Annotated in this window: 56 protein-coding genes and 1 tRNA gene (1 of these 57 only partly in view); 27 read left to right on the top strand and 30 right to left on the bottom strand. The window is 60.1% G+C overall.

The genetic code is table 11. The annotated features are described in order from the left end of the window. Window positions 1-433 carry the 3' portion of a hypothetical protein gene (locus HMPREF2692_RS02850; RefSeq protein ID WP_070822687.1) on the top strand. It extends 419 nt beyond the left edge of the window, so 433 of the gene's 852 nt are visible here — the last part of the coding sequence; the start codon falls outside the window, past its left edge; the stop codon is at window positions 431-433. Here the strand turns inward: HMPREF2692_RS02850 and HMPREF2692_RS02845 are convergent. Beyond that, on the bottom strand, window positions 421-1,650 hold the full coding sequence (locus tag HMPREF2692_RS02845) for a hypothetical protein (protein WP_070822685.1): 1,230 nt from the start codon (window positions 1,648-1,650) through the stop codon (window positions 421-423). The two genes, HMPREF2692_RS02850 and HMPREF2692_RS02845, sit on opposite strands and share 13 nt — an antisense overlap. A 174-nt stretch (window positions 1,651-1,824) precedes the next feature. On the opposite strand from HMPREF2692_RS02845, the gene HMPREF2692_RS02840 reads away from it, so the two are divergent. Together HMPREF2692_RS02840 and HMPREF2692_RS02835 are read left to right on the top strand one after the other, a co-directional pair. Beyond that, window positions 1,825-1,897: transfer RNA gene (locus HMPREF2692_RS02840), tRNA-Asn, on the top strand. A 384-nt stretch (window positions 1,898-2,281) separates the two neighbouring features. Next, complete coding sequence (locus tag HMPREF2692_RS02835; protein ID WP_062037994.1) at window positions 2,282-2,560, top strand: hypothetical protein; 279 nt, start codon at window positions 2,282-2,284, stop codon at window positions 2,558-2,560. On the opposite strand, the gene HMPREF2692_RS02830 is transcribed toward HMPREF2692_RS02835, so the two are convergent. From HMPREF2692_RS02830 to HMPREF2692_RS02820, 3 genes are all read right to left on the bottom strand, one after another. Beyond that, window positions 2,557-3,222: a DUF1707 domain-containing protein gene (locus HMPREF2692_RS02830; RefSeq protein ID WP_062037991.1), complete on the bottom strand. Its 666-nt coding sequence runs from the start codon at window positions 3,220-3,222 to the stop codon at window positions 2,557-2,559. The genes HMPREF2692_RS02835 and HMPREF2692_RS02830 overlap by 4 nt on opposite strands. Before the next feature lie 38 nt (window positions 3,223-3,260). After that, window positions 3,261-4,442, bottom strand: coding sequence for a non-hydrolyzing UDP-N-acetylglucosamine 2-epimerase (gene wecB, locus HMPREF2692_RS02825; protein WP_062043723.1), 1,182 nt, complete (start codon window positions 4,440-4,442; stop codon window positions 3,261-3,263). A gap of 123 nt (window positions 4,443-4,565) precedes the next feature. Further along, window positions 4,566-5,867, bottom strand: a complete 1,302-nt coding sequence (locus HMPREF2692_RS02820; protein WP_348967642.1) for an acid phosphatase — start codon at window positions 5,865-5,867, stop codon at window positions 4,566-4,568. Window positions 5,868-6,282: 415 nt separating this feature from the next. Between HMPREF2692_RS02820 and HMPREF2692_RS02815 the strand changes: the two genes are divergently transcribed. Next, window positions 6,283-6,552 (top strand): hypothetical protein, encoded by a 270-nt coding sequence (locus tag HMPREF2692_RS02815; RefSeq protein WP_062043721.1) that lies wholly within the window; start codon window positions 6,283-6,285, stop codon window positions 6,550-6,552. Here the strand turns inward: HMPREF2692_RS02815 and dnaG are convergent. Beyond that, window positions 6,549-8,489, bottom strand: coding sequence for a DNA primase (gene dnaG, locus HMPREF2692_RS02810; RefSeq protein WP_070822683.1), 1,941 nt, complete (start codon window positions 8,487-8,489; stop codon window positions 6,549-6,551). The genes HMPREF2692_RS02815 and dnaG overlap by 4 nt on opposite strands. A gap of 225 nt (window positions 8,490-8,714) precedes the next feature. Between dnaG and HMPREF2692_RS02805 the strand changes: the two genes are divergently transcribed. From HMPREF2692_RS02805 to HMPREF2692_RS02790, 4 genes are all read left to right on the top strand, one after another. Beyond that, window positions 8,715-9,191 (top strand): guanyl-specific ribonuclease, encoded by a 477-nt coding sequence (locus HMPREF2692_RS02805; RefSeq protein ID WP_062043717.1) that lies wholly within the window; start codon window positions 8,715-8,717, stop codon window positions 9,189-9,191. Then, the gene (locus tag HMPREF2692_RS02800; protein ID WP_061923951.1) at window positions 9,181-9,429 is read left to right on the top strand and encodes a hypothetical protein; all 249 of its coding nucleotides are present in this window, start codon (window positions 9,181-9,183) and stop codon (window positions 9,427-9,429) included. Before HMPREF2692_RS02805 ends, HMPREF2692_RS02800 begins: the two co-directional genes overlap by 11 nt. Window positions 9,430-9,727: 298 nt before the next feature. Further along, a complete protein-coding gene (locus HMPREF2692_RS02795) occupies window positions 9,728-9,946 on the top strand; it encodes a hypothetical protein (RefSeq protein WP_070455935.1) in 219 nt (72 codons plus the stop codon). Then, entirely contained in the window at window positions 9,939-10,685 is a 747-nt protein-coding gene (locus HMPREF2692_RS02790) for a hypothetical protein (RefSeq protein WP_061923954.1), read from the top strand. Before HMPREF2692_RS02795 ends, HMPREF2692_RS02790 begins: the two co-directional genes overlap by 8 nt. Before the next feature lie 473 nt (window positions 10,686-11,158). Here HMPREF2692_RS02790 and HMPREF2692_RS02780 read toward each other — a convergent pair whose 3' ends face one another. After that, window positions 11,159-12,451 carry a deoxyguanosinetriphosphate triphosphohydrolase gene (locus HMPREF2692_RS02780; RefSeq protein ID WP_070433047.1) on the bottom strand — a complete coding sequence of 431 codons (1,293 nt, stop codon included), beginning with the start codon at window positions 12,449-12,451 and terminating at the stop codon, window positions 11,159-11,161. Window positions 12,452-12,837: 386 nt separating this feature from the next. Beyond that, window positions 12,838-13,416, bottom strand: a complete 579-nt coding sequence (locus HMPREF2692_RS02775; RefSeq protein WP_070822681.1) for a YdcF family protein — start codon at window positions 13,414-13,416, stop codon at window positions 12,838-12,840. 99 nt (window positions 13,417-13,515) lie between these two features. Between HMPREF2692_RS02775 and HMPREF2692_RS02770 the strand changes: the two genes are divergently transcribed. After that, window positions 13,516-15,552, top strand: coding sequence for a TPM domain-containing protein (locus HMPREF2692_RS02770; RefSeq protein ID WP_070822679.1), 2,037 nt, complete (start codon window positions 13,516-13,518; stop codon window positions 15,550-15,552). Window positions 15,553-15,564: 12 nt separating this feature from the next. On the opposite strand, the gene HMPREF2692_RS02765 is transcribed toward HMPREF2692_RS02770, so the two are convergent. Genes HMPREF2692_RS02765 through HMPREF2692_RS02755 form a run of 3 tightly spaced genes read right to left on the bottom strand, consistent with a single transcriptional unit; the run spans window position 15,565 to window position 17,975 of the window. Beyond that, window positions 15,565-16,038 (bottom strand): hypothetical protein, encoded by a 474-nt coding sequence (locus tag HMPREF2692_RS02765; protein WP_070822677.1) that lies wholly within the window; start codon window positions 16,036-16,038, stop codon window positions 15,565-15,567. A 16-nt stretch (window positions 16,039-16,054) separates the two neighbouring features. After that, the gene (locus HMPREF2692_RS02760) at window positions 16,055-16,570 is read right to left on the bottom strand and encodes a hypothetical protein (protein WP_070822675.1); all 516 of its coding nucleotides are present in this window, start codon (window positions 16,568-16,570) and stop codon (window positions 16,055-16,057) included. A 25-nt stretch (window positions 16,571-16,595) separates the two neighbouring features. Beyond that, complete coding sequence (locus tag HMPREF2692_RS02755) at window positions 16,596-17,975, bottom strand: glycine--tRNA ligase (RefSeq protein WP_061923975.1); 1,380 nt, start codon at window positions 17,973-17,975, stop codon at window positions 16,596-16,598. A 180-nt stretch (window positions 17,976-18,155) separates the two neighbouring features. Between HMPREF2692_RS02755 and HMPREF2692_RS02750 the strand changes: the two genes are divergently transcribed. Then, window positions 18,156-18,458, top strand: a complete 303-nt coding sequence (locus tag HMPREF2692_RS02750) for an ArsR/SmtB family transcription factor (RefSeq protein WP_061923978.1) — start codon at window positions 18,156-18,158, stop codon at window positions 18,456-18,458. A 33-nt stretch (window positions 18,459-18,491) separates the two neighbouring features. After that, the gene (locus HMPREF2692_RS02745) at window positions 18,492-18,908 is read left to right on the top strand and encodes a Fur family transcriptional regulator (protein ID WP_061923981.1); all 417 of its coding nucleotides are present in this window, start codon (window positions 18,492-18,494) and stop codon (window positions 18,906-18,908) included. Between the two features lie 27 nt (window positions 18,909-18,935). Here the strand turns inward: HMPREF2692_RS02745 and HMPREF2692_RS02740 are convergent, their stop codons facing one another. The 11 genes from HMPREF2692_RS02740 to hemW form a co-directional block, all read right to left on the bottom strand. After that, window positions 18,936-19,688 (bottom strand): isoprenyl transferase, encoded by a 753-nt coding sequence (locus HMPREF2692_RS02740; RefSeq protein ID WP_082778635.1) that lies wholly within the window; start codon window positions 19,686-19,688, stop codon window positions 18,936-18,938. A gap of 10 nt (window positions 19,689-19,698) precedes the next feature. Beyond that, window positions 19,699-20,418 carry a DNA repair protein RecO gene (gene recO / locus HMPREF2692_RS02735; RefSeq protein ID WP_070433042.1) on the bottom strand — a complete coding sequence of 240 codons (720 nt, stop codon included), beginning with the start codon at window positions 20,416-20,418 and terminating at the stop codon, window positions 19,699-19,701. 24 nt (window positions 20,419-20,442) lie between these two features. Next, window positions 20,443-21,432 carry a GTPase Era gene (gene era / locus HMPREF2692_RS02730; RefSeq protein ID WP_070455932.1) on the bottom strand — a complete coding sequence of 330 codons (990 nt, stop codon included), beginning with the start codon at window positions 21,430-21,432 and terminating at the stop codon, window positions 20,443-20,445. 188 nt (window positions 21,433-21,620) lie between these two features. Further along, window positions 21,621-22,514, bottom strand: coding sequence for an endonuclease domain-containing protein (locus HMPREF2692_RS02725; RefSeq protein ID WP_061923990.1), 894 nt, complete (start codon window positions 22,512-22,514; stop codon window positions 21,621-21,623). Between the two features lie 183 nt (window positions 22,515-22,697). Beyond that, complete coding sequence (gene pdxY / locus HMPREF2692_RS02720; RefSeq protein ID WP_061923993.1) at window positions 22,698-23,546, bottom strand: pyridoxal kinase PdxY; 849 nt, start codon at window positions 23,544-23,546, stop codon at window positions 22,698-22,700. A gap of 50 nt (window positions 23,547-23,596) precedes the next feature. Further along, a complete protein-coding gene (gene ybeY / locus HMPREF2692_RS02715; RefSeq protein ID WP_062037951.1) occupies window positions 23,597-24,199 on the bottom strand; it encodes an rRNA maturation RNase YbeY in 603 nt (200 codons plus the stop codon). Continuing rightward, the gene (locus tag HMPREF2692_RS02710) at window positions 24,200-25,192 is read right to left on the bottom strand and encodes a PhoH family protein (protein ID WP_070518749.1); all 993 of its coding nucleotides are present in this window, start codon (window positions 25,190-25,192) and stop codon (window positions 24,200-24,202) included. A 9-nt stretch (window positions 25,193-25,201) separates the two neighbouring features. Beyond that, window positions 25,202-25,924 carry a 16S rRNA (uracil(1498)-N(3))-methyltransferase gene (locus HMPREF2692_RS02705; RefSeq protein WP_070518748.1) on the bottom strand — a complete coding sequence of 241 codons (723 nt, stop codon included), beginning with the start codon at window positions 25,922-25,924 and terminating at the stop codon, window positions 25,202-25,204. Continuing rightward, a complete protein-coding gene (gene dnaJ, locus HMPREF2692_RS02700; RefSeq protein WP_062037942.1) occupies window positions 25,924-27,072 on the bottom strand; it encodes a molecular chaperone DnaJ in 1,149 nt (382 codons plus the stop codon). Before dnaJ ends, HMPREF2692_RS02705 begins: the two co-directional genes overlap by 1 nt. 56 nt (window positions 27,073-27,128) lie before the next feature. Beyond that, window positions 27,129-28,157 carry a heat-inducible transcriptional repressor HrcA gene (hrcA, locus tag HMPREF2692_RS02695; protein WP_062043673.1) on the bottom strand — a complete coding sequence of 343 codons (1,029 nt, stop codon included), beginning with the start codon at window positions 28,155-28,157 and terminating at the stop codon, window positions 27,129-27,131. A gap of 32 nt (window positions 28,158-28,189) precedes the next feature. Continuing rightward, a complete protein-coding gene (hemW, locus tag HMPREF2692_RS02690) occupies window positions 28,190-29,323 on the bottom strand; it encodes a radical SAM family heme chaperone HemW (protein ID WP_070518747.1) in 1,134 nt (377 codons plus the stop codon). 153 nt (window positions 29,324-29,476) lie between these two features. On the opposite strand from hemW, the gene HMPREF2692_RS02685 reads away from it, so the two are divergent. From HMPREF2692_RS02685 to HMPREF2692_RS02675, 3 genes are all read left to right on the top strand, one after another. Beyond that, window positions 29,477-30,856, top strand: a complete 1,380-nt coding sequence (locus HMPREF2692_RS02685; RefSeq protein ID WP_062043667.1) for a hemolysin family protein — start codon at window positions 29,477-29,479, stop codon at window positions 30,854-30,856. After that, window positions 30,856-31,899, top strand: a complete 1,044-nt coding sequence (locus tag HMPREF2692_RS02680) for a CNNM domain-containing protein (RefSeq protein ID WP_061925805.1) — start codon at window positions 30,856-30,858, stop codon at window positions 31,897-31,899. The genes HMPREF2692_RS02685 and HMPREF2692_RS02680 overlap by 1 nt, the downstream gene beginning before the upstream one ends. Before the next feature lie 272 nt (window positions 31,900-32,171). Further along, a complete protein-coding gene (locus tag HMPREF2692_RS02675) occupies window positions 32,172-33,011 on the top strand; it encodes a PDDEXK family nuclease (protein ID WP_061925802.1) in 840 nt (279 codons plus the stop codon). Between the two features lie 85 nt (window positions 33,012-33,096). Here the strand turns inward: HMPREF2692_RS02675 and HMPREF2692_RS02670 are convergent, their stop codons facing one another. Both HMPREF2692_RS02670 and HMPREF2692_RS02665 read right to left on the bottom strand, forming a co-directional pair. Then, complete coding sequence (locus tag HMPREF2692_RS02670; RefSeq protein ID WP_061925799.1) at window positions 33,097-33,783, bottom strand: hypothetical protein; 687 nt, start codon at window positions 33,781-33,783, stop codon at window positions 33,097-33,099. Window positions 33,784-33,946: 163 nt separating this feature from the next. After that, a complete protein-coding gene (locus tag HMPREF2692_RS02665; protein ID WP_070822673.1) occupies window positions 33,947-35,782 on the bottom strand; it encodes an AMP-dependent synthetase/ligase in 1,836 nt (611 codons plus the stop codon). A 97-nt stretch (window positions 35,783-35,879) separates the two neighbouring features. Between HMPREF2692_RS02665 and malQ the strand changes: the two genes are divergently transcribed. Next, the gene (gene malQ / locus HMPREF2692_RS02660; RefSeq protein WP_070433035.1) at window positions 35,880-37,973 is read left to right on the top strand and encodes a 4-alpha-glucanotransferase; all 2,094 of its coding nucleotides are present in this window, start codon (window positions 35,880-35,882) and stop codon (window positions 37,971-37,973) included. Window positions 37,974-37,982: 9 nt separating this feature from the next. Here the strand turns inward: malQ and HMPREF2692_RS13090 are convergent, their stop codons facing one another. Further along, window positions 37,983-38,144 (bottom strand): hypothetical protein, encoded by a 162-nt coding sequence (locus tag HMPREF2692_RS13090; RefSeq protein ID WP_162839579.1) that lies wholly within the window; start codon window positions 38,142-38,144, stop codon window positions 37,983-37,985. 11 nt (window positions 38,145-38,155) lie between these two features. Further along, window positions 38,156-38,353 (bottom strand): hypothetical protein, encoded by a 198-nt coding sequence (locus HMPREF2692_RS12905; RefSeq protein WP_070498110.1) that lies wholly within the window; start codon window positions 38,351-38,353, stop codon window positions 38,156-38,158. Between the two features lie 33 nt (window positions 38,354-38,386). Here HMPREF2692_RS12905 and HMPREF2692_RS02650 point away from each other — a divergent pair, with 33 nt between their 5' ends. Then, complete coding sequence (locus tag HMPREF2692_RS02650; RefSeq protein ID WP_070455928.1) at window positions 38,387-39,676, top strand: carboxylesterase family protein; 1,290 nt, start codon at window positions 38,387-38,389, stop codon at window positions 39,674-39,676. Here HMPREF2692_RS02650 and idi read toward each other — a convergent pair. Then, entirely contained in the window at window positions 39,671-40,213 is a 543-nt protein-coding gene (gene idi, locus HMPREF2692_RS02645; protein WP_070498106.1) for an isopentenyl-diphosphate Delta-isomerase, read from the bottom strand. The genes HMPREF2692_RS02650 and idi overlap by 6 nt on opposite strands. After that, window positions 40,210-40,752, bottom strand: coding sequence for a hypothetical protein (locus tag HMPREF2692_RS02640; protein ID WP_070433031.1), 543 nt, complete (start codon window positions 40,750-40,752; stop codon window positions 40,210-40,212). Before HMPREF2692_RS02640 ends, idi begins: the two co-directional genes overlap by 4 nt. Before the next feature lie 148 nt (window positions 40,753-40,900). Between HMPREF2692_RS02640 and HMPREF2692_RS02635 the strand changes: the two genes are divergently transcribed. From HMPREF2692_RS02635 to HMPREF2692_RS02590, 10 genes are all read left to right on the top strand, one after another. Next, a complete protein-coding gene (locus tag HMPREF2692_RS02635) occupies window positions 40,901-42,772 on the top strand; it encodes an ABC transporter ATP-binding protein (protein ID WP_070455926.1) in 1,872 nt (623 codons plus the stop codon). Between the two features lie 42 nt (window positions 42,773-42,814). Beyond that, on the top strand, window positions 42,815-43,930 hold the full coding sequence (locus HMPREF2692_RS02630) for a MalY/PatB family protein (RefSeq protein ID WP_070455925.1): 1,116 nt from the start codon (window positions 42,815-42,817) through the stop codon (window positions 43,928-43,930). Window positions 43,931-44,018: 88 nt separating this feature from the next. Continuing rightward, on the top strand, window positions 44,019-45,368 hold the full coding sequence (brnQ, locus tag HMPREF2692_RS02625) for a branched-chain amino acid transport system II carrier protein (RefSeq protein ID WP_070455924.1): 1,350 nt from the start codon (window positions 44,019-44,021) through the stop codon (window positions 45,366-45,368). 70 nt (window positions 45,369-45,438) lie between these two features. After that, complete coding sequence (locus HMPREF2692_RS02620; RefSeq protein ID WP_070822671.1) at window positions 45,439-46,431, top strand: LLM class flavin-dependent oxidoreductase; 993 nt, start codon at window positions 45,439-45,441, stop codon at window positions 46,429-46,431. A 130-nt stretch (window positions 46,432-46,561) separates the two neighbouring features. Beyond that, complete coding sequence (locus HMPREF2692_RS02615; protein WP_070822669.1) at window positions 46,562-47,314, top strand: GntR family transcriptional regulator; 753 nt, start codon at window positions 46,562-46,564, stop codon at window positions 47,312-47,314. 54 nt (window positions 47,315-47,368) lie between these two features. After that, entirely contained in the window at window positions 47,369-48,853 is a 1,485-nt protein-coding gene (locus HMPREF2692_RS02610; RefSeq protein WP_070822667.1) for an ABC transporter substrate-binding protein, read from the top strand. Beyond that, the gene (locus HMPREF2692_RS02605) at window positions 48,850-49,779 is read left to right on the top strand and encodes an ABC transporter permease (RefSeq protein WP_083323804.1); all 930 of its coding nucleotides are present in this window, start codon (window positions 48,850-48,852) and stop codon (window positions 49,777-49,779) included. The genes HMPREF2692_RS02610 and HMPREF2692_RS02605 overlap by 4 nt, the downstream gene beginning before the upstream one ends. Beyond that, on the top strand, window positions 49,776-50,579 hold the full coding sequence (locus HMPREF2692_RS02600; RefSeq protein WP_070822665.1) for an ABC transporter permease: 804 nt from the start codon (window positions 49,776-49,778) through the stop codon (window positions 50,577-50,579). Before HMPREF2692_RS02605 ends, HMPREF2692_RS02600 begins: the two co-directional genes overlap by 4 nt. Next, complete coding sequence (locus HMPREF2692_RS02595; RefSeq protein WP_070822663.1) at window positions 50,576-51,976, top strand: ATP-binding cassette domain-containing protein; 1,401 nt, start codon at window positions 50,576-50,578, stop codon at window positions 51,974-51,976. The genes HMPREF2692_RS02600 and HMPREF2692_RS02595 overlap by 4 nt, the downstream gene beginning before the upstream one ends. 13 nt (window positions 51,977-51,989) lie before the next feature. Further along, a complete protein-coding gene (locus tag HMPREF2692_RS02590) occupies window positions 51,990-53,672 on the top strand; it encodes an FUSC family protein (RefSeq protein ID WP_070822661.1) in 1,683 nt (560 codons plus the stop codon). On the opposite strand, the gene HMPREF2692_RS13475 is transcribed toward HMPREF2692_RS02590, so the two are convergent. From HMPREF2692_RS13475 to HMPREF2692_RS02580, 3 genes are read right to left on the bottom strand one after another with little or no spacing between them, the layout of a single operon-like run. Continuing rightward, window positions 53,646-53,780, bottom strand: a complete 135-nt coding sequence (locus tag HMPREF2692_RS13475; protein WP_256365590.1) for a hypothetical protein — start codon at window positions 53,778-53,780, stop codon at window positions 53,646-53,648. The two genes, HMPREF2692_RS02590 and HMPREF2692_RS13475, sit on opposite strands and share 27 nt — an antisense overlap. Before the next feature lie 53 nt (window positions 53,781-53,833). Next, window positions 53,834-54,460: a response regulator gene (locus HMPREF2692_RS02585; protein ID WP_061924020.1), complete on the bottom strand. Its 627-nt coding sequence runs from the start codon at window positions 54,458-54,460 to the stop codon at window positions 53,834-53,836. Then, complete coding sequence (locus HMPREF2692_RS02580) at window positions 54,457-55,710, bottom strand: sensor histidine kinase (RefSeq protein WP_246823423.1); 1,254 nt, start codon at window positions 55,708-55,710, stop codon at window positions 54,457-54,459. Before HMPREF2692_RS02580 ends, HMPREF2692_RS02585 begins: the two co-directional genes overlap by 4 nt. An 87-nt stretch (window positions 55,711-55,797) precedes the next feature. Between HMPREF2692_RS02580 and HMPREF2692_RS12900 the strand changes: the two genes are divergently transcribed. Further along, on the top strand, window positions 55,798-56,001 hold a 204-nt coding region (locus HMPREF2692_RS12900), incomplete at its 3' end, for a hypothetical protein (RefSeq protein WP_141761297.1).

The following is a 56,001-nucleotide window of genomic DNA, read 5'->3' as shown; positions in this document are numbered from 1 at the left end:
TGCAGCTTTGTATTATTCGCACCAATTCCCTAATTCTTTGGCAGTGGTATCGAACCCGCAAACAAACATCGCCGAATATCACGAAGCCGCTGTTAAGCAATACGCACAAAGAGTCTGGAAGAGTGACGATATTTCTGCCGCCTCAGCTACAACTGACTTGGTGCCCCTCTACGCAAAGTCCTTTCCTAACTACGTCGCTTATCTCACCAACGAGAAGGATGAGTTCCATAACAGCCACCACCTAGCCCCCTGGGCTCAAGCCACGGAAGATTCCGCCAAACGTCGACGATTCCTCGTTGGCGATTGGGGCGATGGACACGCTTCTCCACCACTGTACGTCCTCAAAGGCGTAATCGACTTTGCTATCGCTGTAAACGGTGAATGGGAGGAATTCTTCGCCGACGATGGGTTCTCGACTACTTACTCGCTTTGAGCAAGACCGGAAACAAACTGACGAACGTCTTCACAGGCTTCTTCGTCTTTCGGCGAATACCATTCAATGCCCGCCGCACGTAGTTGTTCCTCAAGTCGCGCCATGAGCGGAGCTGGATAGTTGCGATAAAGGCGCTTATCGGCGCGAAGCATGAACCCCAAGTCCAGTTCACGCGCTGCTGGCAGTAGCTCGTTTTCAGCGCCTCTCACCATGCAGGTTGCAAGATCTGGTCGCCCAAGCCAGGCAACGGTGAGCGCACTTAAGTCAACAACAAACCTTTGGCCTACCTTGTACTGAGGCTCTTCGGGATGAACCGGCGTCGGTAATGGCTCTCTTTCTAGACCTTCGAAAGTACGAAACGCCTCCACAAGAGCCCACTTTCGCACCTGTTTTTCTTCTCTCGGCCCCGCCAAAGAACTAAAAGATTCCGCGATAAGTTCTGGCGCGAAGTGTTCCATGACCCTGACTGTTCCAACTTCCGATAGCCCCTGCGCCACTGGCGCATTTCTCAGACCAGCTGCCGCAAACGGAGGGAAGGTGGAATTGCGTTCATAGGGAGTGTTTCGTTGCAGTCGTGTCGATTCCAAAATGGCACCAAACGAGCAGTAGGCCGCGTTCAAAGAGTCGGCGGCCAAAATGCTTCCCAAGCCCAAAAAGGACCAGGAGTTTTTACGTAGCGGGGTCTCGGTAATGTTCGTTTCGATGACCAATGGGTCAAACTTCTTGAAGAACTGTCGTTCCCGCGCAAACCGTCCCCCGAAATCAAGGGAGACCAGCTGGTGGTTTTCGGGCAAAAGATAGCGGGAGGCCAGTGAATCGAAACCACCTGAAAAATTCAGGAGCACCTTGTTACGCAACTCTGACTCGTCAACATCCCTCAGGAAGGGTTCGCTGGCCCCCACGTGCGATTGAGCCTCAACCTCCGATTTAGTCCAGGCTTCGATTGCTTGTTGAGTTCCCGACGCAACCGGAAATGCAAACTTAATCCGATCAAACGCCGCTCCGCACAAAGTGGAGGCTGCCAATGCGAGTGCATCCCCACTGACTTCTAATGGCCTGCTAAAGCGAAAATGCACATCCAGACGTCGCTCCGGCAGGCGCGACTGGACCGCCCGCAGCAATCGCCCTGGTAGAGGCTTGCGATACGTCAGGTTCGTCCGCAGCACGATGGCTTTTGAATCCCAACGCAACGGCTCGAAGCAAATTTCACTAGGCATAACCCTAGATTAGCTAGATTTCTCTGTTTTCCGTGCATGACATTTCGAAGGCTTTAAAACGAAGATAAATAGGCGATCACCTGGCGATTTGCCTTGAACGCACCCCCACTAATATAGTTACTAAACGTCGCACAGAGCGGTTAGCACATAGCACCTCTAAAACGACAAACTTATTCCTCCATAGCTCAGTTGGCAGAGCATTCGACTGTTAATCGAAGGGTCACTGGTTCGAGCCCAGTTGGAGGAGCAAAAATCCCGCTTTCCTAAGCGGGAACTTTTGTATGTATCCCGATTGCCTCCGGTCTAGAACGGATTTTGCCTTACTCGTTGGTGTACAGGCACTGCTTGTTTACGAACTCATCTAGGGCAAAGCCAGAAAGATGGCAGCCATAGCCGTCGCTCTTGATGCCGCCCAAAGTCGGCCACGGGGCCAAAACTCCTCATGGTAGGAGTCGGAGCCTACGGGCGTCGGTAAGCACGATTAGTGTGTTGTAGTTCGCAGTCCCATGCAGCTCGCTACCGGTACAGATGGTGGCGCCATCGTGCACGGCAAGCTGGACTTGCTTGTCTAGGTTCACTGCGACGTTGTGCGAGGGCAAGGGGTAGTGCTCGTTGGGTTGGAAGGAACATCTTGTTCCCTTCCCTCGGCGATGCACACCATTTCATCAACAAACTCATCGCAAATATCCTCCATGACGATGATGCGCTTGACCTAGGCTTACTCAGTCGCCTTGGTGACATCGGCGGCATCGAGACTTATGTACGGATCGGTGCCGCCGAGCTCCAGCAGGGCCTTCTTGAGGTTGCGGCCGACGAGATTTCTGTAATGAAGGCGTGGACTTGCTCAAAGCGGGTGGGGCACCGTAAAAGCGTGTATAACCACGTTCTTGACTTAAACGCCCCGCTCTAGCCTTTGTAGCGGCGCCCCACGTGAACGTCTACGCCGCCGAAGAGGCTATAGCAGTTGACGTTGATTTCTGGTGCGTCCACTGGCAGGTCATTCGGATGGATGGCGCCGTTCTCTACCTTAAGGTCATGCCCACCAAAAAGGTCTACGCCGCTGACGTGGACGCGGAAGCCTTCGGGAATATAGACATCCACGCCACCAAAGACCCCCACCGCTTCGATGGTGGTAGTACGACTATGCAAGGCAACACCCGTGAGATCAATGTCCACGCCGCCGAAAAAGCCGAGGGCTGTCAGGGAATGAGCTACTGCCCCACCGCTGACAGTGGACCCGCCGAAAATCCCCACCGCAAGAGAGCGGGTCTCCTGCACGCTCGGCTGCACCTGGCGGATGGCCTGCTCTACCTTGGCGATGGCTTTAGATTCTTGCTGGCCCGCATAGGCCTTTGCGCTTTTTCGTTCCTGCCCAAAAAGGAGAACTTCTGGGTTCTCTACAAGGTCGGCTAGCGGCTCGATAAGCTCAGCGCGGGTTGTTGCATCTACGCAGGCGGCCGAACGCTTCTCAAAATCATCGAGGTCAATCTGCCCTGCCGAAAGCGCATCTCCTAAGAAATCTGCAGCTTTCATGCGTTCTCGGTGGTTACAGCGGATATCCAGAGGTTTCACACCTTTAATATATCAGCTTTCTCCGGCAGGCGCGCGAGTTATTCCTTGCCTTGGGAGTCCTTAGAGGAACCTGCCTCCGGCAAAAAATCTTCTACGCGCTCGCCTACCCCGGTCAACTCTGCGATGGCCGCTACTGCGCGCTGAGCGCCCTTGCCATCGCCATATGGGTTAACGGCATTAGCCATTGCAGAATAAGCGGCATTGTCATCAAGCAGAAGCTTCGCTTCCGCCACGATCAGATTGCGGTCGGTACCGACGAGCTTAACGGTGCCAGCCACCACTGCTTCTGGGCGCTCAGTGTTTTGGCGCATGACCAAAACTGGCTTGCCCAAGGAAGGTGCTTCCTCCTGGACTCCGCCAGAGTCGGTCAGGATAATGGCCGCACGGTTCTGGAGCTTAGTGAACTGATCATACGGAAGAGGATCCGTGATGATGACGTTCTCCAGCGCCTCAACCTCCGGAAGAACTGCTTCGCGGACCTTTGGGTTCAGGTGCAGCGGCAGCGCAAAAATAGTATCCGGATATGCCTTTGCTAGATCCTGTACAGCACCACCGATCTCCTTCATCGCGTCAAGGTTCTCGCGGCGGTGTGTGGTGACAACAACGAAACGCTTGTCCGAGTTAGCGGCCTCAGCAAGAGTTGGATCCGAGAATTCGATGTCCCAAGTTGCTGCTTCAAGGAGAGCATCAATAACCGTATTGCCGGTTATAACGATGTCCTTAGAACGAACGTCCTCGCGGCGCAGGTTCTCCATTGCGCCTTCAGTCGGCGCAAGGTGCAGGGCTGCAACCTGACCGATGATCTTACGGTTTGCTTCCTCCGGGAACGGGGACAAGATGTTGCCGGTACGCAGTCCTGCCTCCAGGTGAACGATCTGCACACCGCGGTGGAAGCCAGCAAGAGCCGCTGCCATGGCCGTTGATGTATCACCCTGGGAAATGATGACGTCCGGCTCCTCAGCAACGATGATCTCATCGAGGCCGGCAATGGCACGGGAAACAATCTCATTGAGGGTCTGTCCCGGCTTCATCAATCCCAAGTCATGCTTGGGGGTAATTCCAAACATGGTGTTTACCTGCTCCAGCATTTCCTTGTGCTGGCCAGTAGAGACTGCAACGGACTCGAAGCGATCATCAGCCTCTAGAGCTTTGATGACCGGTGCGACCTTGATTGCTTCAGGTCGAGTACCGTACACAGTCATAATTTTCGGCTTAGCCATTGTGCTCCTTGAAAGCGTTTTAGGTGTCATACCAACATTTGCTGTCTCGCCAATGATTACACGTTTCTGTCTCTTCGCGCGCAGGTATGACCAAGACTGGGGGAGGTTCCCCCTGCGATCTGTTTAATTAGAGACTTGAACTACTCCATCTGGATTGACAGTTACCGTCGCAGCCATGGCCTTTGCCAGATTTAGGCGCTGCCAGGAGCCTGCTTCGCCCTGCCAGTCGAGAGGGTGGCCAGCGGGGTTTGCGGTTTGGCGAAGCACCTCGGCGCGCTGCTCCCAAGTGAGCTCGGGATGGGTTGATTCGAGCAGGACCGGCGCGGCCTTCGGGACAATCATTGGAGCATCGGTGGCATAAGCAGGCTTAAAGCCGTAGTCCAGCATCGGAGCATAACGCTCAACCGCCTGCTCGTCGGTAGCGTAATTCTTACCCGCATCAGCCTGCTGGGCTACGAGCTCGGAGATGTCCTTGCCAGTGCGCCACTTCATCTCGGCACGGATTTCGGCTGCTGCTTGGTCAAGCGCATCGTGCATACGTGGATCGTTGAGACGGTCGGCCGCTGCCGCCTGACCCGTCATACGGCCACCGATAACGTCGAGCGGATAGTGCACGCCCATGACCACGCGGTGGTTGCCGGCTTCCGCGCCGCGCAGCACGAGCTGCGGTGCGACCTCCGGAAGCATGTGGGCCATCAACGTGGTGATCCACGTTGCCTGGTTTGTATGGCCAGACGGGAAAGCCGGCGTGGTGCCGTAATAGTCCTTCTTACCGTCGTTGTACTTGTGAATAGCATCGGGTGCTACCTGGAAAGGACGCCGCACGTTGAAGTGGTACTTTTCCGCGAAGGTAGAGCTAGCTAGTCCGCCCGCACGAGCTAGGTAGCCATTTCCCAACAGGTACTCCGTCTTTGGCAGGCGGTGCTCGGCAAGAGCATCGCGGAAAGCGCCGCCAAACTCCTCACCCAGTGCGTCAGAAACCGCAAGCATCACGCCGTCAGTGTCGGCAGCCGCATCTTGCTGAGCGCGCTTAATCAGCGCTGGATCATCGGCAGCAGCGTTGTTGATGGCAATGGCCTTTTCGAGGTTCTCATCCATGATTGGCTGCTGGGTCTTCACATGGTCAAACATGCGGACTACTTCCCAGTAGACGCCGTATTGGTAGGAAGAGACATCGGAAGGAAAGCCAACCAAGTAGTCGGTGGTGAATGGAGTTGGGGTTGGTGCGCCGTCATGCTGGACTGCTGGGGCACCACTGCTCGAGCCGGTAACAGCCCCCGTAAGCGCTGGCATCGAAGACGATAACTGTGCACTAGCTGGCGCAGGATTCACATGTGCGCCTGCACCCGCTACACCCACTGCCAGAATTGCGGCCGCTACAGAACGGCGGGAAGTAGCAACTATCGAATAACGATGACGAACCATATTTACTTTCTCCATTGAATTAGCAACAAGAACGCACAGAACGCTAGCTGCATAAGGTGGCGAGAAAGTTAAATTTTTCCGGCTAAAAGATGATCTTTTGCGGCAAAGTGAGGACCTTAGCCGAGTTGGGCTTAGCTCCGGACGCTGCTTACTTTATCTTCGTTCGAATCCGAGCTGACAGGAACAACACCGATGGCGGCCGTGGTCAGGGCGGCGATGGCTATTGCGGCTGATGCCGCTTGCGGGAGACAGGATCGAGCGGTCACGTCTTTAAGCTATCGTGCTTTACCCGCGTTGGGAAGCGGTCACAATAAATTTCATCAATGAGGGTACCCACCACTACACCACCGATACAGGTAGGCTGGGTGAGGTTATTAGCGTTAAATCACTACCTGAAGGGTGAGATACTCCAACCATGATCCAGTTCGTAGTAGGCGCCGCCGCAGGTTATGTCTTTGGTACCAAGGCCGGCCGCAAGCGTTATCACCAGATCAAGGGCGCGTACGAAAAAGCGATCAACTCCCCCGTCACCAAGAACGCAGTAAACGCCACCCGCAAGGCAGTGGCAAACAAGCTCGATCCAGAACCCCGCATGAAAGAGGTAAAGGATCTAAGCCGCGGCCGCCGCATCAAAGGAAACCAGCTAGACGGCCACGACCGTATCTACGAGCCCGACGAAGACTAATTAGGCTGCGGCCCACGGAATGCCCTGTCATTGAGCTCGCGGCGGGCCTGCTCAAGGGCGACGAGATCGGCGAAGAGCGAGTTATAGGCTTGCTCGTCGTCGGAGGGGCGCATGCGACCTAGTTGGGCCTTGATTTGGGCTACTTGGTCGCCCACGCGGGCTTCCTGGAGGCGGGAAAGCACGCTGTCAGCATAAACCTCCCAAGCCTTGGGATCGGACTCATCGCCCACCTTGATGGGTTCCACGGCAAGCTCACTGACAAAGTTGCGCGCAGTGAGATCGAGCATCTCCCCTGCCACAGCGGCGATCCATTCCACGCTGGGCAGGTTGGCGCCGGCAGCAACGCCACCGACAGTAGAGATTGCCTCGCGGATGATGCGGTAAGACTCGTTCGAGTACGCATCGGCGGTAATCCCGTCGAAGTAAGAACCGGCAAGGCCCGGGTACTGCAAGGCCAGCTTTAGGGCCTCCCGCTGCGGCCACAGGTGGGTCTCACGGGGGCTTGGCACGTGGAAGACCGGAGTGTTCTGTTGTGCGGGAGCGGGCGTGCCGGCTTTGATCGGGGCGTCGGCAAGCCGTGCCTTCTTGTCCTTTTTCTTAGGCCGGCGAGCCTCCTGCTGGACCTGCTGCAGGACTTCCTCCGGGTTGGGCCAACCCACCCAGCCAGCTAGGCGGCGGGCGTACTCACGCTGCAGCGGGGCGTCGCGAATCTGTGCCACCACGGGCACCGCACGACGCAATGCTTGCAGACGCCCCTCTGCGGTATCGATGCGGTATTCGCTAAGCACCGACTGGATGACGAACTCGAACATCGGGATGCGGTCCGCGATGAGCTCACGCACCGCGGCGTCGCCCTTGGCCAGGCGCAGATCGCAAGGGTCCATGCCCTCAGGGGCCACGGAAACGAAGGACTGACCAGTAAAAGATTGCTCGCCCTGGAAGGCGCGCATCGCGGCTTTCTGCCCCGCCTCATCACCGTCGAAGGTGTAGATGAGCTCGCCGTTGAAGTAGGAATCATCCAGCATCAACCTGCGCAGGACCTGCAGGTGATCGCCGCCGAACGCGGTGCCACAGCTGGCCACGGCGGTCTTCACGCCCGCGGCATACATCGCCATGACGTCGGTGTAGCCCTCCACCACCACCGCCTGGTGTGCTTCCGCGATGTTGCGCTTGGCCAAATCCAGGCCGAAGAGCACCTTGGACTTGTGGTAGAGCATGGTCTCAGGCGTGTTCATGTACTTGCCCAGGTTGTCATCCTCAAAAAGCTTGCGCGCGCCAAAGCCGATGACGTTGCCCGAAAGGTCCTTGATGGGCCACAGCAGGCGCCGATGAAAGCGGTCAATAGGCCCGCGCTTGCCCATCTTGGAAATGCCGGCAGCCTCTAGCTCCTCAAAGGAAAAGCCCATGCGAAGAAGGTGCTTGGTGGCAGTGTCCCACCCCTCCGGGGCATAACCGCACTCGAAGTCATAGATGATCTCGCGGCCAAAGCCACGGTCGAGTAGGAACTCGCGCGCCTTGGCTGCTTGCGGGGTCTCTAGCTGCTCTCGGTAGAACTGGTGGGCTGCCTTGTTCGCCGCGATAAGGCGCTGCCGAGTGCCAGGTTTTTCGTTGCGATTGCCGGTGCTGCCGCCTTGGTAATTGATGTGGTAGCCAATCTTTTGAGCCACCGCCTCGACTGCTTCGGGGAAAGAGACCTGCTCCATTTCCATCAGGAAGCTAAAAACATCGCCACCCTTGCCCGTGGAAAAGCAGTGATAATAACCGCGTTGCGGGCGCACGTGGAAGGAAGGCGTTTTCTCTTCCTTGAAGGGCGACAGCCCCTTCAAAGAGTCATAACCCGCAGGTTTGAGCTGTACATACTCGCCCACGATTTCTTCCAAAGGCGCGCGTTCACGGATTGCTTGGATGTCGCTCTCCGGAATTCTGCCTTGTGCCATGCGCTAAAGACTACCCCGCTTATGGGTTGCTGGCTTGCCTTGGGGTGCAGATACAGTTGCCCAACAACTACAGATGGAAAAGCCGCTGGAAAGGACAGAAATTTACCCACCCTTGGGGTAGACAAAAAGCGGCAAAAGCCAAACCTGGAAAATGCAGAAGGTCCGAGTGTTTTCCCAGTGCTAGCTAGATTTTCATTGCAGGAAAATCCCTGCAAAGATGGGGGTATGGCCAATCCCCCCTCCTCCAAGAAGAAGCCCTTAGCCGTCCTCGGCAGCTTGCTCTTAGTCGCAGCCGCTGGCTACTTCGGAATCGACCTTGGCGGTGATTCTGGTAGCTCGCAGTCCACGAGTTCAACTGCAAGCTCCGCTTCATCATCCAACGCCGCAAATTTCTCCGGGCACTACGCCTCGTGCGCGATGGATACCCTGCCCGAGGAAGCAGAAGAAACGGCCGAGGATATCTTGGCGGGCGGCCCCTACGACCATCCGGATAATGACAACAAGCGTTTTGGAAACTACGAGGGCGTACTGCCCAAAGAGTCCAAGAACTACTACCGCGAATACACCGTGGATTCGCCCGGCCTAAACCACCGCGGCGCCAAGCGCATCGTCACCGGCGGCGGCAGCGAAACCGACCCCGATGTCTGGTACTACACCGACGATCACTACGAATCCTTCTGCGAGATCCCCGATGCTGAATAATCTCTCCAAAGTTCTAATCACTCAGCCGCTTGAAAGCCGCGCAGATCTGTATTCCGCACTCGGCACCATCCGTGGCTGCAATACCTGCACTGCCCCGCACAACCTCGACGACTTGGCGGACTTCCTGCGCGAGCACAAAGTGGAAACCATCGTGTCCTCAGCATGGAAGCTGTCCACCACTGACACCGCGGCGGTTCTCGAGGTGCTCGGGGACAACGGCGTTCGTCTCTTCCGCTGATCTTCTTGCACTGGGAGCTCCAAGTTCACCTGCCCATACCAGTCAAAGCGCAGTAAGTAGTAAGACTTCCAACCAAAACTCTAACCTCACTCTTCAGTCAACAGGGGTGCCGTGTCTACGTCTCATTTCTGCAAATAAAAAGAAAATGCGATGGCCCAGAATACGCGGTTAAAATGTAGTTTTATCTGGAATCGCAGCTCGGATTTTCGAATGGACTTAGATTTGTTCGAATTCATCAACTCACAATGTCTACCCCCACATGTAGATTGCGAGATAATCAAATTAGAGGAGGTACACCATGTCATTGACCATCAGTCGAACAAACAATTCAGAATTGCAAACTCGTAGAAAAATGCTCACTCATCAGCTCGTGGATAAGTACTCTTCTATAGAGGGACAACCAATCACTCGACGCGATCTGCGAGACCTAGCCTCCATGGGATGTCTCACTCTTGAAGAGCGTGAGCTTTATGATGAGCTTCGCCGTGTCGAAATGATGCTCGACCTCGATGAGTGAATACCCACACCCGAGAATCTTCGGGGAGGACGCAGCACGAGATTTTGCGGACGAAGTACATTCAACGATCAAAGCTGCACTACCTGTTTCAGACAACGATTTAGATGCCGATTTCATACTCAATGAAAGCAACGGCATCTTCGTTTTGTCGGTATTAGCACCGCTCTACTACGGACGGAAAACAACCTCAGCAGAAAAGCGAGTCGAATCAGAACGCAGCGATCTTTATGCCCTAGTTGTGGAATACAAACTCACGCAGGATCGCGATTCGAAGTTCTTAACCGTCAGGAACAGCGCATTCGAGATTCGTGTTCACACTCAATCTGCAATTAAATTTGAATACGAACGTGAGAAAGAGCGCGCACCAGCAGCACATATCCATTTTTCTGGGATCGGCGGCTTGTTGAGCCCTGCGCTAATGAAAAACGGCAAGACAAAGAAAAATGACCCTCGCAAAGACGGAAATCTGAAGGCTCTCCACATTCCTGTCGGCGGTCATCGGTTTCGGCCTTCACTCGAAGACTTCTTGTATTTCACGATTGAAGAGTGCGGCTTTCAGAGAAATGAAGGTTGGGAGAAGGCTCTGAAACTTTCGCGCAATTCATGGTTTGATATTCAGCTACAAGCTGCCGTTCGAGATAACCCTGCAGTGGCGATGAAGGCCCTTCAAGAGCTTGGATTTAAGGTGTCTCCTCCAGAGTCAGGGTGCCCAGCGCCACGGAGACATTCCAGCTGGTAACTGTAACGATGAGCATGATAGTCAATTTGTCAGCTCCTCGTTCTACGCCGTTGGCGGTTTCTCTTCGCCTCGTCCACAATCTCTCCGTGTAAGGACAAGAAAAGTCTTCAGCTGCGGGACTTTCGCGCACTATTTAGCAACCTGAATGGTGCGCGAAACTTGACAATTCGATTTTCGGAATCGATGTCGGCATGGCGCTGCGGTCTGGCTCCCACTCCATAGAACTCATGGAAGCCAAGGAACAGATAAAAGCCAACCATACGCTCCACCCCGATTCCTGGTATCTCTCAGCGACGAGCTGGATCGCTTACAGATTCAATGACTTTCCATTGCGCTGGGTTGCTTTCCACGAACCGGGCGTTCCCATAATGTCGGAACAAAACGAGGTTTGGGGAGTCCCTCTCTTAACGCTGAATCCGTCTAAGAAGCTGCATAGAGATTGGATTATGGATTGAGGTATCGGCCACGCACTATTACCCCATAAACCCAGAAAACTCCGCGGTCTGGCGCGCTAGCCGCTCCAAACGGGACTCGGTCATCGAGGCGATCTGATCCACAATGACCCGCTGGCGCTCGGCATCCGATTCAGCGCGGTTGTACCACAGGCGGAACATCGGGTCGAGGGCGCCCGGTGCGCCGGCGGAAAGATAATCAAAAACGCGGTAGATGCGCTCTCGCTGGCGATCCTGACGCGCCAAGTGCACCGGCTCATCCATCACGTAGAGCACCGCGATGGTCTTCAAAAGCTTGACCTCATTTGCCGCGCGCGCTGGCACGGCAAGGTTGCCCTGCTGGCGCCCCAAAACCAGCTCCGGGCCATTGGCCTCGCGGGTGGCTTGCACCGTGGCACCAACGTAGCGGCCCACTAGCTCCGAAGTCATCTTTTTCAGCGTGGTATAGGCGCGCAGCGAGGAATCAAACTCGCTGACTTGCTGGATGACGGGCAGGGCACGCAGGGAATCCGCGGCGTCGAGAAGCTCGTCCGCACTGCCACCGAAAGCTTTGGCGCCTTTCTCCGCGAGGGCAGCCAGCTCCACCAAGTCCCAGAGCACGGCGAGGGAAACGCGACCAGAAACGATGCCATCCTCGACGTCGTGGACGGAGTAGGCAATGTCATCGGACCAATCCATCGCCTGTGCCTCCATCGAGGGGCGGGAGTCTTCGTGTCTTTCGCGCAGCCAGGCCAAGATGTGGGCGTCCTCGTCGTAGCAACCATACTTGCGGTTCACGCTGCCATCCGGATTGGTTTTGGTCCGCGGGTACTTGCATGCCGCGTCCAATGCGGCGCGCGTGAGGTTCAGCCCAAAAGAATTGTCCTCCGCATCGACCACCTTCGGCTCCAGGCGGGTAAGGATGCGCAGGGTCTGCGCGTTACCTTCGAAGCCGCCGCAGATATCCGCTACCTCGTTGAGTGCGTTCTCACCGTTGTGGCCATACGGCGGGTGCCCGATGTCATGGGTCAGGCCGGCCATGTCGCACAGGTCTGGGTCAAGCCCCAGCCCAGAGCCGATACCGCGGGCAATCTGGCCCACCTCGAGCGAGTGGGTCAACCGCGTGCGGGGCGTATCGCCGTCGTGGGGGCCAACCACCTGCGTCTTGTCAGCGAGGCGTCGCAAAGCAGCAGAGTGCAGGACGCGGGCGCGGTCGCGGGCGAAGGCGCCACGGTGATCCGCGTCAGCCGGGCCAGACTTGCTTTTAAAAACCGAGCCCTTGGGGCTCTCGTCGAAGAGGCGGGCGGCGTCGTGCGGGGTATAGGAATAGCTCACATAGTGCAGTGTAGGCGCAACGAGCTTGTACTTTTCTGATTCTGGTAGGGGTGTCTGGCTGCCATTGCAATGCAAAAGCTCCTGCCCCAGCCTCCCTTTTACGGGAAACCTTGGGCAGGAGCTCTAACTATGTCCGAGCTTACTTGCTGGACAAAGCGCTGGAAAGCTTGTCAGCGAAGGAGAAAGGCAGGTTAACCAGTGCCTGCAGGGTGTCTGCTACGAGGTTGAAGACGTTGTTGATGATGTCAAACATAGATTTTCCTTTCGATAGGGGGAGCTTTCACTAACCACGCTAGCGAGCAAGAAGTGGTTTTGCCACCAAAATCAACTGAGAATTTCCTGCGATAGCTGGCAAAACACTCAAAAATAGCCGCTGACAAGGCGCTTTATCTCCCGGTTTTATTGCGAATTTCTTCGTGTCGGGCGCGTCGCGTCGGGCGGATGAGCGCCTCGATGCGGTGTAGACCGCTGCGCAGATGCTCAGCTAGCTCCTCCCCTAGTACCTTCCGCGCGCCGAAGACCACCAGGCCGCCCAACTCGTGGGCCAAATAGCGCCACCACGGCGGCGCGAAGGTGGGCGTGGGATAGCCGGCTGCACCGACCACCCGTGCCGCAAACCCCTCGTCGCGGGCGATTAGCCAGGCACGCAAGCGGTGTAGCGGGTCGGTCACGATGATGACGCGCTCGAAGCCATGCCTGCGGCGGATAGCGCGCAGGGATTCCACGGTGTCGTTGCCCTCCGGCACGGGCAACACAGTGGCGTGGCCACTAAGGTACTTGGCGCCGACTTCTGCCTCGGTGAAGCGATCCCCGGGCAACTTGCCGCCGACGGTAACGATGGGCACGCCCGGTATAGCAACCGCAATGCGGCGGGCCTCGTCGAGGCGCGCCTGCAGGATGCGCGAGGGCCTGCCATCGTATTGAGCCGCACCGAGCACGATGATTGCCTGCGCTTCAGACTCCATCAGATTAAATTTCTGGGCAATCTTTTCCCGGAATTTCCGTGCTTTCCTGCAGCAGCTAACGCGTCTCATTTGCACTAGCCTAACGGTATTCTGGTGGGCATGACTTCTTCTGCGCGTATCGGTTCAGCCGCCCTAGCGGCACTCATCGTAGGGCTATCGCAGCCTACTGCTTTTGCAGCAACACCACCCCACAGCAACGCGCCGGCGGTGCTAGCGCAGGCTGCCCCCTCAAGCATTACTTCTAAGGTCACTGACAACTCTGGGGTGCTCTCCGCTGAGGAAAAAGACCAGCTGGAAGATGAAATCAAGACGCTGCAGAAGAACGAGGGCCTAGTGCTCTACGTAGTCTTTGAAAAGACTCTGTCTGGCTCCGCGGAAGACTTCGCGCAGCAATTCGTCACCTCCAAGGGCCCGAACTCCGCCATTTATGTTGTCTCCGTCGAAGACCGCAAGGTCGGCGTGCAAACGGGTGGGGCCTGGCCAAAAAGTCGGCTGAATGCCATGTATGAAGCCGCTTCAGCACGCCTGGCAGACGATGACTTCGGCGGTTCTGCTTTGGAGTTAGTCGCAGCTGCCTCGGGCCGCGGGAAGGGTTCTTCAAGTTCTAGCTCCGCTGATTCTGGTTCAGGTGCCGGCTGGCTAGCCGGCGGTGCCGGTGCCCTGGCGCTGGCCGGCGGCGGCATATGGTTGGCAGGCCGCCGCAAGACCAAGAAAGATTCCGCGGAGACGCTCAAGTCAGCGCGCGCCATCGAGCCGGGCGATACGAACTCGCTGAATAAGCTCGATACCGCGACGCTCGAATCCTTGGCGCGCGAGGAGCTGGTCTCTACCGATGAGTCTATTCGCCGCGGCAAGGAGGAGCTCGACATCGCCACCGCCGAGTTCGGCCCCGAGCGCACGCGTCCTTTCACCCGCGCGATGAACCACTCCACCTCCACCTTGCAGAAGGCCTTTGCTATGCAGCGCCGGCTTGACGACGCCGCGCCAGAATCCGAGGCCGAGCGCCGCCAGATGCTCATCGAGATCGTCTCCTCGTGTGGCCAGGCCGATGATGCCTTGGATGCCCAAGCCGCGGATTTCGCCGCCATGCGCGATCTGCTGATCAACGCCGATTCCAAACTGGACGAACTCACGCGCCGCAGCGTGGACGTGCGCGCCCGCATCCCGCAGGCCCAGCAGATTCTGGCACAACTGCAGCAAGACCACCCGGGCGCGCTGGACTCCATCGCCGATAACCCGCACATGGCAGAAATCTCCGTGGGCGAGGCGGAAAAGCAGCTCGACCGAGGCCGCGAACTCGCCGCGGCACCTGCCGGCCAGCAAGGCGGCCTGGTGGGCCTCATCCGCGAGGCCGAGCACGCCATCGAGGTGGCAGACCGCCTCCTTTCCGGCGTCGAGCACGCCGAGTCCAACCTCGCGGCCGCCAAGACAAATCTCGCCGCGCTCATCGCTGAAGTCCGCGGCGAGGCGGACGAGGCCCGCCAGTTGGAGCAGCAAGGAAAAAAGCTTGGCACTGAGGCCGATTGGCAGGCACTTGCAGACGTAGCCACCCGCGCCGAGGCGGCCGTTACGGAGGCGGAGGCCAGCCAGGCCAGCGACCCACTCGTCCACTACACCGCGCTAACCACCATCGACTCGGAGCTCGACGAGCGCCTCGACGCCGTGCGTGAGGCCACCGCCACCCGTGCCCGCCAGCTCGACTTATACAACCAGCAGATGCACTCCGCGCAGGCCGCAATCCAGGCCGCCGAGGACGTCATCTCCACCCGCGGCCGCGTGGTGGGTGCCACCGCCCGCACCCAGCTTGCCGACGCCAAACGCCTGCACGCCCAAGCCATGCAGCTGAAAAACTCCGATCTGCGCAACGCCATCGACGCCTCCCGCCAAGCCGCTAACGCCGCACAAAATGCGGCGCGAACCGCGCAGCAGGACATCAACTCTTATCAGCGCCGCCAGCAGGTCCAGTCTGCCGGCTCCACCGCGGGAGACATCATCACCGGCATGGTCATCGGCCAGATGCTCGGCGGCGGCCACAGCCATGGTGGCTTTGGCGGTGGTTTCGGCGGCGGATTTGGCGGCGGTTTCGGCGGAAACTCCGGCGGCGGAGGCGGTGGCTTCCGCGGCGGTTCCTTCTAGATCCGCCGGCGCTTAGATCCGCCGGCGCTTCGGGGCGTCGACAAGCGCGCAGCAATAGGTTAAAAACGCGGCGTCGACGTCCGGCACCTGCTGCGGCCGCATATCCGTAATCTCCAGCACGCCCTTGAAAGTGGGGCGAGTGCGGATAATCTCGTTTCCGGAAGCGTCATAAATGCGGCGCTCCCTGCGGAAAGGGTTAGGCCTATCCAGCGTGTACTCACGGCCCATGCACTTGGCCTGCATATGGCTGATTGATACGCCCTGCTGCCCCACGTGCAGAGTCTCACCCGTGGTGGCCGTGCCGCGCACCCAGAAACGCCTGCTGCCGCTGTCGATGGAGTGCTCCAACAAAATGCGCTCCTGCGCCGAAGCCAGCTGGGATTCATTGACGTTCAGCACGTCCGCGCGCACCGTGGCCCATACGGTTCCTTCTTCATCGCGCAGACAATCTTCCGCCCACGTCCAATGCCGGTGTTCTGTACTCACGAGTATCGCTTAATGCCTAGAACACGAAAAGGGAAAGCAGCGCCACCAAGGAGGCAAGCCCCAGCGTGGCAATGACGGGTACCGCCATGCCGCGGGTCTTGGCCTCCAGAATGAGACGGGTAAACCAGCTCAAGGCGATGATCTCGGCGTCGTTTAGCGCGGCCGCCTCGGGCTCCGCGTCGAACTCCAAGATGGCCTTGCGCACGCCGGAATTCTTTGCCGAAAACTGCGCTACCTTGTAGCCGGCGGCGTCTTCAATAATCCAATCGCCGCCGTTTTCATTGATGAAGGAAAACTCGCGGCCAGCCGCATCCGCCTCTAGGCGCTTGGCGCGGCCCAGCGGGCCCTGCAGCGTATAGACGCGGCCATCCACGCGGGCCGTGGCGCCTTCTTTCGGGTCCGCCGCTAGCTGCCAAACCTCGCCGTCAATTTCTGCCTGATCTGCAGAAAAGACGCCGAAGGCCAGGGGCCCATCCTCCTTCAGCAGGACAGGCTTTTGGCTGTCAGTGCGGTCCCAGCTGGTGTATTGCATCGCTACTTTCTTCTTTACTTAGCCTTTAGCAGCCGATGAGGCGGGCGGCCAGGTATGCCTCGAGCTCGTCGAGCTTGACGCGCTCTTGCTCCATGGTGTCGCGCTCGCGGACGGTAACTGCGCCGTCTTCCAGGGAATCGAAATCGTAGGTCACGCAGAAAGGCGTGCCGATTTCATCCTGACGACGGTAGCGGCGGCCGATGGCACCGGAGAGGTCAAAGTCAACGTTCCAGTGTTGGCGCAGCTTGGCAGCCAGCTCGCGGGCTGGGGTGGACAGCTCTTCCTTCTTGGACAACGGCAGAACTGCAACCTTGACCGGGGAAAGGCGGCGGTCCAGGCGCAGGACCACGCGCTTATCGGTGCCGCCCTTGGCGTTTGGCACCTCTTCCTCATCATAAGCATCGACCAAGAAGGCCATCATGGAACGGCCCAGGCCGGCTGCCGGCTCGATGACGTAAGGAACCCAGCGCTCCTCGGTGGTCTGGTCGTAGTAGGACAGGTCCTCGCCGGAGCCCTTCGCGTGAACGGAAAGGTCATAGTCGGTGCGGTTAGCAACGCCCTCGAGCTCGCCCCACTTGGAGCCGGTGAAGCCGAATGCATACTCGACGTCGACAGTGCGCTTGGAGTAGTGGGACAGCTTCTCCTTCGGGTGCTCGTACAGGCGCAGATTCTCTTCCTTGATGCCAAGGTCCACGTACCAGTTGTAGCGGTCATCAATCCAGTACTGGTGCCACTGCTCGTCCTCGCCCGGCTTGACAAAGAACTCCATCTCCATCTGCTCGAACTCGCGGGTGCGGAAGATGAAGTTGCCCGGGGTGATCTCATTACGGAAGGACTTACCAATGTTCGCGATGCCGAAAGGTGGCTTCATGCGCGCGGAAGTCATGACGTTCTTGAAGTTAACGAAGATGCCCTGTGCAGTCTCTGGGCGCAGGTAGTGCAGACCCTGCTCATCATCAACCGGTCCGAGGTAGGTCTTGAGCAGGCCGGAGAATGCCTTCGGCTCGGTCCAGTCACCCGGCTGGCCGGTCTCAGGATCGTTGATGTCTGCCAGGCCGTTTGCAGGCTCGTGGCCGTGCTTTTCCTCGTATGCCTCGAGCAGGTGGTCAGCGCGGTAACGCTTACCGGTGTGGCGGGACTCCACCAGTGGATCGGTGAAGACCTCGACGTGGCCGGAGGAAACCCAGACCTGACGCGGCTGAATGACGGAGGTATCAACACCCACGACGTCCTCGCGGGACTGCACCATGTGGCGCCACCACTGGCGCTTGATGTTTTCCTTTAGTTCCACACCGAGGGGGCCGTAGTCCCACGCAGAGCGCGAACCGCCATAGATCTCACCTGCCTGGTAGACCAATCCGCGGCGCTTGCACAGGCTTACAACGGTATCGATGACGCTTGCCATGGTTAAAAAGACTCCTCTGTTAAGGGACAGCCGTGAACAATGTTCCTAGTCTATCCTGCCTCCTTCCACGCGTGGGCGGAGGGGTGAAAATAAATTTTGTATTTTATACAACACTGTGCAAGATGTGGGGTATCGTACTGTTTCAAGCGATTAACAGAAATTGGATTGAAGGTGATCTGCATGACGCAGCCCTCCACGGCGCTTCACACACTCGACATCGACGCCGCTACCCGCATCATTGGCGCTTTAGATTCACCCCTGCGCATCACCCTGATATTGGCCCTTAACCGCCACGATCACTACGTTCACGAGCTGGTGGCCGCCACCGGCAAATCCCAGCCGCTAATCAGCCAACACCTGCGCGTACTAAAAGATGCCGGAATCGTCGATTCCAAGCGTTCAGGCCGCGAGGTGCGCTACTCGCTGGCCTCTCCCGAGGTGCTTTCCTTGTTGGAGCAGGCTGCAGCACTGTTTAACCGTTAACTTTATTGGAAACTAATTGATAAACTAGCGGTCATGGCTCTCCATGAAAGCATCCCTAAGCTTGGGGCTCGCAACACCAAGCAGCGCACCGCTGTCGTCGAGGTTCTGCGTGAACTAGATAAGTTCGCCTCGGCAAAAGACATTCACCGGGCGTTGCAAGACCGCGAGCACAAAGTAGGCCTGACCACGGTCTACCGCACCCTGCAATCCCTCTCCGATATTGATGCAGTGGACGCGCTTCACATGCCTTCGGGCGAAACGCTCTACCGCCACTGCGAATCCGCTAACCACCACCATCACTTGGTATGCACCAAGTGCGGCCGCACCGAGGAAATCGACGGCGGCCCCATCGAGCAGTGGGCATCCAACGTGGCTGCCGAGCACGACTTTGAGCTAACCGGCCACGATGCCGAAATCTTCGGCATCTGCTCCAATTGCCGCGCGAACTAGGCAGCACCACGTAACAAATAGCTTTAGCTATTTTGTACCGCCGAAACGACGATCCCGCCGCGCGTATTCTTCTACCGCGGCGTACAAGTCCTCCGGAGTGAAATCTGGGAAGAGCTTGTCTTGGTAGATCATCTCCGCGTATGCCGACTGCCACAGCAGGAAGTTCGACGTGCGCTTCTCCCCCGACGGGCGCAGGAATAGATCCACATCCGGCATGGTGGGATCATAAAGCGCAGCGCTTAGCGACGCCTCGTTAATCGCGCTCGGCTTCAACTCACCCTTGGCCACCTGATCGGCGAGCTTGCGAACGCCGTCGACAAGCTCGGCGCGCCCACCGTAGTTCACGCACATCGCCAGCGTCATGCGCGTATTGTCCTTGGTCAGCTCCTGTGCGGTCTCGAGCTCCTTGATGACGGAGCGCCACAGGCGCGGGCGGCGGCCCACCCAGACCACACGCACGCCCTTCTCGTTAAGCCACTCGCGCTGGCGACGCAGCACATCGCGGTTAAACGCCATCAAAAAGCGCACTTCTTCGGGGCTGCGGCGCCAATTTTCCGTGGAAAAGGCATAAGCCGAAAGGTACGGGATGTTCATGGAAAGGCAGGCATCGACGACGTCGAGAAGCACTGCCTCACCACGGCGGTGCCCCTCGGTGCGCTTCATGCCACGCTCCTCGGCCCAACGGCCGTTTCCGTCCATGACCAGCGCAATGTGCTGGGGCAGAAACTCCTGAGGGATGGCAGGCGGGTTTAAAACTCGGTTCGGATCTGGCGTAATCACGCGCCTTATCTTACTGGTCCATGACCCCTAACGCGGTAACCTTGCGTTCCAAATGCCACTGCAGATGCGCGCGGATGAGTTGATGCGCCTCCCCGCGCTGCTCAAAGGTAGGGCTCGTGGGGTGTCCATGCGCAAGCAACCACATGTGATGCAACGTCTCCGGGTCCACCTCGGCGGCGCCTGGCGGGCGGCACTCGTGGCACATCGCGCCGCCAACGGCCGGGTGGAAAGCATGATGCGGGCCGGGCTTCTGGCACTGCGCGCAATCGAAAAGCCCCGGCGCCCAGCCGGCATGCGCCATTGCCTGAAGTAGGAATTGGTCCAGCGTCAGGAGCGGATCGTCGTGCTGCAGGCGCTGCAACGTGGCGACCAAGGCGTTATAAAGGTATGGGTCTTGGTCAGAATCCGCAAAAGCCAGGCGTTCGGCGGATTCAAGTGCGGCGCAGGCGGCGGTATAGCGCTCATAATCTCCGATGATGGCGGCGCCAAAAAAGTCCACGGTGTCGGCCTGCGAAATCGTGTATAGATTCCGGCCGGGATACAGCTGCACATCCAGGTTTACAAAGGGCTGGAGGCGCGAACCAAAACGCGACTTCGCCCTGCGTACGCCCTTGGCAACCGCGCGCACCAAGCCATGGCTGCGGGTAAGCAGCACGATAACGCGGTCGGCCTCGCCGAAGTCATAGCTGCGGATGACCAAGGCGCGGTCGCGAAAATTCTCCCTTGGCATACCTAGATTTTTAAGCCTTGGGTTTTAGAAGCCGAGACGGCCCAGCATCTTCGGGTCAGACTGCCAGTTCTTGAGTACCTTGATGCGCAGGTCAAGGTAGACGTTCTGGCCCAGCAGCTGGATGATCTCCTTGCGGGCGGTGCCCACGATGCGGGTAAAGCGGCGGCCGTCCTTGCCCTCGATGATGCGCTTTTGGCCTGGGCGCTCCAGGTAAAGCACCGCGTGGACGTTCATAACGTCGGGGCGAGTCTCATCGGGCAGCATCTCATCAACCTCGACGGCCACGCTGTGCGGCAGCTCGTCTTTCAAACCAGACAGTGCGGCCTCGCGGATGAGCTCAGCGATGCGCTTTTCCTGCTCTTCGTCGGTGATGTGATCATCGGGGTAGAACTTCGGACCTTCTGGCAGGTGATCGATGATCACCTGGGTCAGCTCATCCAGTTGTACGCGCTGGGTGGCCGAAACCGGGATGACCACGGCGTCGGGGTTCTCCTCGCTGAGCAGCTGGTGCAGCGCCAAAAGCTGCGCGCCGACCTGATCCTTGCTGGCCTTATCCAGCTTGGTCACGATTCCGATGATTGGGGTCTTCGGCGCTACCTTGCGGACGTTTTCCAGAATCCAGCGGTCACCCGGGCCAATCTTTTCATCGGCAGGGATAGTCAGGCCGATAACATCCACATCGGCATAAGTGTCCTTGACTACCTCGTTGAGACGCTCGCCCAGCAGCGTGCGCGGGCGGTGCAGGCCCGGCGTATCCACGACGATAACTTGGGCGTCTTCGCGGTGTACCAAGCCACGGATGGGGTGGCGGGTGGTCTCGGGCTGGTTCGCGGTGATGGCGATCTTCTGCCCCACCAGCGCGTTGGTGAGAGTCGACTTGCCCGTGTTTGGGCGGCCTACGAAGGACACGAAGCCAGAGCGGAAGCCCTGTGGCGTGTCGGTGAATTCTGTATAGTCCAGCGCCTCCCCATCGGCGGGAAGGTTCTCAAAGGCGGCGTCAAAATCGGTACTCATTGCTAGTCATCATAGCCCAGCCGCGTCACAGTAGTACATACGCGTTTGAGGCTGCCCGTGGGCCTCTTCACCGGCGTTCTCGTCTCGCAAATACCCAGGGCTGGAAATGCAGCTTTCTGGTGGATTGCGCGACGTCGGCACGCGTGGCGAAACGCGAACAGGACCTCTGGGTTTCCAGGGCTGGGTATCTATGCCGCGCGCCTCGGGCCCATCGCCAACATTCGGCGCACCGTCGCGACAAACTCCTCCGGCCGGGCGCGCAACTCCTCAGGGCTAAAGCGCAGGACCACATAACCCATGTTGAGCAGCTCCTTCTGGCGGCGGTGCTCCGCGCGAATCGCCTCCACAGGCCTGTCTTGGTATTTGACATCGCCGTCAATTTCAATGAGCAACCAGCCGTCAATTGCCAAGTCAGCGCGGTACTTGCCCACTATGTACTGCGGGCGCACGTTTATGCCCGCACGCAGCAACAACGCGCGGGCGTAGGACTCCCACGGCGACTCAGAATCAACCACGGCCGCGGCCACCACGGCGCGCGCCGTCGCCACGCCCTTGACGCGGCCCAGCGCGCCCAACGTATCCTGCATGCGACGGCGGCCCACCTGTGCACGCACATAATCCGCGGCGACCAGCCCTTCTTCGAAGCCGTGCAGGCGGGCCATGTCAATCGCGGTACGCTCCAGCGAGGTGAGCTTAATGCCGTGGACCGTAGTGGTTTGCCCGTGCAGGCGGGCGGCTTTATAAGCGAAGAAATGCCCCTTGGATTTCTGCGGCACCGAGCCCGAGGGCAGCACTGCTGGGTATTCGGTGGGGCGACTAATGGTGGGAACGCCGTGTATCAGAGCGGCGGGCTTTCCGATCAACACGGCTTTATGCACGGTCCGTGCGTGGATATACACCCGCGCTATGTCGCGTTCCCAGGGTTTGAGCCGGTTCCAGAATTGCTTCGGCAGCGCGAAGCACCAGGCCGCGCGCACGATTTTGCCGTGGTGCAGCTGCAGCCAGCGCGGGTCTTCGTTGGATAGTTGGCGAAGGTCAATAAGGTGGGCGTCGATTGTGTCAAAAAGTAATGCGTTGTCCATGCCTTACTTTTAACCGGCGGTAGGTGCTGGCGCGCGGCAACTGCGGCCAAGATGGTCAAATTCCCAGGGCTGGGCACCCAGACCTCCTGTTCGCTTTTCGCCGCGCTTGCCGACGCCCCGCAATCCACCAGAAAGCTGTATTTCCAGGTCTGGGTATTTGCCCAAAGGCGTGGGGCGGGTGCGCTAAAGCTCCTCGACCTGGAACTGCAGCTGCGGATTCGCAAACACGTCCTGGGACTCAATGAGCTGCAGCTCCTGCGAGTCTGCCTCATAAGTGTTGTGTAGCAAGTCGTACACCGAAGACGCGGTGCGCTTGAGCGCGAGCTTCGCATCGTGGGTTTCGACGTAGTGGCCGGTAAACAGCGCGGCAGTCACGTCGCCGGAGCCGTTGCGCTTGAACGGCAGGTGCGGGGTGGCAACGATGTAGGCGCGGTCACCGTCCACGGCGAGCATCTCGATAGTGTCCTCAGGGGTCTCCGGGCGCTTTACCGAGGTGACCAGCACGGTCTTCGGACCAATCTCCTGCGCCGCCTTCACCGCCTCCAGGGTCTGTTCCAAGGTGCCAACCTCGTGGCCAGTCAAGTAGCCCAATTCAAACTGGTTCGGGGTGATGATGTCAGCCACCGGCACGACCTTATCGCGCAGCAGCGGCGGAATCTCATCTGAGACAAAGCAGCCCGACTTCGCGTTGCCCATGACTGGGTCGCACGCGTACAAAGCCTTGGGGTTGACGGCCTTGATGCGGTTAACGGCATCGATAATTGCGCCGGCGATGTCTGGCCCGCCCTGGTAGCCAGAGAGGATTGCGTCGATCTTCTCAAAGGCGCCGCGCTTCTCGATGCCGTCGATAATGCTGGTGACATCCGATGCCGGAAGCATCGGCCCGCCCCAATCACCGTAGCCGGTGTGGTTGGAGAAGTTCACCGTGTGCACCGGCCATACCTCGTGGCCCGCGCGCTGGAGCGGGAATACTGCGGCGGAGTTGCCAACGTGGCCGAAGGTGACGTGAGACTGGATCGACAGAATATTCATGCCGTCTATTGTGCAACGTAACGCAACACGTCACCAACGAAACGGGGAAATTAATTTTCCTGTGGCTCGCCCACCGCCGGGATTCCACCGCCGGGGACCTCTTTGTCAAGGTTGGCGCGCTCAGCCGCGTCGGGGAAGGCCTTGGGGCCCGAGGGCTTGGGCTGGTAGCTCACCCCGCGGGCGGCGAGGTTGTCGTACCAGTCCGCCAGCAGCTCGTTCTGCAGGCTGAACATTTCCTTTTCCTCTGCCGGGGTGGCGTGGTCATAGCCCAAAAGGTGCAGGCAGCCATGCACCGTCAACAGCGCAAGCTCGTGGCCCAGAGAGTGGCCGGCGGCATCGGCCTGGCGCAGCGCGAACTCCGGGCACAACACGATATCGCCCAGCATGGACGGTCCCATCTCGGGGGCGTCGGGACGCGCGCCCAGTGCGCCTGGGGTGATTTCATCCATCGGGAAGCTCATAACATCGGTTGGCCCCTCGAGGTCCATCCAACGCACGTGCAGGTCCGCGATGGTATCCAAGTCCACTGCGGTGATCGTGCACTCGGCATCCGGGTTGATGTCCATGGCGCCGAAGGCATAAGAGGCGACGTCGATGAGCATCTCCTCGTTGACGCCGTCGAAACCGGACTCATTGATGAATTCGATGGACATTTAGTTCTCCTTATCCGCTTGTGCTGCGGCTACCGAGGCTTCTGCGGCTTCAGCAGCATCATAAGCATTCACGATACGGCTGACCAGCTGGTGCCTGACGACGTCGCTCGAGCCCAGGTCCGCAAAGTGAATATCCTGCACGCCGTCCAAGATGCGGCGCACCAAGCGCAGGCCAGAGACCTGGCCACGCGGCAAGTCCACCTGCGAGACATCGCCGGTGACCACGATCTTCGATCCAAAGCCCAGGCGGGTCAAAAACATCTTCATCTGCGCCGGCGTGGTGTTTTGGGCCTCGTCGAGGATGACGAAGGCGTCGTTGAGCGTGCGGCCACGCATGTATGCCAGCGGGGCGACCTCAATGATGCCGGCTTCCATGAGCTTCGGGATCATCTCTGGATCCATCATGTCGCGCAGAGCGTCGTAAAGCGGGCGCAGGTACGGGTCGATCTTGTCATTTAGCGTGCCGGGCAGAAAGCCCAGCTTCTCACCGGCCTCAACTGCCGGGCGGGTCAAGATGATGCGCGAGACCTGCTTGGCCTGCAGGGCCTGCACGGCTTTGGCCACCGCCAGGTAGGTCTTGCCAGAGCCTGCGGGGCCGATGCCGAAGACCACGGTGTTGTCATCAATGGCCTGGACGTACTCGGATTGGCCCACCGTCTTTGGGCGCACGGACTTGCCACGGCGGCGCACGATGTCCGCCGCCATCGCCGCGGAGACCGATTGCGGCGCTTCCACCGCAATCATGTCCACGGTGTGTTTCACGGTATCGGTGCTGACGTGATGGCCGCGGCGGGCAATCGCCTCGAGCTCGTCGAGCACCTTCGCGGCGCGGGCCACCTCATAGTCAGGTCCGGTTACTGTGACCGTGGTTCCGCGCGCGAAGAAGTCTGCGTCCAGTAGGTTGTTGAGCACCCGCAGGTTATCGTCAGCGTTGCCGAGTACGGTCGCGACGTAGACGGAGTCAAGCTCAAACTTCTTGGTGATAATAGGCACCCCAACAGGCTACCAGCGTGCGGTGCGCACGCCGATTGCGGCAAGGGCCACCATGGCTGCCGACGCCGTGCGTAACACCTCCGGCCCCAACTTAACCGGATGGGCTTGCAGGCGCTCCAGCTCCTCGGCACCGATTCCGCCTTCGGGTCCGACAAGGAGATAAATGGTGCCCTCCAGCGGAACATCCCGAATAGAGTCGGTGGCTTCCTCGTGCAGCACGTAGGCGGTCTGCCCGGAAATCAGCTGGGCCAGCTGCGGGGTGGTCAGGGGGCCAGTAACCTGCGGGACGCGATCGCGGCGGGACTGCTTCGCAGCAGCAGTCGCTGCCGCCTCCCACTTCGCGAGCGCCTTCGGCGCCTTCTTTCCATCCCACTTGGCCACGCAGCGATCTGCCTGCCAAGCGATGATCTCATCGGCGCCTGCCTGGGTGGCAAGGTCCACCGCGAGCTCCGAGCGCTCCGACTTCGGAATGGCCTGAACCACCACAACGCGGGGGTTGGGCTCGGGCGCAAAAGTCACTGCGTCGACAAGCGCGGCCAAATGATCCTTGCCCGAAACGGACTGGATGGTGGCCAGGGCGGCGGTGCCCGTGCCGTCGATGAGTTTGAGCCGCTCCCCTACGCTAAGGCGCTTGACCGTCACCGCGTGGCGGCCCTCGGGACCTTCGAGCCCCACCGGCTCGCCAACGCTAGCCAGCGAGAGATCAGGATGGATAAAGACGGGAAGAGACATTAACGGCGGAACCTATCTCGGATACGGGAGAAGAAGGACTCCTCTTGGCCGTCGCCGGTCTCGCGGACGCGGGCGCCCTCGTCGCGGGAATCGCGGACCTTCTCGAGCAGCTCGCGGGTCTTCTTGTCCAGCTCCTTCGGCACCACGACGTCGACGTGCGCGAAGAGGTTGCCAAAGCCGTCGGTGCGCAGACGCGGCATGCCCTTGCCCTCGACCTTGATGGACTCGCCCGGCTGGGTGCCTGGCTCGATGTCGATGTTGAGCTCCTCGCCATCTAGCTGATCGATGGTGAAGTTGGTGCCAAGTGCGGCATCGACCATCGGCACGCGCACGGTCAGGTGTAGGTCGTCGGCGTTGCGCTCAAAGACGGCGTGCGGCTTGGTGGAAACCTCCACATAAAGATCGCCCGCCGGGCCGCCGCCGTGGCCGACCTCGCCCTGGGAAGCCATGCGGATGCGCATGCCATCACCAATGCCGGCCGGGATATTTACGGTGAGATCGCGGCGCTTCTTCACGCGGCCATCGCCACCACAGTGGTTACAAGGATCAGTAATGACTTCACCGAAGCCCTGGCACTTCGGGCACGGGCGGGAGGTCATAACGTTGCCCAGGAAGCTGCGCTGCATCTCCTGAACCTCGCCCATGCCGCCACAACCATCACAGGTAACTGGCTTGGACTTGGAGGCAGAACCCGTGCCCTCGCAGCGGTCACAGAGCACAGCGGTATCGACGGTGACCTGCTTCTTCAGGCCGGAATAGGCCTCTTCTAGGCTAATGGTGGTGCGCAGCAGGGCGTCGTTGCCCGGCTGCACGCGCGAACGCGGGCCGCGGGAGCCACCTGCTCCACCGCCGAAGAACTCAGCGAAGATGTCGCCTAGGCCGCCGCCACCGAAACCACCGCCGAAGCCGCCGCCAGCAGCGCCGCGCTCTTCCATTGGGTCGCCGCCCATGTCAACGATTTGGCGCTTCTGCGGATCCAGGAGCACCTCTTGCGCGAGGGAGGCCTCGCGGAACTTCTCCGCCGCCTCTTCATCGCCCGGGTTAACGTCCGGGTGATACTTGCGGGCGAGCTTGCGGTAGGCCTTCTTAATTTCGGCGTCGGTTGCGGATTTTTCTACACCAAGGATGCCGTAATAGTCACGAGCCACTTAATGAAAGTCCTTATCTAAAATTAGAGTCACTGGGAAAAGTTTTCCGTGCCAGCTTACTCGCCGGCCAGAACTTCGCTTACATAGCGTGCAACAGCGCCAACCTTCGAGATTGTTCCCGAATAATCCATATAGGTCGGGCCTACAACGCCAAGGCCGCCCAACGTTTCATTGCCGGCGCCGTACGCAGTGGCGACGACGGATGCCTGCCGCAGCTTGTCCTCCTCATTCTCCTCACCGATGACGACGGAGACGTTGCCCAAATCCGGCACGCGAGCCAAAAGCTTCAACACCACGACCTGCTCTTCGAGAGCCTCGATGAGCGAGGGCAGCCCTTCTGGGAAGTCTCGCGCGATACGCGTGAGATTAGAGGTACCAGCCATGATCAGGCGGTCGGAGGGGCGCTCCACCAACGTCTCGATGAGAGTCGTGGCGGCATTGAGCACGTGCGGGCGGATGTCCAGCGGGGAGGTTTCGACGAGGCTGGCAAGTTCCACCGAGGCGTCGGTTAGCGTCTTGCCCTCCAAGGCGTTGTTGAGGACGTCGCGTAAGCGTGCGGTCTGCAGTGGGTCGATGATGCTGTCCAGCTCGACGTTGCGCTGATCGACGCGCCCGTTATCCGTGATGAGCACCAACAACAGGCGCACTGGCGAAAGCGCCACGACCTCGCAGTGCTTCACGCGCGAAACCTTGAGGTTGGGCATCTGCACCACCGCCGCCTGCTTGGTCACCTGAGCAAGCAGCTGCACGCTGCGGCGCAGGACGTCCTCCAAGTCGACGCCGCCTTCCAAGAAGGTCAGCATGGCACGGCGCTCCGGCGCAGACAAAGGCTTTACGTCGTGCAGCGAATCGACGAACTGGCGGTAACCCTTCTGCGTGGGCACGCGCCCGGAGCTGGTGTGCTCGTGAGCAATCAGGCCCTCCGATTCCAACACCGCCATATCGTTGCGGATGGTGGCGGAGGAAACGCCCAGCTGATAGCGCTCCAGCAGGGTCTTGGACCCCACGGGTTCCTGGGAGGCAATATAGTCCGCCACAATGGCGCGCAATACCTCGCGGCGGCGAGCATCAGTGGAATTGGACATGCGCCCTATGTTACCTACCTTCGCCGTGGCCTTTAAGCTTCCTCGGCAACCAACAAGTCGGTGATGATGCCGTCTGTCAAAAGGCGCCCCGGCTTGGTCAAGCACAGCCGGTCGCCGGCGCGCTGCAGCAACCCACGGGAGATGTAGTCCGCGATGACCGGCTCCGCACCCGGAGCCAGCCAGTTGGCCGGAATGCCCTCGCGCAAGCGCAAACCGAGCATGATCTTTTCGGTGTGCCGCTCGACCTCGGTTAAAACCTCGCGTTCCTTCACCGGCAACTCGCCGCGGCCTAGCATCTCGATGTAGCGGCGCGGCAGCTTCACGTTATAAAAGCGCTCGTCGTTCAAATGCGAGTGCGCGCCAGGGCCCGCGCCCCACCAGTTGCCGTCGACCCAGTAGATGCGGTTGTGCTCGCACTCGCCGCCGGGCTTGGCCCAGTTGGAGACCTCGTACCACTCGAAGCCTTCCGCTTCGAGCGTCGCAGAGACGGCCTCATAGCGCCTCGCCAGCACGTCCTCGTCGGGTGCAGGCAAGATTCCCTTTTTCACCTTGCGCGCCATCCGGGTGCCGTCTTCCACGATGAGCGAATACGCGCTGACGTGGTCGACTCCCGTTTCGAGGACGCGGTCAAGGGTAAGCCGCACGTCGTCGTCAGTCTCAGTGGGCGTGCCATAGATCATGTCCAGATTTACGTGCTCGAAACCTGCGGCGCGGGCCTCACGCGCGGCGTCGAAAGCCCGGCCCGGGGTATGCGCACGCTCAAGCACTCGCAGCACGCTATCCGACGCCGACTGCATGCCCAGCGAAATGCGCGTAAACCCCGCCTCGCGCAGCTGCTCGAAATAGCGCGGGTCCGTCGACTCCGGATTCGATTCCGTGGTCACCTCCGCCCCTGGGGCCAAACCAAAAGTCTCTTTCACACGGGCCAGAATGCGGCTAAGGCCCTCGGCGCCCAACATCGAAGGCGTGCCGCCGCCAATGAATACGGTCTGCGCCGGCCTTCCCACCTGCTGCGCCGCCATGCCCAGCTCGCACTCGAGAGCGTCCAGGTATGCGGCGGTCAGATCGCCACCCAGCTCACCTGGGGTATAGGTATTGAAATCGCAATACCCGCACCGCGAAGAGCAAAAGGGAACGTGGATATAGAGGCCAAAGTCTTGAGACATGCCCTCTAGGCTAGCTTGGGCCAGGAACTAAATAACCCACCGGTACGTTGAAGGATGTAATCTATTCTGCAGTTTCCCATAAATAGAAAGGCAGCTTCAGTGGAACCTCCGAGTCGATGTCCCCGCCTCACCGAATGGCAGGCGGGGTAGGCCATGGTGCAAGCAATCCTTATGATTTTGGCGGGATTTCTGGTCATTGGCCTGATTATCGTCGCGAACGCGTACTTCGTTGCGCAAGAATTTTCTTTCATGTCGGTGGACCGCGCACAACTGCGCTCCATGGCTTCCGAGGGCAATAAGACAGCTGAGCGTGCCCTGAAAATTACCCAGCGCACCTCCTTCATGCTCTCCGGTGCCCAGCTGGGCATCACCATCACCGGCCTGCTCATCGGTTACGTGGCCGAACCCCTGGTGGGCCGCGGCTTGGGTGAGCTGCTGGGCGGCGTGGGCATTCCCGCCGGCGTTTCCATCACCATTGGCACGGTGGCAGCACTTTTCATCTCCACCATCGCCACGATGCTCTTTGCGGAGCTATTCCCCAAAAACTACACCATCGCAGCTCCGATGAAGACGGCGTTGTTCTTGTCCACCTCCACCATGTGGTACCTGCGCATTTTCGGCTGGCTTATTCACTTCTTTGAGTACGCCTCGAATGCGATCTTGAAGGTCTTCGGCATCGAGCCTGTAGAAGACGTGGATTCTTCCGCCACCACCGATGATCTCGAGTCCATCGTGGATGCCTCCCACGAGGCCGGCGACATCGACGAGGCAACCTACCTCGTGTTGGACCGCCTGTTGGACTTCCCAGAACACGACGTCGAGCACGCGATGATTCCGCGTTCCCGCGTCGACGTCATCGATCCGCAGACCACCATCGGCGAGGTTCGCGAGATGATGTCCACGGATCACACGCGCTACCCCATCATCGACGATGAACACAACCCCATCGGTGTGGTGCACTTGTTCGACGTGCTGGGAACGCAACTTCCCGACGCCACCGCGGCCACCGAGATCATGCAGCCCGCCGTTGTGGTGCCAGAGCTCATGCCGCTTCCCGACGTCGTGACCGAGTTGCGCGACGCCAACGACAAGCTGGCCTGCGTCATCGACGAGTACGGCGGCTTCGTCGGCATCGTGACCATGGAAGACCTAGCCGAGGAGATCCTGGGCGATGTCAGCGACGAGCACGACATCGAAGAGACCGAGGAAATCACCGAGCAGGATGAGTCCCACTGGCTCGTCGATGGCGATACACCGATTGACGAAATCGAGCGCGCCATCGGCCACGATCTGCCAGAAGGCGACTTCGAGACCGTGGCTGGCCTGCTGATTTCCCACTCCGGCGCGCTGCCTGAGGAGGGCGAGGAGTACACGATCGAGCTCGAGGCGGAGCCGGATGACTGGGTAGAGCGCGACGACGCCCCAGTGCGAAAGCTGCACATGCGCGTCGAGGAGATTGACCGCCACGTACCGTCGACCTTGGCACTGGAGCTCGTTGAGGAATACGCCGATCAAACGGAGGAGGAGAGCTAATGACTGATACTTGGTGGTTTAACCTCCTCATCACGCTTGTCATCATCGCCGCCTCGGCCTTCTTCGTCATCATCGAGTTTTCGATGATGGGCGCGCGCCGCAACCGTTTGGAAGAAACCGCTGAGACCTCCCGCACCTCGCGCTCGGGCTTGCGCTCTTTGAACGAGCTGACCATCATGCTCGCCGGCGCGCAGCTGGGTATTACGGCGGCGACTTTCGTGCTGGGTGCAGTGACCAAGCCGTGGGTCCACCACCTGCTCATGACCCCGCTGGAGGCACTCGGCCTGCCGCTGGGCGTGGCCGACGTGGTCTCGTTTATTTTGGCGTTGTTCATCGTGACCTTCCTGCACCTGGTCATCGGCGAGATGGCTCCGAAGTCTTGGGCGATTACCCACCCGGAGACCGCGCTGCAGCTCATCGCGGTTCCTGCCCGCGGCTTCATCTGGCTCTTCCGCCCGCTTCTGAAGTGGATTAACCACATGGCGAATGCGATGGTGCGCTGGACTGGCGAGGAGCCCGTCGACAGGGCCGGTGCCGCCGGCTACGACGCAGATACCCTGCGCCACTTGGTGGAGCATTCCCGCGAGACGGGCACTCTGGACGATGATTCGGCGAACCAGATCACCGGCGTAATTGAGTTGGAGGCCTCTACCGTTGGCGCGCTGGCTCGCGAGCACGGCTCCCAGGTCGTCCCGCTGTCCCCCGACGCTACGGTGGCTGAACTCCATGACTTGGTCACCCGCAAGTCCATCATGCGCGTGCTGGTCTTCCCGAAGGATTCCCGCGTGCCGCGCATCGTGCACGTGCGCGATACGCTCCTCGCCGAACCGGACACGCCAGTGCTCGAGTTCTCCCGCCCCGCGCTGACGGTTTCCTCCTCGCTGACTGTCCAGAAGACCTTGGACCACATGCGCGCTCGCAACGAGCAGCTCGTGGCCGTAGGCAAGGCGGACAAGGATAAAGCGATGTGGATTCTGACGTGGGATGACATCATGGGCCAGCTGTGGCCGCAGATTACGGAGCAGTTGGACTTGGCCAACTAGCGCCCAGCCCTCCTTCCTGCCCCCTTTCCCGCTTCCCCTACCCCTTCCCCGCAAATACCCAGCCCTGGAAGCCCAGACGCCGTGGTCGCGATTTTCAGAGTTGAAAAATATTTTTTCGCGACCACGACGTCTGGGTTTCCAGGGCTGGTTTTCTAGGGCTGGGGGTTCAGCCACAAGATTTCACACCCAGTTGTTGACGCCGCCAACAAGTTATCCACAGCTTTCAAAATTGTCTCTAGAGCTACACACCCGCGGCGGGCGAAACTAGTGCCATGACCACTCTTGAGACCATCCACCCAGCCAAACCCGCCACGTCCAACGACCTTAAATCCGGCACACTTTTACAGCTAGCACCGCGCATGGCCGTAGACCGCGAGGAATACTTAGCGCTATCCGCCGTCGAACGCCAGCGCCTCGAATGCATAGCCATAGCCCGCAGCTCTTATACCGCGGTACTGATTAGCAAGTCCGCCGCACTCCTGCATGACCTTTGGCTGCTCCCCTGCCCCGAAGACCCGGTCGAGCTAGCGCTTCCCTGCGGCAGCCTGCCCCGCCACAACCGCCATGCGCCGGGACGCCGCTACCGCAAGACCATGGTCGGGGACGTAGAAACCATCGACGGTGCGCGCGTGGTTAGCATTGCCCGCGCGGTTGCCGACGTCGCGCGTTACCACGGCTTCCGCCACGGCCTCATCGCCGCAGACTCGGCGTTAAACATGGGTATTAGCCCTGCCCGGCTGCAAGCCGAGGTCGATGACTTAGGGCGCGTACATAATGCCGCAGCAGCCCGCAAGGCAATTGCCTGCGCCAGCTCCCTATCGCGCTCGCCTTTCGAGTCACTCGTGCGCGCACTGGCTGTGGAGCTGGGCTTAGACGCCAAGCCGCGGCAACGCGTGGCCCCTGGCATCGAGGCATTGCTCATCGAAGAGGCCATCATCGTCGAGATTGGCCCGCAAGCGGTCCTATCTCGGCGCTCGAGCCGCACGGCATACCTGCGCTCCTTGGGATACCGAGTAGTTCAATTTACGCCCGAGCAATTAGCCAAAGATCCGGATACCTGCCGGAGGACCCTGCACATGCTGGCGCAGGCGCACGCGGTTAAGGCGAGCTAGAAAAGACAAACACCGCCGAACGAGGGAATCGGCGGTGTTGGTGTCTCCTTGTGTGTTGGCAACAAGGAAGTCTATTTATTGGCTTTTAAGCGGTAGTCGCGGCCTGTCGCGCGGCTTCGCGCTTGGCACGGACGCGGGCAACCACAGCGTTAACGCGGGCACGCTCTTCTAAGAACGGCGGCGGGTTGTGACCACGCATCGTGCGCACGTAGGCCGGGTGGGCTTCGACGACGGTATGGCGCCAAGCCTGCACCGCAATGAGCGCGGATTGACCGGCACGCTTGTACAGGTGCGGCAGGGAAATCATGTCCAAGTTGCGGGCCACGGCGTCGGTTTGGCCGAGCACATAATCCACCAGCTCGCGCAGGTAATCCGCCACCGCCCCAGTGCGGCCGCGCAGCGTGGCAGCGAGCTCGGAGACCACGATGGTCGGGGAATCAATCGCAAAGGCGGCATCCAGGCTGCGCGCGGTGAGCTGCTCTGGCTCGGCGATATCGTTGTTGCCAGATGCGGCGGCGGAGATAGTGCCCGAGCGCACCCCTGAGACCAGCGCGTGGCGCAGGCCAATCAGTTCGCCTACGCAGCGCCCGGAATCAATGCGGGCGTCCTCGACGATGTCGCCGAGTTCCGCCAGGCAGTCCAGTGCGAGTTCATCGTCCCAATCCTCAATCGCCTCGATGAGGTGCTCGATATACTCGACAACTTCGTCGCCGATGTTGTAAATCTCCTGGGTCAGCTCGCGGTGACGTAGCTCGGCGGCGATTTTGTGCATGCCGGTCCTTTCCGCAAACTAACCTCTAGTTGAGGTTGAGACTTCTCTGTAACGAGTGCTGACTTTATTCCAGATCCTGTGAACGATCTGCGCGACACTCCGAACAAACTCACAGACTTGAAAATTGCGGGGAGCCGGCGAAGCACCCGCCGGCCCTAGATGCCTACTGCTTCTTCGAGTAGATGTGGTCAATCGCGTTAGCGTAGCGCTGTGCCACAACATAGCGCTTGACCTTCATCGTTGGGGTCAGCTCGTTGTCTTCCTCAGTCAGGTCAGATTCCAGAATGTAGAACTTCTTAATAGCCTCCGCATGGGAGACAGTGGTGTTGACCTGGTTGATAGCGTCCTGGATTTCCGCACGCAGCGTGGCGTCGGTAGACACCTCGCGCATGGAACGGTTGGCCGGGATATTGTGGTCAGCCTTCCATCGCTTGAGCTGGTCCTCATCCAGGGTCAGCAGCACACCGATGAATGGCTTGCCGTCACCCACGACCATCGCCTGGGAAATAAGCGGGTGTGCACGCAGCATGTCCTCCATCGGCCCTGGAGAGACGTTCTTGCCGCCTGCGGTAACGATGAGGTCCTTCTTGCGGCCGGTGATGACAACGTGGCCGGAATCCATGATTTCGCCCAAGTCGCCGGTGTTGTACCAGCCATCTTCCAGCGCATCCGCGGTGGCCTCCGGGTTGTTCCAGTAGCCCTTGAAGACGATGTCGCCCTTGATCAAGATTTCGCCGTCTTCGTTGACACGGATGGTGGTGCCCTCCAGTGGCGGGCCAACGGTGCCGATCTTCAGATCCTCAAAGTTCACGGCTGCAGCTGCCGCAACCTCGGTAAGCCCGTAGCCTTCGTAGACGGTCACGCCGATGCCGCGGAACCAGTGCAGAAGGTCATGGCTCATCGCGGAGCCACCGGTGATGCAGTAGCGCACCTCGCCGCCCATGGCATTGCGGATGGTCGAATAGACCAAACGGTCAAAGAGCTGGCGCTTTGCACGCAGAAAACGATCCGGACCCTCCGGGGTATCCAGCGCGCGGGAATACTCGATGGCCACTTTCTCGGCCTCGCGGAAGATACCCGCCTTAATTGGGCCGCCCTCCTTGGCCTTGGAAGCCGCACCGTTGCGCACCTTTTCGAATACGCGCGGCACGCCCAGAATCAGGTTCGGGCGGGATCGCTGGAACTCAATGGTGATGGTGCTGAAGTCAGACCAGTGATTCTGCGAAGCACCGCTCATGGCAACGGCCAGGGATACTGCACGCGCCAGCACATGGGCCAGCGGCAGGAAGGTCAACACGTGGTTGCCCGGCACGGCAATGCCGCCAATCGGGTTGGTCAGCAGGCCCAAAGTCTCCGCCAGCCAGTTACGGTGGGTCAGGATGCAGCCCTTCGGGCGGCCGGTGGTACCGGAGGTATAGACCAAAGACGCAAGGTCATCGGTCTTGGTGGCAGCGATGCGGGCGTCAACGACGTCGTCGGAAAGCTCGCGGCCCTCAAACATCAAGGTATCGATGGCCGAGGAGTTGATCTCCAGGATGCGGCGCAGCTGTGAAGGCGAATTCTTCAGCGCCGGCTTGCCGTCATCCTGCAGCTTCAGGTGCGCCACCAGCTCAGAGTGCTCGCGCGATTCAGTAATCGCCAGCACCGCGCCGGAGTCCTCCACGATCCACTGCACCTGGGACAGCGAGGAGGATGGGTAGATGGGCACCGAAGCTGCGCCGGCAGCCCAGATTGCGAAATCCAGAAGCGACCACTCGTAGCGGGTGTTTGACAGCAAGACCACGCGATCTCCCTGCTCCACGCCAGCGGCAATAAGGCCCTTTGCAACTGCATAGACCTCTTCGACGAACTGCTTGGCAGTGACGTTAACCCACTCATAGCTGGCCGGGCGGGTAAACATCACGCCGTGTGGGCGCGCCTTCGCCGTGGCCATCATGCGGGTTAGACAGGTTTCACCGTCTTCGATTTCAAACTTTGCAGGAGTGTGCGCTTCTTGCATAGTCACTGGATATCCTTTCGCACATCTATATAACTCCAGCCCACTCTATCAACCGATCCCCCGGCGTGTGGCCTAAAACCGTGGCAGAATGTGGCCTGTGACTACGCGTGAACTGCTCGAAGAACTCGCCCAGCGCCATGGCGTTGCCGCCAAGTACTCCTCCCAATCCGGCTACCCCATTTATGTAACGGATGAAACAATCGCCTATACCCTGCGCGCATTGGGCGTGGCGGTGGAAGACCGCGCGAGCGAGGAGCGCCTGACACACCTGCTCTACGAGGATTACTTAGAGCGGGCATCGCGCCCGTTGCCGCCGTGCGTGGTGGCCAAAGAGGGCGTCGAGAAGCAATTCCTAGTGCACGTGCATGCGGGCCAGCCGGTGGATATCCAGGTAGAGCTCGAAGATGGGCAGCTCCGCCAGGTCTATCAGGACGAAAACAACGCCCCGCCTGCCGACGTCGCCGGTACCCACTGGGGCGAGGCCACCTTCCACATTCCGGGTGATCTGCCGCTGGGCTTTCACGAAATCCAAATGTCCTCGCCGGGCATAGGCGCGCATTCATGCCCGCTGATCATCACCCCGGCACGCCTTAACACTGCTGACCCGTACTTAGAGCGCCCTGCCGCAGGCGTGATGGCGCAGCTGTATTCGGTGCGCTCGGAAAATTCCTGGGGCATCGGCGACTTCCAGGATTTGGGGCGCCTGGCACAGACCGTGGCGCCTTTCGCCGATTTTCTGCTGATTAATCCCCTGCATGCCGCCGAGCCGGTGCCGCCTGTAGAGGATTCGCCGTATCTTCCCACCACGCGGCGTTTTATCAATCCGCTCTACCTCAACATCGAGTCCATTCCGGAGCTGCAGCAGCTTTCCCCGGAGCTGCTTGACGACGTCCACGAGCTCGCTGCCGAGTTCCGCGAGCGCAACCGCAGTGCCGCTGAAATTGAGCGCGATTGCATCTACGAAGCCAAGCTCCAGGTATTAAGAGAGCTCTATAACCAGGAATTTTCTGCTGAGCGCCAAAATAAGTTCTTGGAATTCCAGCAGGCAGAAGGAAAAGGCCTACAGGACTTCGCGCGCTGGTGTGCCGAGCAAGAGCTTTCGCTGCGCACGGGCCAGCGTCACGCGGTGGAGGAAGAGGCCGGCGAACTCGCGCGTTTTTATGCCTGGCTGCAGTTCTTGTGCGACGAGCAGTTGGCTGCCGCGCAGCGTCGCGCCAAGGAGGCGGGCATGCGCATCGGGTTGGTCACCGACCTAGCCGTGGGCGTGCACCCGGGTGGCGCGGACGCGGTGAACCTCGCCGAGTACCTCGCGCCGCAGAGTTCCGTGGGTGCCCCGCCTGATGATTACAACCAGCAGGGCCAGGACTGGTCCCAGCCGCCGTGGCACCCGGTGCGCCTGGCGGAGTCGGGCTATAGGCCGTGGCGAGAGATGTTGCAGACCATCCTGCGTCACTCGGGCGGCGTGCGGGTGGACCACATCTTGGGGTTGTTCCGCCTGTTTTGGATTCCGCGCATGACGTCGCCGCAGAACGGCACCTATGTCTATTACGACTACGAGGCCATGCTCGGCATTCTCGCACTGGAGGCCCAGCGGGCAGGAGCGGTGCTCGTGGGCGAGGACTTGGGCACTCTCGAGCCGTGGATTCAGCATGTGCTGGCAGAGACCGGGGTGCTGGGAACTTCCATCGTGTGGTTCGAGCGCGCCGAGGATAACGAGTCGCCCTTGCCGCAGCACGCATATCGCCGCTTGGCGCTTGCCTCCGTGGGCACGCATGATCTTCCGCCGACCCTGGCTTATCTGCGCGGCGAGCATATCGCGCTGCGTGCACGGCTGGGCGTGCTCACCCGCTCCGTGGCCGAGGAAGTAGCAGATGACCGCAAGTGGCAGGCACGGCTTCTGAATGAGGTGGAGCGCACCGGGCTGCTGCCGCGGCGCGAGCCAGAGGAAGAGGTTGTCTTGGCTTTGCACCGCTACATCGCCGGCACGCCTTCGGCGCTAACAAGTACGAGCCTGGTGGACATGGTGGGCGACGTTCGCGCGCAGAACCAGCCCGGCACCACGAAGGATCTCTACCCCAACTGGTGCGTGCCGTTGTGTGATTCAACGGGCACGCCCGTGCTCATTGAGGACTTGGAAAGCAACGAGTTCTTCCAGAAAATGGCACGCGCTAGCGCCCGCCGCGGCGATTAAATAAGACGATTAAATAAACAGGCCGATGATTGCCACCACAACGACGAGCGCGATCATCGTCCACAGCGTCAGGCTGACGCGTGACTTTGGCAGGGCGCGCTTGCGGGGTGCGGGAGTTTGATTGCGTTCGGGATCCCAGAGGCCTTCGCGCGGATCTTCGGGCGTTGACATGGTTTCCAAGCTTAGCGGGTGGCGGAAGTGGAAGTCTTCTTCGGCCCCTTCAGGTGGCGGGCCGTGAAGTCGATGGCGAACATCAATGCCCAGGCTGCGAGCGCAAGCAGCGGCACCGCCACCACGATGAGCACCGGCATTTGCAGCCATACCGGCGCCTGCACCATCGCCTGCGATAGAGCACCGGTCAAATTTGTCCACCATTCCATAAAGCGGGATTTTAGCCGAGTACTCTAGCCCGTATGACTAACACGCCAGTTCACGTCACTTGCCCGGCAGGCACGATCACCGGATACACCACAGATACGGTCAATTACTTCCACTCCGTGGACTATTCGGAGATCCCCAGCGACTTCGCCGATGCGCGGCCGCTTCAGACACCGCGCAACCAGGACGCACGTGTTCCCCGTCCGGAGGCGGTTGCGCTGACTATCACCGCGCCTGCCGAGACCACGGATGCCCCAGTGTTGGTCTACATCCACGGCGGGCGCTACGAGCATGGCACCCACGAGGATCCACGCGCCGAAGGAACCGCCAACGCGCAGGCCGGAATCGTGCAGGTGCAGGTGGGCTACCGAGTGGGGCTGCCAGGCTTTGCGAGCTTCCGCGACGACGAGGCCTTCCGCTTCCGCGGCATCGATGATTGCCAGCTGGCGCTCGAATGGATCCAGCGCAACATCGAGTCCTTCGGCGGCGACCCCACTAACGTCACGCTCATCGGCCAATCAGCCGGCGCCACCACCGCGTTGTGGCTGATGCGCCGCGACCACTACCGTGGCGCTTTCCGCCGCGTTGTCGCGCTTTCCCCGGCCTTCCCGTTGCAGCCCTTCGAGGAACGCAAGGCCACGCTGCGCCAAGCCATGGGCACCGCGATTACCCGCGGCTCGCTAGAGAGCCTGCCACAAGAAAAGCTCGAGGCGGGCTACCGCAAGTTTGCAAAGAAGTACAAGTACGGCATGGCATTGGGCCCCGCGCCTTTCGACGCCCGCGAGCTCGCCGACATCCCGCTGGTGCTCGGCTCTACCCGCGATGAGTTCTACGACGTAGCCTCCGCACAGAAGGCCGACGCCAGCCCGTTCCGCAGGCTTATCGCGCGCTATCTCGCGCCCAAGTTCGGCTTCCCACGCAACTCGGTAGATACCTGGATGCAGGTGGCCAACTATTTGGACGAAACCCGCCCGCTGGGCCGCATGATTGGCGATGGCAATATTCGCCGCTGGGTGGCACAAGCAGGCGCCGACGCCCCTGGCCCTACCTGGATGATCGAATTCACCCGCGCCGATGGCCCGGCACTCCACTGCGCCGAGCTGCGCTATCTCTTCGGCGTGCACAACAACGACTCCACGAAAAGGCTCAACCGCTGGCTGCAAAAATTTACCTGCACCGGCGAGACCGGTTTTCCGGAGTATCGCCCCGACCACGCCATCTGGGAATACGAGATGGATAGCGGCAAGCAGCGAGTTGCTTACGCCAGCCTCGACTACGTGGCCGCCGCTTTCAGCGAGGACACCCGCCCCGGCGGGCTGCTATAGCGCAGAAATGGCCTTGCGCAGCGGGGCCTCTGCAATTTCCTCAACCATCCAGGGGCTGAAAGCAAACGGAGTGGCAACCGCGGCGTCGATAAGCGCGGCGGGTGCTGCCCACGCGATGGAATCCACCTCATCAGGATTCGGGTGCAGCTGCACATCCTCCGGGAGCTCCACGACGAAGACCGGGCAGATCTCATGCTCGACGATGCCGGAGGAATCAACGGCCCGATAAGAAAAATCCGGTAGAACCTCGCGCACCTGGTCCGCCTCCGCGTGGATGCCCAGCTCGAAGTGCGCCCGTCGCAACACCGCCGAGACGTTGTCCTCCCCCGGCGCTGGATGGCCACAAAAAGAATTGGTCCATACGCCAGGCCAGGTCTGCTTTGCCAGTGCGCGGCGGGTCACAAGCACCTTGCTGCCTGCTATAACCCACGCGGAAAACGCGAAGTGCAGCGGGGTATCCGTGGTGTGAACGGCCGCTTTATCAGCAGTTCCGGCAGGTAGTCCGTCGGGGCCGGCGAGGACTACGAGTTCTGTCATAGGTTGAGGTCTCCCACGTAGGTGACGTTGCCGATGCTAAAGCGGGCATTCCAGAGGTTGCCCGGGGTGACGTTGAAACGGTACTGCAGGTTCGTCGAAGCACCCGCGCCCAGAGGCAGGTCCAGGCCCGGCGCGGCTACGTCGGCGTTGGCCTCTGGGTCATAAGGCAAAAGCTCAATCTTGGACCAACCGCCATTGCCGTCAGCGCGCTCTAGGACGGGCTCTTCGATGGCATCAGGCGGCAATGCGGTGTCATTCAGGTTGTGCACGCGGACGGTCACCACGGATCCCTGCACGGAGTCGCTGTATACGCCCTGCAGATCCCACTCGACGTTCAGACCATCGTCTTTGACCTTGGCGCCCAAGTCGGAGGAGATCTCCTTGTTGTCTACATCTTTGGGCTCATAAGGCGGCTCTTCCGAGCTAGAAACCACGATGTCTTCGCCCAATCCGGTTTCCTCTGGCTGCAGGATGGCACAACCGGAGGCAAGGGTACCGATTGCTGCCACAGCAGCAATCAACTTCAGAGACCTATTCACCGCGAATTCCTTTTGCTTTTTGGGACGGATCAAAACTTTTCTTTAATACCTTAACCTAGTCAGTGTTTATTGCCGTACAGGTGGCATACTGTCCCTTCTCGAATCCTTCTCACCCCTACCTCAGAATTGAGAGGCGCTAGCTAGCTTTATGAATTCCATCTTGCGCATTACTCGCAGTGCTTCTGCGCTGTGGCCTTTTTATTTGGGAGTGCTTGCCACCGCCACGGTGACCGCGGTGCTCTCGCTCATCTCGCCCTTCTTGGTCCGCGAGGCAACCGACGCCATCGTTGAGTCCTTGCAGGGCGACACCCCGGCCGAAAGCGCCCTGCGCACCGTCATGTGGCTCGTCATCGCATTGTTTGCTGCCGACGCCCTGGGCAACCTGATTAAAAACGTCGGCGGCTATATCGGCGACGTCATGGTGGCGCGCCTGCGTCAGATCCTGTCCACTCGCTACTTTGCCAAGCTGCTTTCCGTGCCGCAGGCCTACTACGACAATCAGGTCACCGGCACCATCATCGCCCGGCTGGATCGCTCGATCTCCAATATCACGCAGTTCGTGCAGTCCTTCTCCAACAACTTCTTCACCATGCTGATTCAGGCCATCGCGGTGTTGGTCATCATGGGCATTTACTACTGGCCGCTGGCCATCCTGCTCGCGCTGCTGTTTCCGCTGTACATGTGGCTTACCGCCATGACCTCGACGCGTTGGCAAAAATACGAGGGGAAAAAGAATGCCGATGTGGACCAGGCCAATGGCCGCTTTGCTGAGGTCATCGGCCAGGTTAAGGTGACCAAGTCCTTCGTGGCGGAGGTGCGCGAGCTAGATAGCTTTGGCAAGCTCTACCGCCGCATCGTCGATACCACCAAGCCGCAGTCGCGTTGGTGGCACTCCATGGATACCCTGCGCGGCGTGGCCATGTCCCTCATCTTCCTGGGCATCTACGCCATCGTGTTCTGGCGCACCCTCCATGGCCATTTCAGCATCGGCGATATGGTCATGATCTTGCAGCTGGTCAACCTGGCCAAGCAGCCGGTGTTCATGATGAGCTGGATTGTGGACACGGCCCAGCGCGCCATCGCCGGTTCCAAGGACTATTTCAAGGTCATGGAGGAAAACTTCGAGCCGACGGCGAACAAGGGCCTCATCGAGGCCACCACGGCTTCCGACGCCCCGGTGCTTGACCTCAAACCGGTTCAGCCTTTGGAGCCGACGCCGGGCAAGCCGGTCTTTGCTTTCCAGGACGTGTCCTTTTCCTATGAAGAAGACAAGCCCGTGGTCGAAGAAATCACCTTTGCTGCCGAGAAAGGCCACAAGGTGGCTTTGGTCGGCGAATCTGGCGGCGGCAAGTCCACGCTGGTCAATCTGCTGCTCGGCCTCTACCACCCCACCGCGGGCCGCCTTAGCGTGCTGGGCCACGACGTCGACGAGCTCAAGGCCGCGCGCCTGCGCGCCTCTGTCGGCGTGGTCTTCCAGGAGTCCTATCTGTTCTCGGGCACCATCCGCGAAAACATCGCCTACGGCAAGCCCGGTGCGAGCGAGCAGGAGATAATCGACGTCGCCAAGCGCGCCAATGCTCACGACTTCATCGAGGCTTTCCCGCAGGGCTACGACACCGTCATTGGCGAGCGCGGCCTAAAGCTTTCAGGCGGACAGAAACAGCGCGTTGCCGTGGCGCGGGCGATGCTCAAGGACGCGCCGATCTTGGTCCTGGACGAGGCCACCTCCGCGCTGGATACCAAGGCCGAGCGCGCCGTGCAAGCAGGCCTGGATGAGCTGATGAAGAATCGCACCACGCTGATCATCGCCCACCGCCTGTCCACCATCGCCGACGTGGATACCATCATCACCCTGGATAAAGGCCGCATTGATGAGATTGGTTCGCCGGCGCAGTTGTCCCAGTCCGGCGGCATCTATGCCGAGCTGCTGCGCCTTACCCAGTCCAGCTCGCGTGCAGACCGTGAGCGTTTGAAGCGCTACGGATTCGTCGAAAACACCGCCGCTGAGACGGAAGAATAATAAACCTGTTGCCTGCTTTTGCCCCGCGCTAGTGTGGGGCTTATGCAGTTTCCATCACTAGAAAAGTTACAAGCCCGCGGCACCCGGAAGTGGACGGTGTACGGCGATGACGTACTGCCGCTGTGGATTGCAGAGTCCGATTTTGAAACTTCTCCTGCGGTCAAGGATGCAATCCAGCGCGCCGTGGATGCCGAGGCCTTTGGCTACACCCCCTCGCCGAAGTCGGCCGGGCTTAATGACGCCGTGGCTGACTTTTATGGGACGCGCTACGGCTGGCGCCCCAACCCGCGGCAGATTTTCTGGATCGGCGATGTAGTCCGGGGCCTTTTCTTGGCGCTGAACTACTTCACGCGGCCCGATTCCCCAGTGGTGGTTCCGGTTCCTTCCTACCCGCCGCTTTTGGAATTGCCAGAAGCCGCCGGCCGCGAAAAGATTGAGACCACCCTCGATCTTGCAGACATCGAGCGCGCCTTCCAGCAGGGTGCTGGCTCCATCTTGCTGGCCAATCCTTTCAACCCACTGGGCACCGTCTTTGAGGAAGACTATCTCACTAAGTTGGTGGCGCTGGCGGAGAAATATGACGCGCGCATCCTCGCTGACGAGATCCACGCTCCTCTGGTCTACGAGGGCAAGCACATTCCGGTCGCTTCCTTGGGCGAGGCCGGCGCAAGGCGCACCATCACCGTGACCGCTACGTCCAAGGCGTGGAATATTGCGGGGCTAAAGTGCGCGCAGATCATTTTCTCTAACGCCGGCGACGTTGCCACCTGGAATAGCTTGAGCGGCGTGGCCAAGGACGGCACCGGAACTTTAGGCGTGCTAGCAGCCGAGGCCGCCTACCGCGACTATGAGTTCCTAAACCAGGAGATTGAGTATCTACGGCAGACCCGCGATTGGCTCGTCGAGGAGCTGCCAAAGCACATACCGGGGCTGAAAACCACCGTTCCGCAGGCAACTTACCTGCTTTGGCTCGATTTCCGGGACACCGCGATTGGTGATAACCCCCAGCCCGCGAAGTGGCTGCGCGAGAACGCCAAGGTGGCCCTCAACGAGGGCGAGACCTTTGGCACCGGCGGCAGCCACCATGCTCGTTTGAATTTCGCGACTTCTCGCGAGATCTTGGAAGAAGCACTAGACCGTTTGGAGAAGGTTTTCTAATAGCAATTAGAAATTTGCCAGACTTCCCTCCACCGTATAACGTGTTATGAGACAGTTATCCCAAATAGTGGGAAACCAGAGGGAAGATATGACAACACAAACACAAACACCTGCGACTCCGACCGGCAAAAAGGGCGGCTCCGTCACCACCATCGTGGTGGCCTCGCTGATGCTCTTTTCGATGTTCTTCGGCGCCGGCAACCTTATCTTCCCACCCATGGTCGGCGTAGCCTCCGGCACCAACTTCTGGCCGGCCATCCTGGGCTTTTTGGCAGCCGGCGTATTACTGCCGGTCCTGGCGGTCGTCGCCGTGTCCATCTCCGGCCAATCCGTGCGCGACATCGGAAACCACGGCGGCAAGTTCTTCGGCATCGTATTCTCCGCCATGGCCTACCTGGCCATCGGCGCTTTCTACGCCCTGCCGCGTACCGGTGCCGTTTCCATGGAAACCGCCATCACCCCGCTGTTCGGCTGGGAAGGCTTCGGCGCCAACGTCACCTACAACATCATCTTCTTCCTCGTGGCGCTCGTCTTGTCGTGGAAGCCGAATAGCATCATCGACACCCTGGGCAAGTTCCTGACCCCTGCGCTGGTCATCTTGCTCTTCGTCCTGATCACCCTGGCCTCCTTCGGCGCCGAACGCGTCCCGGCCACCCCTTCGGAGGACTACACTTCTTCCGCCATGGTCACCGGCCTTTTCGAAGGCTATAACACCATGGACGCCATCGCTGGCTTGGCCTTTTCCATCGTCATCGTCACCTCCCTGAAGTCCAAGGGCTTCAAGGAAGGCAAGCCGGTGGTTTCCGGCACCATCACCGCAGCCGTTATCGCCGGCGGCCTGCTGGCCGCCATCTACCTCGGCCTGGGCTGGATCGGCCAGACCATCCCGAACGGTCAGAGCTATGAATCCGGCGCCACCCTGCTTGCCGACGCCGCGAATTCCACCATGGGCGACATCGGCCAGGCAGTCTTCTCCGCCATCGTCATCCTGGCGTGCATGACCACCGCGGTCGGCCTTATCGTCGCCACCTCTGAGTTCTTCGTGCAGCTGGTTCCAAAGACCACCTACCATTTCTGGGCCGTGCTCTTTACCCTGCTGTCCATCGCCTTTGCTTTCCAGGGCTTGGAGACCGTCCTGGCCATCGCAGTTCCATTCATCACCTTCCTGTACCCGCCGGCCATCACCCTGATTGCACTAACGCTGCTGCAGCCAGTGGTCAAGAATGCCGTGCGCTTCCGCTGGGCGTTCCTGCTCGCACTGTGGACCTCGGTGATCTGGTCTGCGCTGTCCGTCCTGGCGGGCCAGGGCTGGCTCGCAGGCATCCAGCAACTGTTGGACATCTCACCGGGCCAGGCCGTGGGCCTGGGCTGGTTCGCGCCGACGGCGATTGCAGCCCTCATCGGCATGGGCATCGACTTCGCACAGCGAAATAAATAGTCCGGGCGTAGCGTTGGAAATAAGAGCACTTTCCAACCTGCAACTTCAACCTGCAACTTAAGGACTATTAGTGACCAACCGCGCAAAGCTTTCCCTGCTTGACTTCTGCACCATCTACGAGGGCGAGACCGCCGCAGAATCGATGGCTCGCTCCGTCGAGCTTGCACAAGTTGCAGAGAAGGCTGGCTACTCCCGCATCTGGTACACCGAGCACCACAACATGCCGACGATCACTTCCTCGTCGCCCGCGGTGCTCATCTCCCACATCGGCGCCAAGACCAACACCATCCGTCTTGGCGCCGGCGGCGTGATGCTACCCAACCACGCCCCCTACGTCGTGGCCGAGCAGTTCGGCACCCTGGCCGAGCTCTACCCCAACCGCATCGATCTCGGCCTGGGCCGCGCGCCTGGCACAGACATGCACACCCTGGGCCGCGCACTGCGCCGCGACGCCCACGCAGCAGAGCGCTTCCCCGAAGACGTTAAAGAGCTGCAGGGCTACTTCTCCGGCAAGTCCTTGGTCCCGGGCGTGCAGGCCATTCCCGGCGTAAACACCCACGTGCCGCTGTACATCTTGGGCTCTTCCATGTTCGGAGCATCGCTGGCCGCCAAGTACGGCCTGCCCTATGCCTTCGCCTCCCACTTCGCGCCCACGCACCTGCGCCAGGCCACGGCCTATTACCGCAATAACTTCCAGCCCTCCGAGGCGCTCAGCGAGCCCTATGTCATCGCAGGCGTCAACGTCACCGCCGCCGATACCAAGGAGGCTGCCGACGCCGAGTATGAAAAAGTGTGCTTCAACCGCGTCAAGGCCTTCGCCGGCCGCGGCAAGTATCTAACGGATCAGCAAGTCGAGCAGATCAAGAACTCCCACCAGGGCGCGCAGATTCTCGGCATGATGGAATACAGCGCCGTGGGCACCACCGACCACGTACGCGACTACCTCACAGACTTCCAGGAGCTAGCCCAAGCTGACGAGCTGATGATCTCGCTTCAATCCAACGGTCATGACAACCTCCTGCAGAACATGAACCTGCTCGCGGATGCATGGGAACTCGGCTAGAAATACCCCCGCCAAACACCTCCCAAAAACTTGTGCATATTCTAGTCTCGAGCGATTAAGACGCTCGATTTAACTTGATTAGCATTTCCATTATTTGGCTTCCACTATTTTCGCTACGTAAGGAGGAGGCATGCCAGCACGCGGGGTGCAGCAGCACAAGAAGATCGCGGACTATCTACGCGGCCTCATTAAGGACGAGAGCATCAAGGCGGGTGACTTTCTTCCCAGCGAGGCGGAACTGTGCGAGAAGTTCAACTCCTCCCGCGGCCCAGTGCGCCAGGCTATTTCGAGCCTGCGCGCCGAAGGCTTAGTAAGCTCTGGCCGCGGACGTCGCTCCGTGGTGTTAGGCAGCTTCACCGCGGAGAACTTCGACGCGATCTGCTCCATCACCAACTGGCTGAGCGGCCGCGGATACAACGTTGGGCAAAAGACCCTGTGGACCGCCCGCCGCCCTGCCCCCAAGGAGGCGGCAAGCTACCTGCGCATCAGCGAGGACGAACAGGTGGTGTTTGTACACCGCATCCGCAGCATCGACGGCGCGCCGGTTGCCATCGAGCGCATGTATTTCCCGCTGCACGTGGGCAAGCACATTTTGGACTTCGATGCCGATTCCGGCTCCATCCACAATCATCTGATGGCCCAGGGCGTCGAATTCGATAACGCGCACCGCGAGCTGACCCTTACCTGCGCCTCCGAAGAAGACGCAGCAGCCCTTAGCTGCGAGCCTGGCACTCCGCTGTGGCGCATCCACATTGAGCTTTCCGATCACGCTGGCCGCCCCGTGGAGTACACCACCAATCTCCTGCGCGCGGATCGCATGAAGGTCGGCATTACCAACGTCCGCGGCACTACTTCCCCACTCGAGGTCATCCTTACTGACTAACCCTCCACCCGAGGGATATTCGCTTAACCGAGCCGAAACGCTTAACCTGCTTACATGAAGAAAGTACACCTAGCGCGTGCAACGAGCGCGCTGGTTCTCGGGGCGTCGCTAAGCGCGTGCTCAGCCGGACACACGGCGGTCAAACCCACCGCCAGTGATTCGCTGACCATTGCCGCAACCGGCGCTGCTACCTCTCTCGATTTCACCAACGTCGGCGGAGCTGCCATCCCCGCCGCACTCATGAGCAACGTCTACGAAACCCTCGTACGCATCGAAGGCGACGAGATTGTGCCAGGCCTCGCCGAAAGCTGGGATGCGAAAGACACCACCTATACCTTCCGCCTGCGCCGTGGTGTGCAATTTAGCAACGGCGACGAATTCACCGCCGAGACCGCTGCTTATTCCATCAACAACGTGAAGGAAAAGTGGACCAACGGCATCTCCAAGCAGATGGAGGTAGTAGAAAGCGCCAAGGCGCTGGACAAATACACGCTGCAGGTAAAGCTGAAGAAACACTCGAATAGCTGGCTGTGGTCCATGGGCACGGCAATCGGTGCGATGATGACGCCAAACGCCATGGACTTGGCCACCCAGCCCGTGGGTACGGGCCCCTTTGAGCTTGCCGGATTCGCGCCCGGTGAATACATCTCCCTGCGCCCGCACCAGAATTACTGGGGCAAAGTGCCAAAAGAGCAGGTGACCATCCAGTATTTCCCCGATGCAATCTCTTCGGTCAATTCCCTAAAGTCCGGCGGCGTCGACGTGGTTTGGGCGATGCAGAACCCAGAGCTGCTCGATAACTTGGGCGAGGGAATCCGCACCGCCGTGGGCACCACCAACGGCGAGGTGCTGCTTTCCATGAACAACAACGCCGCACCTTTCGACGACCCACGCGTGCGCCGCGCAGTGGCCTATGCCGTCGACCGCAAGGCCGCGAATCAGATTCTGTGGGACGGCCTGGCCAAGGACACCGGCGGCGCGCCCGTACCTCCTACCGACCCATGGTTCAACGAGAAGGACTATTACCCTTACTCCCCGCAGCGCGCGAAAGAGCTTTTGCAAGAAGCCGGCGCCGAGGGCGCGCACATCACGATTACCGCGCCGACCCTGCCCTATGCCCAGCGCGTCTCTGAGCTTTTATACTCGCAGCTAACTGAGGTCGGCTTCGACGTCACCCTCGAATCCGCCGAGTTCCCCGCCGTCTGGTTGGGCCAAGTCATGGGCGCGAAGGATTACCAAATGTCCCTGGTCTCCCACGTGGAGCCGCGCGATATTCCGACGCTCTTCGGCAACCCGGACTATTACCTGGGCTATGACTCGCAGAAGACCCGCGACCTGCTTTCCGCTGCGGATTCCGCCCCGGAGAGCAAATACGCCGCGGGCATGGAAAAGGCCGTGGACCAAATCATGGCCGATGCCGGTGCGCTGACGCTGATGAACATGCCCAACATCGTCCTCTACCGCGACGGCATCGAGGGCCTGAACCCGAACCAGGTAACCGACGCCATCGAACTGGCAGATCTCAAGGAGGCACCGTGACCTATCTCAAGGCTCTCGCCAAGTTCGTGGTGACCTTGTTCGCCGCCTCCATCGCCATCTTCCTGCTCATGCGCGCAGTCCCGGGCAACCCGGCGCGCGTGGCACTGGGCGTTAACGCCACCGACGACGCCGTCGCCGAGCTGACCACCGCCTTGGGCCTCGACCGCCCGCTTTTGACGCAGTACTTCGATTGGGTCGGCGGCCTGCTCAGCGGCAACTTCGGCACCTCCCTGGCCTCCCAACAGGACATCACTCCGCTGGTGGTTGACCGCGCGCAGGTCTCGCTGATCTTGGTGGGGCTGGCGATCCTCTTAGCCCTCGCCGGCGCCGTGCCGATTGGCATGTGGCTGGCGCGCACGGGCAACACGTTCGTCTCCGCACTCACCCAGATAGGCATCGCGATCCCAAGCTTCCTCGTGGGCATCATCATGGTGGCCTTCTTCGCGGTGCGGCTGGGTTGGCTGCCGGCCAATGGCTGGATTCCGCCAGACCAGGACTTCGGTGGCTTTATCGCCCGCCTCATCATGCCAGTGATCTCCCTGGCCTTGGTGCAGGGCGCGATGCTCACCCGCTACGTGCGCTCCTCCATCGTGGATGTGATGGACCAGGATTACATCCGCACCGCCCGCGCGCTGGGTCTATCCCACGCGGAGGCGCTGCGCCGCCACGGCCTGCGCAATGCGGCCCTGCCGGTGCTTACGGTCACGGGCCTGCAGCTGACCACGCTGATTGTGGGTGCGGTGGTCATCGAGTCCGTCTTCGTCATTCCGGGCCTGGGCAGCATGCTTCTCGACGCCGTGTCCAACCGCGATCTCACCACCGTGCAGACCCTGGTTATGCTGTTGGTCTTTTTCACATTGGCCATCAACTTGGCCACCGACTTGGCCTACCGCGTAATCGATCCGCGTTTGAAGGAGAAGCGATGAAGAAGTTGGGTTTCGTTCTCGTCGGTATCACCGCCCTCCTCGCGGCGGTCTCCCTTTTCTGGACGCCTTATGCCCCGAACATCGCCTCGCCCGATTTGCTGGCGGGCAGCTCCGCTGAGCATCTCCTCGGCACCGATCGCTTTGGTCGCGACATCACCTCGCGCCTGATGGTCGGCGCACGCATCACGCTCTTCGTGGGCGTCATCGCCGTCGGCATTGCCGCGCTCGTCGGCGTTCCGCTCGGTGTGGTGGCGGGCATGCAACGCAATAGCATCCTCGACTCCCTCATCATGCGTGGCTCCGATCTGCTGCTGGCTTTCCCTGCCTTGCTGCTGGCCATCATCGCCGGCGCGGTATGGGGTCCGTCGACGATTTCGGCCATGATCGCCATCGGCATCGCGGGAATCCCTTCCTTCGCCCGCGTGGCACGCTCTGGCACCCTGCAGGTGGTCACGCAGGACTTCATCGCCTCGGCGCGCGTGTCCAAGGTTCCAGCGCCCACCATCGCGGTGCGCCATATCCTGCCTAACATCGCCCCGCTTATCATCGTGCAGTCCTCCGTCTACTTCGCACTCGCGATCCTCGCCGAGGCCGGCCTTTCCTACCTGGGCCTCGGCACCACCCCGCCCACCGCGTCTTGGGGCCGCATGCTGCAAGATTCCCAGTCCCTGCTGGCCAGCCATCCCATGCAGGCCTTCTGGCCGGGCCTTGCCATCGCCGCCACGGTGCTGGGCTTTAACCTGCTTGGCGACGCCCTGCGCGACATCCTCGATCCCCGCCTGAAAGGAGGCAAGCGATGATTACCGTCACCGACCTTCGCATCCATAACGGCGATAAAACGCTCGTCGGCCCTTTGAACTTTTCCTTGGATGCCGGCGAGAGCCTCGGCATTATCGGTGAGTCCGGCTCCGGCAAGTCCCTGACCGCGCTGTCCATCATGGGCTTACTGCCAAAGAACCTCCACGCTGAGGGTTCCATCGAGTTTGGCGGACGCGAGCTCGTGGGCCTACGCGACCGCCAGGTGCGCAAGCTACGCGGCGCCAACATGGCGATGGTCTTCCAGGAGCCGATGAGCGCGCTTGATCCGCTCATGCGCGTGAGCAAGCAGCTGCGCTACGCCGGCGCGTCTGCTGAGGCGCTCAACGAGGTAGGCCTCTATCCGGCCCTTGCCTCGCGCTTCCCACACGAGCTGTCTGGTGGCCAGCGCCAGCGCGTAATGATTGCCATGGCCATGTCCCGCAACCCCAAGCTGCTCATCTGCGACGAGCCCACCACGGCCCTCGATGCCACCACGCAAGACGGCATCCTGGACCTCATCATGGAACTGACCCAGCGTCACAACACCGCGCTGCTGTTCATCAGCCATGACCTACGCGTCATCCGCCGCATGTGCCCTGAGACGTTGGTCATGCAGGACGGCCAGATCGTCGAATCCGGCGCGGCGCTGGACAACCCCCAGCACCCGTACACCAAGCACCTCATCGCGGCCTCCCAGTCCAAGCCGGCCGCCACTGAGCCGAAGCTCGGCGAGGTTGTCATTTCCCTCGACCACGTCACCAAGGCTTACGGCTCCACTACTGCGCTTTCCGACGTCTCCCTCGAAGTACGCAAGGGCGAGCGCATCGGCGTCGTCGGCAGCTCCGGCTCCGGTAAGACGACGTTGCTCAAGCTCATCACCGGCCTTGAGCAGCCAACCTCCGGGTCCGTGAAGGTGGAAGGCCGCGTGCAGATGGTATTCCAGGACCCGCAAGGTTCCCTCAATCCGCGCATGCCGATCTGGAAGATCGTGGCTGAGGGCTCGCCCACACAGGTCACGCGTGCCGAGATTGCGAAAATCTTGGCGGAGGTCGGCATCGACGAGGATGCCTTGGACCGCTTCCCCCACGAGTTCTCCGGCGGCCAGCGCCAGCGCATCTCGATTGCCCGCGCGGTCATCGGCAACCCGGACATCCTCCTCGCCGACGAAGCGGTCTCCGCCCTCGACGTCTCCGTGCGCGCCCAGGTCCTCGAGCTGCTTGAAAAGCTCGTTGAAAGCTACGGCCTGACGCTGGTGTTCATCTCGCACGATCTGGGTGTGGTCAAGCAAGTGTGTTCCAGCCTGACTGTCATCCACAATGGTGAGCTGGTCGAACGCGGAGTATGGTCCGCCCCACAGCACCCGTATACCAAGTCGCTTCTAGAGGCTGCGCAGGGGTAACGTATGCCGCGATATGAGCGAATTGATTGAGCATCCCCTACCGCAACGCCCGCGCCCGCTACAGCTTTTCACCGCCTACAACTCTTCGGTGACTCGCTGGCCGGGCGCGATGCGTGCTGCTCTCGCCATCGCCATTCCCGGCGCGCTCGCCATCCTCACCGGCCACCCCGACGCCGTGCTGTTGGTCACCGCGGGCGCGATGTCCGTCATTTACGGCGAGGGGCACCCCTATCGCCCCCGCCGTTGGGTGATTCTCACTGCGGGTGTGCTCCTTACCTTGGCCGCTACCGTTGGTTCGTTGGTGGGTGAGCTCGTTTTCGCCCCGGGCCACGGACACTGGTGGCTTTTGCTGTCTGCGGCCTTTGCTATTTCCATTGGCGCGCTCGGCGCCTTCCTGCAGAATGCGCTACGCCTGCCGCCGCCGGGTTCCTTCTTCGTGGTGATGGTCGGCGGCGGCTCCACCATGCTCGCGCGCACCGACATCACCCCCTTTGAGGTCGCTGCGTGGTCCATTGCGGGTGTCATCGCTGCATACTGCCTGGGGATGCTGCCTCGCTTCCACTCCCCGCACGGTCCGGAGACCCGCACTGTCGCGACCTTAGAGAAGGCCACTGCCGCCTTTGAGAACTCCACAACCGACGTCTTGGCACGCCACCATCAGGCGCAGACGGCGCTGGCAAATACGTGGCAAGCGCTTTCCGACGCCGGTATCGTCCGCGGCGGCCGCGTCATCCAAACATCACAAGGCCACCTCGTGGAGCGTGCCCTTGCCGCGCAGAACCGCATCGTGCAGCACAACCAGTCGCTGGAACTCTCTGCCAACTCGGATGAGCTTTCTGACTCCCCAACCTTGGTCGACCCAAACCGCACCGCCATCCCACACACCAAGCCGACGATGCGCTACCGCATCTACCGCGCGTCGGTGGGCAACTCGCATGCGGTGGTGACGGTAGAAAAGATTCTGCTTGCGGCCATCGCCACCACGCTCGTGGGCCTTGCGCTGGGCCTAGATCGCCCGGACTGGGGCGCAGTTTCCGTGCTGCTTCTTCTGCAGTGGGGCCCGGACCATGTGCCCGGTACCATCCGCGGATTGCAGCGAATGGTGGGCTCGCTGCTCGGTGTGTGCGTGTTCTACCTCATTGCGTCCTTCGGATTAGAAAGCTGGACGCTGCTGCTCGCGCTCGCTGCCTGCCAATTCTGCGCGGAGATCTTCGTGGTCAAGAACTACGCCATCTGCGTCATCTTCTCCACGCCCCTGGCGCTGCTCATGGGCCATACGGCCGATCACTTGGCGTTCACGGCCTTCTCCCGCATCAGTGAGATCGCGCTGTCGGTGGTCTTTTCCTTGCTGGTGCTTTGGCTATGGAAGCCGCGCGCCCAGCTGACCAACCACTACCGTCTGCAGGTCCGCTGCCAGGAAGCAATCACCAGCCTGCTGGGCGCACTACTTTTCTCGACCCCCGACGAGTCCCTAGCCGCTCGCCGCGACCTGCAGTACGAGCTGCTTTCTGAGCGCCGCTCCATCCAGTCCATTGCAGTCAACCACCCGCAACACGTGGGTGAGTTCTGGCAGCGCCACCTTGCCCTGCAGCATGCGGGCTATTTCATCTTGGATTATTGCTCAATTCACCCGGACGAGGTTCCGGGTGACATCAACGCGCTGGTATCCCTAGCTCGAATAGACTTCGAAAAGTAGAGATTTATCGAGCACATGCTCTTCGATGCGCTCAAAGACCTCAAAAGCCGATAGCAACTCGGCATCTGCGACGTCGTACGAAGAATCATCAAAATTTGGCAGTTGCATTCGTGGCAATCCAATCCATTAGAAACTCTGATTCCCCGATACTAGCGGATAAGCTAGCGCTGCTCCAGCACCGCAATCGCGATATGCACACGGTTCGTGCCGCCAATCTTTTCCAAGATGTGCTTGATGTGCGTCTTGACCGTAGCCACAGAGACATAAAGCTGCTCCGCGATTTCATTATTGTCCAGCCCCTTCGCAACCAGCTGCGCCACCTCGTTTTCGCGCGCACTCAAATCCGCCAGGACGAGCGGCTCTTGCGGCTGGGCATGCGGAATCGCCAGCAGGTTCTGCAGCGCTTTAGGGCTAAGCAGCTGCTGGCCCTGCGCGGCCGCCCGCACTGAGGCGACTAATGCCTCAGGCCCTGTGGCCTTCAGCAGAAACCCCATCGCTCCCGCGTGCAAGGAATCGACGATGAATTCGTCGGTATCGAAGGCCGTCAGCATCACCACAGGAATATCGGGCACGGCTGTCTTCAGCTGCGCCACCGCCTCAATCCCGTCCATGACCGGCATACGGATATCCATCAGCACAATATCCGGGCGTTGTTGCGTAATCAGCTGCACGCCATCGCGCCCATTGCTGGCCTCGCCCACCACTTCGATGTCGCCTGCGCCCTCTAGAATCAGACGGATGCCGCGGCGCAGCAGCTCCTCGTCGTCGACAAGCACTGCAGAAATCATCGTTCCTCCATTGGCAAATACAGGCTCCAGCTAAACTCTTCGCCATCTTCTACGTCTAGGCGCCCGCCCACCAAGCGTGCGCGTTCGCGCATTCCGATAAGCCCATGCTCGCCGCCGCTTGCCGACGCCCCCTCTACCTTCCGGTTGCGCATCGTCACCCGAGCCAAAGCACCATCTTGGGCTACCTCGATCGCAATCTTTTGCCCTGGCGCATGCTTGCGCGCATTCGTCAGGCCTTCTTGCACGGCGCGACTCAATGTATGTACACCCATAGTCGAAATCTTATCTAAGCAATCATCGCGGTACTCAAGCGTGACCTTGGCACCGGCGGCGCGCGCCCGCACTACGTGATCGTCGATGCTGGTGCGCGGGTCAATTCGATCATCGATACGCAAAGAGCGAATGACCTGCCGCAGATCGGTCACTGCCTGCTCGGCCTCTTTTTGGATAGTCGTAGCGGATTCCGCCACCTGCTCCGGCGGCAAATCCTTCCGGTACGCCAGTCCACCGGCATATACAGAGATAAGGCTTAGCCGATGTGAGAGCGAATCGTGCATATCGCGGGCGATGCGGTTGCGCTCATCCTGGCGAACTTTTTCGTTTTCTGCTTCCAGGGTCTGTTTATTCAGCTCCGCGCGCGCCACCAGCGTGGCCTGACGTTGCCGGCGACTATGGCGCGCGACGCCTATCAACAGCCCTGATAGAACCAACACGGCCCAGACTAAGGCATACCCGAACAACGCCATAGGCACGGTTTCGAAAGAGTCCGGCTTATAAACCTTGACGCCATAACTTAAGGTGAGCACCGCCGTTGCTACCAATGTCCAGCGCTTGCTTCCACGCGAGACCAGAGAAGCATAGGCAACGAAGACCGTCAGTGATAACTGATGCAGTCCCGCCGAAGCGCAAATGATCACCGCGCTAACCAGCGCGGAGACCGGACCAGGATAGCGTTCGTAAATGCTAAACTCCCGCGGCACGTGCCGCAGCGCAAAGGCCAGCAAGACCCAGGTGAGGATGCTCACCGACGTCCCAATAACGGCCTCAGTAAGGATGCGATCATCCCACGAATTGCCAGAGCGCTCGTCGAAGCGCAGGAGCATCGCCACCATCGTGGCTATATCAGCCAACACACACACGGCGACGATGGCGGCACGCCGCCACCGCGTTACCCCGTTTAACGTGTTGAGGTAGGTGGCATGCCGCTGCTTTTCAATCCAGTTCTTAATCTTCGACTGTGCCGTACTCATCTCCACCCACAGTAGTAGGAGGCCTAGAGCCACAAATCCACCCTGGGGTGGATTTAACGCATAGCCGTTCTCCGTAGCGTCGGAGACATGGACAAGAAAGTATTAACAGCCCTAGCCGCAGCTACTGCGTATTTCGTGGCAGTGCCGGCGGCAAGCGCACTGCTGCCTGAGCCCACTACCCCGACAAGCGCCGTCGCCTTCCACGATGTAGCCATCACCGATCTGGAATGCGTGCAAAGCCCGACATATCTTAACGACTCCCATTACGTTGTTAGCAGTTCCACCCCAGGG

Origin of the sequence: Corynebacterium sp. HMSC036D03 (assembly GCF_001836185.1) — a bacterium.
Classification (GTDB): domain Bacteria; phylum Actinomycetota; class Actinomycetes; order Mycobacteriales; family Mycobacteriaceae; genus Corynebacterium; species Corynebacterium simulans.
This window is presented reverse-complemented; position numbering and strand designations above follow the sequence as displayed.

Excerpts from the sequence above, each read along its gene's own strand:
- HMPREF2692_RS02845 (WP_070822685.1), bottom strand. The coding sequence starts at position 1,650 with ATGCCTAGTGAAATTTGCTTCGAGCCGTTGCGTTGGGATTCAAAAGCC.
- wecB (WP_062043723.1), bottom strand. The coding sequence starts at position 4,442 with ATGGCTAAGCCGAAAATTATGACTGTGTACGGTACTCGACCTGAAGCA.
- HMPREF2692_RS02820 (WP_348967642.1), bottom strand. The coding sequence starts at position 5,867 with ATGGTTCGTCATCGTTATTCGATAGTTGCTACTTCCCGCCGTTCTGTA.
- HMPREF2692_RS02815 (WP_062043721.1), top strand. The coding sequence starts at position 6,283 with ATGATCCAGTTCGTAGTAGGCGCCGCCGCAGGTTATGTCTTTGGTACC.
- dnaG (WP_070822683.1), bottom strand. The coding sequence starts at position 8,489 with ATGGCACAAGGCAGAATTCCGGAGAGCGACATCCAAGCAATCCGTGAA.
- HMPREF2692_RS02805 (WP_062043717.1), top strand. The coding sequence starts at position 8,715 with ATGGCCAATCCCCCCTCCTCCAAGAAGAAGCCCTTAGCCGTCCTCGGC.
- HMPREF2692_RS02800 (WP_061923951.1), top strand. The coding sequence starts at position 9,181 with ATGCTGAATAATCTCTCCAAAGTTCTAATCACTCAGCCGCTTGAAAGC.
- HMPREF2692_RS02795 (WP_070455935.1), top strand. The coding sequence starts at position 9,728 with ATGTCATTGACCATCAGTCGAACAAACAATTCAGAATTGCAAACTCGT.
- HMPREF2692_RS02790 (WP_061923954.1), top strand. The coding sequence starts at position 9,939 with ATGAGTGAATACCCACACCCGAGAATCTTCGGGGAGGACGCAGCACGA.
- HMPREF2692_RS02775 (WP_070822681.1), bottom strand. The coding sequence starts at position 13,416 with ATGGAGTCTGAAGCGCAGGCAATCATCGTGCTCGGTGCGGCTCAATAC.
- HMPREF2692_RS02770 (WP_070822679.1), top strand. The coding sequence starts at position 13,516 with ATGACTTCTTCTGCGCGTATCGGTTCAGCCGCCCTAGCGGCACTCATC.
- HMPREF2692_RS02760 (WP_070822675.1), bottom strand. The coding sequence starts at position 16,570 with ATGCAATACACCAGCTGGGACCGCACTGACAGCCAAAAGCCTGTCCTG.
- HMPREF2692_RS02755 (WP_061923975.1), bottom strand. The coding sequence starts at position 17,975 with ATGGCAAGCGTCATCGATACCGTTGTAAGCCTGTGCAAGCGCCGCGGA.
- HMPREF2692_RS02750 (WP_061923978.1), top strand. The coding sequence starts at position 18,156 with ATGACGCAGCCCTCCACGGCGCTTCACACACTCGACATCGACGCCGCT.
- HMPREF2692_RS02745 (WP_061923981.1), top strand. The coding sequence starts at position 18,492 with ATGGCTCTCCATGAAAGCATCCCTAAGCTTGGGGCTCGCAACACCAAG.
- recO (WP_070433042.1), bottom strand. The coding sequence starts at position 20,418 with ATGCCAAGGGAGAATTTTCGCGACCGCGCCTTGGTCATCCGCAGCTAT.
- era (WP_070455932.1), bottom strand. The coding sequence starts at position 21,432 with ATGAGTACCGATTTTGACGCCGCCTTTGAGAACCTTCCCGCCGATGGG.
- HMPREF2692_RS02725 (WP_061923990.1), bottom strand. The coding sequence starts at position 22,514 with ATGGACAACGCATTACTTTTTGACACAATCGACGCCCACCTTATTGAC.
- pdxY (WP_061923993.1), bottom strand. The coding sequence starts at position 23,546 with ATGAATATTCTGTCGATCCAGTCTCACGTCACCTTCGGCCACGTTGGC.
- ybeY (WP_062037951.1), bottom strand. The coding sequence starts at position 24,199 with ATGTCCATCGAATTCATCAATGAGTCCGGTTTCGACGGCGTCAACGAG.
- HMPREF2692_RS02705 (WP_070518748.1), bottom strand. The coding sequence starts at position 25,924 with ATGTCTCTTCCCGTCTTTATCCATCCTGATCTCTCGCTGGCTAGCGTT.
- hrcA (WP_062043673.1), bottom strand. The coding sequence starts at position 28,157 with ATGTCCAATTCCACTGATGCTCGCCGCCGCGAGGTATTGCGCGCCATT.
- hemW (WP_070518747.1), bottom strand. The coding sequence starts at position 29,323 with ATGTCTCAAGACTTTGGCCTCTATATCCACGTTCCCTTTTGCTCTTCG.
- HMPREF2692_RS02685 (WP_062043667.1), top strand. The coding sequence starts at position 29,477 with ATGGTGCAAGCAATCCTTATGATTTTGGCGGGATTTCTGGTCATTGGC.
- HMPREF2692_RS02680 (WP_061925805.1), top strand. The coding sequence starts at position 30,856 with ATGACTGATACTTGGTGGTTTAACCTCCTCATCACGCTTGTCATCATC.
- HMPREF2692_RS02675 (WP_061925802.1), top strand. The coding sequence starts at position 32,172 with ATGACCACTCTTGAGACCATCCACCCAGCCAAACCCGCCACGTCCAAC.
- HMPREF2692_RS02670 (WP_061925799.1), bottom strand. The coding sequence starts at position 33,783 with ATGCACAAAATCGCCGCCGAGCTACGTCACCGCGAGCTGACCCAGGAG.
- HMPREF2692_RS02665 (WP_070822673.1), bottom strand. The coding sequence starts at position 35,782 with ATGCAAGAAGCGCACACTCCTGCAAAGTTTGAAATCGAAGACGGTGAA.
- HMPREF2692_RS13090 (WP_162839579.1), bottom strand. The coding sequence starts at position 38,144 with ATGTCAACGCCCGAAGATCCGCGCGAAGGCCTCTGGGATCCCGAACGC.
- HMPREF2692_RS12905 (WP_070498110.1), bottom strand. The coding sequence starts at position 38,353 with ATGGAATGGTGGACAAATTTGACCGGTGCTCTATCGCAGGCGATGGTG.
- HMPREF2692_RS02650 (WP_070455928.1), top strand. The coding sequence starts at position 38,387 with ATGACTAACACGCCAGTTCACGTCACTTGCCCGGCAGGCACGATCACC.
- idi (WP_070498106.1), bottom strand. The coding sequence starts at position 40,213 with ATGACAGAACTCGTAGTCCTCGCCGGCCCCGACGGACTACCTGCCGGA.
- HMPREF2692_RS02635 (WP_070455926.1), top strand. The coding sequence starts at position 40,901 with ATGAATTCCATCTTGCGCATTACTCGCAGTGCTTCTGCGCTGTGGCCT.
- HMPREF2692_RS02630 (WP_070455925.1), top strand. The coding sequence starts at position 42,815 with ATGCAGTTTCCATCACTAGAAAAGTTACAAGCCCGCGGCACCCGGAAG.
- brnQ (WP_070455924.1), top strand. The coding sequence starts at position 44,019 with ATGACAACACAAACACAAACACCTGCGACTCCGACCGGCAAAAAGGGC.
- HMPREF2692_RS02615 (WP_070822669.1), top strand. The coding sequence starts at position 46,562 with ATGCCAGCACGCGGGGTGCAGCAGCACAAGAAGATCGCGGACTATCTA.
- HMPREF2692_RS02610 (WP_070822667.1), top strand. The coding sequence starts at position 47,369 with ATGAAGAAAGTACACCTAGCGCGTGCAACGAGCGCGCTGGTTCTCGGG.
- HMPREF2692_RS02600 (WP_070822665.1), top strand. The coding sequence starts at position 49,776 with ATGAAGAAGTTGGGTTTCGTTCTCGTCGGTATCACCGCCCTCCTCGCG.
- HMPREF2692_RS02595 (WP_070822663.1), top strand. The coding sequence starts at position 50,576 with ATGATTACCGTCACCGACCTTCGCATCCATAACGGCGATAAAACGCTC.
- HMPREF2692_RS02590 (WP_070822661.1), top strand. The coding sequence starts at position 51,990 with ATGAGCGAATTGATTGAGCATCCCCTACCGCAACGCCCGCGCCCGCTA.
- HMPREF2692_RS13475 (WP_256365590.1), bottom strand. The coding sequence starts at position 53,780 with ATGCAACTGCCAAATTTTGATGATTCTTCGTACGACGTCGCAGATGCC.
- HMPREF2692_RS02585 (WP_061924020.1), bottom strand. The coding sequence starts at position 54,460 with ATGATTTCTGCAGTGCTTGTCGACGACGAGGAGCTGCTGCGCCGCGGC.
- HMPREF2692_RS02580 (WP_246823423.1), bottom strand. The coding sequence starts at position 55,710 with ATGAGTACGGCACAGTCGAAGATTAAGAACTGGATTGAAAAGCAGCGG.